The 56808-nt window shown below is 74.4% G+C and carries 47 protein-coding genes, 1 pseudogene and 3 riboswitches (1 of these 51 only partly in view); of the genes and pseudogenes, 26 read left to right on the top strand and 22 right to left on the bottom strand.

Going from position 1 to position 56808, the window contains the following annotated elements:
• Positions 1–287: 287 nt before the first annotated feature.
• On the bottom strand, positions 288–1244 hold the full coding sequence (locus ACZ6J5_RS09660; protein ID WP_469389496.1) for a helix-turn-helix transcriptional regulator: 957 nt from the start codon (positions 1242–1244) through the stop codon (positions 288–290).
• Positions 1245–1306: 62 nt separating this feature from the next.
• Here ACZ6J5_RS09660 and ACZ6J5_RS09655 point away from each other — a divergent pair, with 62 nt between their 5' ends.
• On the top strand, positions 1307–2005 hold the full coding sequence (locus ACZ6J5_RS09655; protein ID WP_469389494.1) for a TIGR03086 family metal-binding protein: 699 nt from the start codon (positions 1307–1309) through the stop codon (positions 2003–2005).
• A 64-nt stretch (positions 2006–2069) separates the two neighbouring features.
• On the opposite strand, the gene ACZ6J5_RS09650 is transcribed toward ACZ6J5_RS09655, so the two are convergent.
• From ACZ6J5_RS09650 to ACZ6J5_RS09635, 4 genes are all read right to left on the bottom strand, one after another.
• Complete coding sequence (locus tag ACZ6J5_RS09650; RefSeq protein WP_469389493.1) at positions 2070–3629, bottom strand: MFS transporter; 1560 nt, start codon at positions 3627–3629, stop codon at positions 2070–2072.
• Positions 3630–3970: 341 nt separating this feature from the next.
• Positions 3971–4561 carry a hypothetical protein gene (locus tag ACZ6J5_RS09645; RefSeq protein WP_469389491.1) on the bottom strand — a complete coding sequence of 197 codons (591 nt, stop codon included), beginning with the start codon at positions 4559–4561 and terminating at the stop codon, positions 3971–3973.
• A 207-nt stretch (positions 4562–4768) separates the two neighbouring features.
• Positions 4769–5164: a hypothetical protein gene (locus ACZ6J5_RS09640; RefSeq protein WP_469389489.1), complete on the bottom strand. Its 396-nt coding sequence runs from the start codon at positions 5162–5164 to the stop codon at positions 4769–4771.
• A 348-nt stretch (positions 5165–5512) separates the two neighbouring features.
• Entirely contained in the window at positions 5513–6109 is a 597-nt protein-coding gene (locus ACZ6J5_RS09635) for a TetR/AcrR family transcriptional regulator (RefSeq protein ID WP_469389487.1), read from the bottom strand.
• Positions 6110–6171: 62 nt separating this feature from the next.
• Between ACZ6J5_RS09635 and ACZ6J5_RS09630 the strand changes: the two genes are divergently transcribed.
• Positions 6172–7050 (top strand): SDR family oxidoreductase, encoded by an 879-nt coding sequence (locus ACZ6J5_RS09630; protein WP_469389485.1) that lies wholly within the window; start codon positions 6172–6174, stop codon positions 7048–7050.
• 10 nt (positions 7051–7060) lie between these two features.
• Here ACZ6J5_RS09630 and ACZ6J5_RS09625 read toward each other — a convergent pair whose 3' ends face one another.
• The 3 genes from ACZ6J5_RS09625 to ACZ6J5_RS09615 form a co-directional block, all read right to left on the bottom strand.
• Positions 7061–7861 (bottom strand): SAM-dependent methyltransferase, encoded by an 801-nt coding sequence (locus tag ACZ6J5_RS09625; protein WP_469389483.1) that lies wholly within the window; start codon positions 7859–7861, stop codon positions 7061–7063.
• A gap of 237 nt (positions 7862–8098) precedes the next feature.
• Positions 8099–8542 carry a DUF4240 domain-containing protein gene (locus ACZ6J5_RS09620; RefSeq protein WP_469389481.1) on the bottom strand — a complete coding sequence of 148 codons (444 nt, stop codon included), beginning with the start codon at positions 8540–8542 and terminating at the stop codon, positions 8099–8101.
• A gap of 155 nt (positions 8543–8697) precedes the next feature.
• A complete protein-coding gene (locus tag ACZ6J5_RS09615; protein WP_469389479.1) occupies positions 8698–8916 on the bottom strand; it encodes a hypothetical protein in 219 nt (72 codons plus the stop codon).
• A 265-nt stretch (positions 8917–9181) separates the two neighbouring features.
• Between ACZ6J5_RS09615 and ACZ6J5_RS09610 the strand changes: the two genes are divergently transcribed.
• On the top strand, positions 9182–9421 hold the full coding sequence (locus ACZ6J5_RS09610) for a hypothetical protein (RefSeq protein WP_469389477.1): 240 nt from the start codon (positions 9182–9184) through the stop codon (positions 9419–9421).
• Positions 9422–9455: 34 nt separating this feature from the next.
• On the opposite strand, the gene ACZ6J5_RS09605 is transcribed toward ACZ6J5_RS09610, so the two are convergent.
• On the bottom strand, positions 9456–10439 hold the full coding sequence (locus ACZ6J5_RS09605; RefSeq protein WP_469389475.1) for a hypothetical protein: 984 nt from the start codon (positions 10437–10439) through the stop codon (positions 9456–9458).
• Positions 10440–10574: 135 nt separating this feature from the next.
• On the opposite strand from ACZ6J5_RS09605, the gene ACZ6J5_RS09600 reads away from it, so the two are divergent.
• The gene (locus tag ACZ6J5_RS09600; RefSeq protein WP_469389473.1) at positions 10575–11204 is read left to right on the top strand and encodes a class I SAM-dependent methyltransferase; all 630 of its coding nucleotides are present in this window, start codon (positions 10575–10577) and stop codon (positions 11202–11204) included.
• A gap of 30 nt (positions 11205–11234) precedes the next feature.
• On the opposite strand, the gene tsaD is transcribed toward ACZ6J5_RS09600, so the two are convergent.
• Positions 11235–12287: a tRNA (adenosine(37)-N6)-threonylcarbamoyltransferase complex transferase subunit TsaD gene (gene tsaD / locus ACZ6J5_RS09595; protein ID WP_469389471.1), complete on the bottom strand. Its 1053-nt coding sequence runs from the start codon at positions 12285–12287 to the stop codon at positions 11235–11237.
• A 140-nt stretch (positions 12288–12427) separates the two neighbouring features.
• Positions 12428–12655: riboswitch (cobalamin riboswitch) on the top strand.
• Between the two features lie 167 nt (positions 12656–12822).
• Between tsaD and metE the strand changes: the two genes are divergently transcribed.
• The 3 genes from metE (at position 12823) to folP (ending at position 17700) form a co-directional block, all read left to right on the top strand.
• The gene (gene metE / locus ACZ6J5_RS09590) at positions 12823–15141 is read left to right on the top strand and encodes a 5-methyltetrahydropteroyltriglutamate--homocysteine S-methyltransferase (protein ID WP_469389470.1); all 2319 of its coding nucleotides are present in this window, start codon (positions 12823–12825) and stop codon (positions 15139–15141) included.
• A 232-nt stretch (positions 15142–15373) separates the two neighbouring features.
• On the top strand, positions 15374–16858 hold the full coding sequence (locus tag ACZ6J5_RS09585) for a malate synthase A (protein WP_469389468.1): 1485 nt from the start codon (positions 15374–15376) through the stop codon (positions 16856–16858).
• A 44-nt stretch (positions 16859–16902) separates the two neighbouring features.
• Positions 16903–17700, top strand: coding sequence for a dihydropteroate synthase (gene folP / locus ACZ6J5_RS09580; protein WP_469389642.1), 798 nt, complete (start codon positions 16903–16905; stop codon positions 17698–17700).
• Between the two features lie 124 nt (positions 17701–17824).
• Here the strand turns inward: folP and ACZ6J5_RS09575 are convergent, their stop codons facing one another.
• Positions 17825–19237 carry a hypothetical protein gene (locus ACZ6J5_RS09575; protein ID WP_469389466.1) on the bottom strand — a complete coding sequence of 471 codons (1413 nt, stop codon included), beginning with the start codon at positions 19235–19237 and terminating at the stop codon, positions 17825–17827.
• A 139-nt stretch (positions 19238–19376) separates the two neighbouring features.
• A riboswitch (cobalamin riboswitch) is annotated at positions 19377–19453 on the bottom strand.
• A gap of 115 nt (positions 19454–19568) precedes the next feature.
• Positions 19569–19678: riboswitch (cobalamin riboswitch) on the top strand.
• A gap of 139 nt (positions 19679–19817) precedes the next feature.
• On the opposite strand from ACZ6J5_RS09575, the gene ACZ6J5_RS09570 reads away from it, so the two are divergent.
• Genes ACZ6J5_RS09570 through ACZ6J5_RS09545 form a run of 6 tightly spaced genes read left to right on the top strand, consistent with a single transcriptional unit; the run spans position 19818 to position 27730 of the window.
• Positions 19818–22595: a prenyltransferase/squalene oxidase repeat-containing protein gene (locus ACZ6J5_RS09570; RefSeq protein ID WP_469389464.1), complete on the top strand. Its 2778-nt coding sequence runs from the start codon at positions 19818–19820 to the stop codon at positions 22593–22595.
• The gene (locus ACZ6J5_RS09565) at positions 22592–23521 is read left to right on the top strand and encodes a hypothetical protein (protein WP_469389462.1); all 930 of its coding nucleotides are present in this window, start codon (positions 22592–22594) and stop codon (positions 23519–23521) included. Before ACZ6J5_RS09570 ends, ACZ6J5_RS09565 begins: the two co-directional genes overlap by 4 nt.
• A 6-nt stretch (positions 23522–23527) precedes the next feature.
• Complete coding sequence (locus ACZ6J5_RS09560; RefSeq protein WP_469389460.1) at positions 23528–24721, top strand: energy-coupling factor transporter transmembrane component T; 1194 nt, start codon at positions 23528–23530, stop codon at positions 24719–24721.
• Positions 24718–26373: an ABC transporter ATP-binding protein gene (locus tag ACZ6J5_RS09555; RefSeq protein ID WP_469389458.1), complete on the top strand. Its 1656-nt coding sequence runs from the start codon at positions 24718–24720 to the stop codon at positions 26371–26373. The genes ACZ6J5_RS09560 and ACZ6J5_RS09555 overlap by 4 nt, the downstream gene beginning before the upstream one ends.
• Entirely contained in the window at positions 26370–27197 is an 828-nt protein-coding gene (locus ACZ6J5_RS09550; RefSeq protein ID WP_469389456.1) for an ECF transporter S component family protein, read from the top strand. Before ACZ6J5_RS09555 ends, ACZ6J5_RS09550 begins: the two co-directional genes overlap by 4 nt.
• A gap of 41 nt (positions 27198–27238) precedes the next feature.
• Positions 27239–27730 carry a DUF4430 domain-containing protein gene (locus ACZ6J5_RS09545; protein WP_469389454.1) on the top strand — a complete coding sequence of 164 codons (492 nt, stop codon included), beginning with the start codon at positions 27239–27241 and terminating at the stop codon, positions 27728–27730.
• 68 nt (positions 27731–27798) lie between these two features.
• Here the strand turns inward: ACZ6J5_RS09545 and ACZ6J5_RS09540 are convergent, their stop codons facing one another.
• Positions 27799–28311 carry a GNAT family N-acetyltransferase gene (locus ACZ6J5_RS09540; RefSeq protein ID WP_469389452.1) on the bottom strand — a complete coding sequence of 171 codons (513 nt, stop codon included), beginning with the start codon at positions 28309–28311 and terminating at the stop codon, positions 27799–27801.
• Positions 28312–28399: 88 nt separating this feature from the next.
• On the opposite strand from ACZ6J5_RS09540, the gene ACZ6J5_RS09535 reads away from it, so the two are divergent.
• Both ACZ6J5_RS09535 and arr read left to right on the top strand, forming a co-directional pair.
• Positions 28400–30562 (top strand): FUSC family protein, encoded by a 2163-nt coding sequence (locus ACZ6J5_RS09535; protein WP_469389450.1) that lies wholly within the window; start codon positions 28400–28402, stop codon positions 30560–30562.
• A gap of 61 nt (positions 30563–30623) precedes the next feature.
• Positions 30624–31052 carry an NAD(+)--rifampin ADP-ribosyltransferase gene (gene arr, locus ACZ6J5_RS09530; RefSeq protein WP_469389448.1) on the top strand — a complete coding sequence of 143 codons (429 nt, stop codon included), beginning with the start codon at positions 30624–30626 and terminating at the stop codon, positions 31050–31052.
• Here the strand turns inward: arr and ACZ6J5_RS09525 are convergent.
• The 3 genes from ACZ6J5_RS09525 to ACZ6J5_RS09515 all read right to left on the bottom strand — a co-directional run bounded on the left by ACZ6J5_RS09525 (position 31043) and on the right by ACZ6J5_RS09515 (position 33735).
• Positions 31043–31720 (bottom strand): TetR/AcrR family transcriptional regulator, encoded by a 678-nt coding sequence (locus ACZ6J5_RS09525; protein ID WP_469389446.1) that lies wholly within the window; start codon positions 31718–31720, stop codon positions 31043–31045. The two genes, arr and ACZ6J5_RS09525, sit on opposite strands and share 10 nt — an antisense overlap.
• Positions 31717–33252, bottom strand: coding sequence for an MFS transporter (locus tag ACZ6J5_RS09520; RefSeq protein WP_469389444.1), 1536 nt, complete (start codon positions 33250–33252; stop codon positions 31717–31719). Before ACZ6J5_RS09520 ends, ACZ6J5_RS09525 begins: the two co-directional genes overlap by 4 nt.
• A gap of 117 nt (positions 33253–33369) precedes the next feature.
• Entirely contained in the window at positions 33370–33735 is a 366-nt protein-coding gene (locus ACZ6J5_RS09515) for a VOC family protein (protein WP_469389640.1), read from the bottom strand.
• Here ACZ6J5_RS09515 and ACZ6J5_RS09510 point away from each other — a divergent pair.
• Positions 33719–33763 (top strand): annotated as a pseudogene (locus ACZ6J5_RS09510) (hypothetical protein); the annotation flags it as partial. The gene ACZ6J5_RS09515 and the pseudogene ACZ6J5_RS09510 overlap by 17 nt on opposite strands.
• A 194-nt stretch (positions 33764–33957) precedes the next feature.
• On the opposite strand, the gene ACZ6J5_RS09505 reads toward ACZ6J5_RS09510, so the two are convergent.
• Positions 33958–34665 (bottom strand): DUF2470 domain-containing protein, encoded by a 708-nt coding sequence (locus ACZ6J5_RS09505; protein ID WP_469389442.1) that lies wholly within the window; start codon positions 34663–34665, stop codon positions 33958–33960.
• Between the two features lie 241 nt (positions 34666–34906).
• On the opposite strand from ACZ6J5_RS09505, the gene ACZ6J5_RS09500 reads away from it, so the two are divergent.
• The 7 genes from ACZ6J5_RS09500 to xdhC all read left to right on the top strand — a co-directional run bounded on the left by ACZ6J5_RS09500 (position 34907) and on the right by xdhC (position 46152).
• On the top strand, positions 34907–36781 hold the full coding sequence (locus ACZ6J5_RS09500; protein WP_469389440.1) for a hypothetical protein: 1875 nt from the start codon (positions 34907–34909) through the stop codon (positions 36779–36781).
• 95 nt (positions 36782–36876) lie between these two features.
• Positions 36877–37701 (top strand): DUF817 domain-containing protein, encoded by an 825-nt coding sequence (locus ACZ6J5_RS09495; RefSeq protein ID WP_469389438.1) that lies wholly within the window; start codon positions 36877–36879, stop codon positions 37699–37701.
• A 278-nt stretch (positions 37702–37979) separates the two neighbouring features.
• A complete protein-coding gene (locus tag ACZ6J5_RS09490; RefSeq protein WP_469389436.1) occupies positions 37980–38174 on the top strand; it encodes a DUF6229 family protein in 195 nt (64 codons plus the stop codon).
• 108 nt (positions 38175–38282) lie between these two features.
• Entirely contained in the window at positions 38283–41129 is a 2847-nt protein-coding gene (locus tag ACZ6J5_RS09485) for a type 2 lanthipeptide synthetase LanM family protein (RefSeq protein WP_469389434.1), read from the top strand.
• Between the two features lie 331 nt (positions 41130–41460).
• Complete coding sequence (locus ACZ6J5_RS09480; protein WP_469389432.1) at positions 41461–42972, top strand: xanthine dehydrogenase small subunit; 1512 nt, start codon at positions 41461–41463, stop codon at positions 42970–42972.
• On the top strand, positions 42969–45356 hold the full coding sequence (gene xdhB, locus ACZ6J5_RS09475; protein WP_469389430.1) for a xanthine dehydrogenase molybdopterin binding subunit: 2388 nt from the start codon (positions 42969–42971) through the stop codon (positions 45354–45356). Before ACZ6J5_RS09480 ends, xdhB begins: the two co-directional genes overlap by 4 nt.
• 1 nt (position 45357) lies before the next feature.
• Positions 45358–46152: a xanthine dehydrogenase accessory protein XdhC gene (xdhC, locus tag ACZ6J5_RS09470; RefSeq protein ID WP_469389428.1), complete on the top strand. Its 795-nt coding sequence runs from the start codon at positions 45358–45360 to the stop codon at positions 46150–46152.
• Positions 46153–46195: 43 nt separating this feature from the next.
• Here the strand turns inward: xdhC and ACZ6J5_RS09465 are convergent, their stop codons facing one another.
• From ACZ6J5_RS09465 to ACZ6J5_RS09445, 5 genes are all read right to left on the bottom strand, one after another.
• Positions 46196–46687, bottom strand: coding sequence for an RICIN domain-containing protein (locus ACZ6J5_RS09465; RefSeq protein WP_469389426.1), 492 nt, complete (start codon positions 46685–46687; stop codon positions 46196–46198).
• 128 nt (positions 46688–46815) lie between these two features.
• Positions 46816–49587 carry a TIM-barrel domain-containing protein gene (locus ACZ6J5_RS09460; RefSeq protein WP_469389424.1) on the bottom strand — a complete coding sequence of 924 codons (2772 nt, stop codon included), beginning with the start codon at positions 49585–49587 and terminating at the stop codon, positions 46816–46818.
• Between the two features lie 323 nt (positions 49588–49910).
• Complete coding sequence (locus ACZ6J5_RS09455; RefSeq protein ID WP_469389422.1) at positions 49911–50411, bottom strand: hypothetical protein; 501 nt, start codon at positions 50409–50411, stop codon at positions 49911–49913.
• A gap of 148 nt (positions 50412–50559) precedes the next feature.
• Positions 50560–51477, bottom strand: coding sequence for a DUF6891 domain-containing protein (locus tag ACZ6J5_RS09450; RefSeq protein ID WP_469389420.1), 918 nt, complete (start codon positions 51475–51477; stop codon positions 50560–50562).
• A gap of 64 nt (positions 51478–51541) precedes the next feature.
• Positions 51542–53320 (bottom strand): hypothetical protein, encoded by a 1779-nt coding sequence (locus tag ACZ6J5_RS09445; protein WP_469389418.1) that lies wholly within the window; start codon positions 53318–53320, stop codon positions 51542–51544.
• A 137-nt stretch (positions 53321–53457) separates the two neighbouring features.
• On the opposite strand from ACZ6J5_RS09445, the gene ACZ6J5_RS09440 reads away from it, so the two are divergent.
• From ACZ6J5_RS09440 to ACZ6J5_RS09430, 3 genes are all read left to right on the top strand, one after another.
• On the top strand, positions 53458–53991 hold the full coding sequence (locus tag ACZ6J5_RS09440; protein WP_469389416.1) for an AAA family ATPase: 534 nt from the start codon (positions 53458–53460) through the stop codon (positions 53989–53991).
• An 88-nt stretch (positions 53992–54079) separates the two neighbouring features.
• Positions 54080–54502 (top strand): hypothetical protein, encoded by a 423-nt coding sequence (locus ACZ6J5_RS09435; RefSeq protein ID WP_469389414.1) that lies wholly within the window; start codon positions 54080–54082, stop codon positions 54500–54502.
• A gap of 157 nt (positions 54503–54659) precedes the next feature.
• Positions 54660–56099 carry a tetratricopeptide repeat protein gene (locus ACZ6J5_RS09430; protein ID WP_469389412.1) on the top strand — a complete coding sequence of 480 codons (1440 nt, stop codon included), beginning with the start codon at positions 54660–54662 and terminating at the stop codon, positions 56097–56099.
• A gap of 27 nt (positions 56100–56126) precedes the next feature.
• Here ACZ6J5_RS09430 and ACZ6J5_RS09425 read toward each other — a convergent pair whose 3' ends face one another.
• Positions 56127–56808 carry the 3' portion of a CDGSH iron-sulfur domain-containing protein gene (locus tag ACZ6J5_RS09425; RefSeq protein ID WP_469389409.1) on the bottom strand. It continues 53 nt past the right edge of the window, so the window shows 682 of its 735 coding nt (coding positions 54–735); its start codon lies beyond the right edge, outside the window; it ends in the stop codon at positions 56127–56129.

Below are 56808 nucleotides of genomic sequence, written 5' to 3'. Positions count from 1 at the left end.
GACGGCCTCTCGTCCGGGCCCTGTTCCCCCGGCCTCGCCCTGGCCTCCGCGGATTCCGGTACGACTGCCGCCAGGAATCAGACGATCGCTGACGAATGGGTTGCCCGGGCCGGACACCGTACTGGTCCTCCTTCCCACCGTGACGCTGGTGGCGTGGGAGAGCACCTGGGGGTCGCCCCCGGTCGCCGCCTTCGAGAACACGGTCACCACGGCCGTGAACAAGCTGTACTGAGCGGTCAGGGTCCGGTCCGCCGCGTGAGCGCCCCCGGTCCTCTCCCCTCGGACACCTAGGAACGCACCGGCGGTCCGTACACGCCCGCCAGTTCGACCGCCAGGCGAGCGAGCCGCTCTCTCGCCTCCGGCGGCTCCAGCACCTCGACGCGGGCTCCGAGTCCGGCCAGCCGCGTCGCGACGACCTCCGGCGTCGGCCCGTCGACCGCTATCTCCGTCCACCCGTCCGGGAGGTCCGGGCCGACGCGCAGACGCCCGTGGAACAGCCTCTCCAGTAGCGCCATGGCCCCCGGCTCGGCCCGGGCGCGGACCGTCGCCGCGTACAGCCGTTCCTCCAGGCGCGCGGCGAACGAACGCCAGACCGTGGGGAGGTCGAAGCCGGGCGGTCGTACGACGGGCTCGCCGGTCGGCTCCACCGAGGCGACCCGGCTGAGCCGGAAGGTCCGCAGGCCCCGCTCCGTATCGGCGACGAGGTAGTCGTGGCCCGCTTTGGCGACGAGCCCGAGCGGATGGACCGTGCGCACTCCGGCGGGCTTGCCGGGTCCCGCGTACCCGAGCTTCACCTGGATCCCGTCCACCACGGCCCGCCGGAGCGTGTCGAGGTGCGGCCCGGTGGCCGTGACGTCGGCGCGCGACCAGTCCGTGCCGTCGGTGTGCCCGGCCCGCGAGGCGGCCTCGGCGCCCGCCCGCAGGGGCTCGGGCAGGGCACGCACCAGCTTGCGCAGGGCCGTGCGGAGTTCGGGCGTGGCCGACGAGGGGCCGGCCAGCAGGAACAGGGCCCGGATCTCCGTCGCGTTCAGCCCGGTGAGGTCCGTACGGGCGCCGCCGACCAGCGACCAGCCGCCGCCGCGGCCACGCTGCGCGTACACGGGGATGCCCGCGCTGGACAGCGCCTCCAGGTCGCGGCGCGCGGTCCGCGGCGACACTTCGAGCTCGTCGGCTACCTCGGCGACGGTCACGCGGGCGCGCGTTTGGAGGAACAGGAGGGTGGCCACCAGGCGATCGGCTCTCATGCCGGGGATTCTTCTGGGGAAATAGGCCAGGAGATGACCTGTTCGGGTTCCAGGATGAGGGCATGACGCACACCGAGAACACGGCATCGCCCGTTGACGCCACCACGGACACCGCAGCTCACACCACCGCTCACACCCCTCGCGGCACTGCGCCTTCGGCGCCCTCGGCGCCCGCCGCTCCCGCCGCTCCGACCGGCGACGACCCTCGCCAGGCGCTGCTGAAGGCCGTCGCGCTGGCCGGACGTACCGTGGCCGCGGTCCGGCCCGAGCAGCTCGACGGGCCGACACCCTGCACCGACTTCACCGTCCGGCGGCTGGCCGGGCACCTCGTCGCCGTGCTGCGCCGGATCGCCCTCGCCGGGCGGGGCGGTGACGTGACGAGCCTCCCCACGGTCGCCGACGACATCCCGGACGCCGAGTGGCAGGAGGCGTGGGATGCCGCGGTGAGTGAGGTGGAGGCGGCGTGGGCGGACCCCGCGATCCTGGGCCGGACGCTGACGCTTCCCTTCGGCAGCCTCCCGGGCGCCGCCGCCGCTGCCGTGTGGACCTCGGAGTTCACGGTGCACACGTGGGACGTGGCCACCGCGACCGGCCAGCTCCCGGACTGGGACCCGGAGCTCGTGGCGATCTCGTACGCCGCCATGAGGCGGGGGCTGCCCGCCGGGCCGCGCGACGGCGCGCCGTTCGGGGCCGCCGTGGACGTCGACGCGGACGCCCCGGCGATCGACCGTCTCGTGGCGTGGTGCGGACGCACGCCGTGACCGGCGCCCGATACAGGGAGGGCCGCCCCTGGACGGAGACCCCCTGGGCCGCTCGACGGCCCCGTCAGGCGAGCTGATCGGCCTCCCTTCCTTCTGTCTCGCCGAGGCGGACGTCGCGGAGCGCGAGGGAGGCCGCGGTCGCGATGCCCAGGAGCAGCGCGGCCGCTGTCAGCAGGGTCAGTTGGAGGCTGTGGGTGAAGGCCGTCCGTACGGCGTCGGTGGCTTCCGCACCGTGGGAGCGTGCCTCGCGCAGCGCTTCGGCGAGCGTGCCGGAGGCGGGGATCTCGGCAGGGAGCCGGGCGGAGAAGAGGACGGTGCCGAGGGTTCCGAGGGAGGCGATGCCGAGGGCGGCGCCGAGTTCGGTGCTGGTCTCCGCCACGGCCGAGGCGGCGCCTGCCCGCTCGGGCGGGGCAGCGGCGAGCACGATGTCGGTGGCCAGCAGGGCGACGACCCCCACGCCGATGCCGGTCACGGCGGCCCCGGTGACCAGCCAGGCCAGCCCGTGTCCGGCGCCGCCGGCTCCCCCGGCTCCCCCGGCTCCATCGACGGCACCGGCCGCACCGGCACCACCGGCGATCACGCAGCCGGTCGCCGCCGTGACGAGGCCGAGGACGACGACGGTCCCGGGGCGCAGTCGCGGGGCCGACTTCCCGGCCACCGTCAGACCGACGAGGACGCCGACGACACTGGGCACCATCCACAGGGCGGCCGCCAGGGCGGTGAGACCCAGGACGCTCTGCAGGTACTGCGCGGCGAGCAGGGTCAGGCCCATCAGGGCGAACTGGGTGCCGCCGTTGGCGAGGATCCCGGTGCTGAACGCACGGCGCCGGAACAGCGCGATGTCGATCAGGGGGCGGGTCAGCCGCAGTTGGCGGACGACGAACGCGGTTCCGGCCGCGGCGCCCACACCGAGCGAGGCAAGCCCGGCGAGGCCGATCCCGTCGGCAGCGGTGAGCTTGGCCCCGTAGACGACGGGGAGGATCGCGGCCATCGACAGGACGACGCTCAGCAGGTCGGTCCGTCCTGCGGCGGGGTCCTTCGCCTCGGGCAGGAGCACGGGCCCGGCCCCCAGCAGCAGGACCGCGACGGCGATGTTGACCAGGAGGACCGAGCCCCACCAGAAGTGCCCGAGGAGGACACCGCCGAGGACGGGGCCGAGGACGGAGCCCGCCGCGAACCCCGCGGACCACACCGCGATCGCGGTGCGGCGCTGGGTGCGGTCACGGAACATGGTGCTGATGAGGGCGAGGGTGGACGGGGCCAGCATCGCGGCGCCGACCCCCATCAGCGCGCGGCAGCCGATCAGGGTGGCCGCACTGCCGGAGTAGGCGGCGGCCACCGAGGCGCAGCCGAACAGCGCGGCGCCCGCCATGAGTATCCGGCGCCGCCCGAACCGGTCTCCCAGGACGCCCATGGTGAGGAGCAGGCCGGCGAGCAGGAAGCCGTAGATGTCCAGGATCCACAGGACCTGGGTACCGCTGGGCGCCAGGTCCTGGCTCAGCGCCGGGACCGCGTAGAAGAGGACGCTGATGTCCATCGACACGAACACGCACGCCGCGACCAGGACCGCGAGACCGGCCCACTGACGCCGGCCGGCCGCCGGCGGCACTTGCGTTACGGACACGAGGAGAACTCCTTGAACAGGCCGCGGAGGGCCGCGCTTTCAGGGGGAAGGGAGCGGGTGCGCGGCCCGGCGCATGCTGTGGCAACGGGGTTCACGGTGCGAGCTGCGGACAGGGCGACGTCCCGGAGCGGGGCCGCTTGCCCGCTTCACCGGCGGGGAGCGGCCCACGCCTGACGGGTGCCGGAGTCACGCTCGACGGCACCGTGTGTCAGGACGGGAGAATCAGCAACGCATACGCGCCACCGTAGCCGAAGACAGACAGTCCACGAAAACGGCTTCTGTCCCGCAGCGGATCGCCTGAGCGGCGTCCGCTGCGGGACAGACAGGTCGGGCCCGGCGGGTCAGGGGTGGGCGTAGCCGATGACCTTGGCGGCGACGTCGGTGATCAGGGGGCCGCATCCGCCGGGTGCGCGGCCCGCGAATTCGAGGGTGAAGTGGTCTTCGCCCGCGAGGAACTGCAGGGGCCTGTTGATCGAGGCGAAGCGGGGGCCGACGGGCGTGTAGGTGTCGCCCACGGGGTCCGAGCTGGGCGGGGGAATGACCTGGGCGCTGTAGGACTGGTCGCCCATGTCCTTGGCGCAGGCGGGATCGGTGTTGCGGGCCTGTTTCCAGGTGACGCTGACGATGGATCCGGAGTCCGCCTCGAAGTCCTGGGAGAGGGTGCCGGGTCCGATGTCGACGGCCTGGTAGGTGTACTGGGTGAGGGCGCGGCTGTAGAGGGTGACTCCGCCCCGGGGCGTGGCGGATCCGACCTGCCACGGGCCGATGTTCTCGCCGTCCTCGTACTCCACGTACCCTCCCGCGGGGGCGCTCGGGTCGGAGAACGTGCCGTTCTTGATGAGGTTTCCGGCGGCCGACGCGGGGGTGAGCGCGACGGTGGTGGCCAGGACGGTGGCGCCCAGGAGGGCGCCGGCGGACGTGAGCTTCTTCATGCGTGTCCCTTCGCGTGTCGAGAGAGGGTGAGGGCGTCGCGCCCGGCGCGGGGCCGGCTGCCGCGCGCGGGGGTGCGCCCGCGCGAGCCCGGGGCGGCCGGGCGAGCGGCCGGCCCCGGGCGGGGTGGTCCGCCGTCCGCGACGTGGCGGCGGCGCGCCCGCACGGCGGATGCCCGGAGGATTCACCTCCGGGGCGGCACCCGCGTGTCAGCTGCCGATGTCGAACAGCGGGACGACATGCCCGTGGTCCTCGGAGGGCAGGTACTCGTCGTTGCCCAGGTACTTGACCGAGTAGCCGCCGATCTCGCCCATGATGGAGGTGAAGATGCCGCTGATGCTGCCGCCCTCCATTTCGGCGATTCCCCTGGCGTCGGTCTGCGAGGTGCCGAGGAGTTCACCGCGCTTGCCGGCGTACCACTCGATGTCCTGCCAGGGCACGGGCTTCCCCTTGCACGTCAGACGGGCTCTGCCCCGTGCGGACAGCCCGCCCGCGAGCTGACCCTTCGTCGTCTCGGCCTTCAGGCTCGTGGGCTGCGGCGCCTGAGGGGCCGGGGCAGGGGCCGGCTGCGTCTTGGTGTCCTCGGGCGAGAATCTCTTCGGCATGGTCACTCCGCGTGATCGGATGCGGCGGCCCGTATGGGCAGCCACGTAATAAATCGCACGCACGATCACGCACCGTACTCACGTAGCCCCCACTTCACTACAATGTGTAACCAGGGGCGCGTGGAAACGGGGCACACCCCCGAGCCGCCCTCCCGGATCCCATACCCCTCATCGCCGCACGAGGACACGGCGCCGGGGCGATCGCGCCGGGCGCGCTCCCCCGCGCCATCGGCCGTGCCCTCGGGACTCCACTGCCGGGCCGATGCGCCCCGCCAATCAGCTCAGGCGCCTACGGGGGCGTTCCGGCGGGCCCGCCCGGTGACCGGCCGGGCACCACGGGGTCATCCGTCACCGCAAGTGACCGAATGCCTGATCAGCGTCGGCCACGGCCTGGGGATGGACGTCGTCGGCGGTGCGGCCGGCGGCGATCTCGTGCCAGTTGGCCCGGGCGAGCACCCGCTGGACCGCGAGCACCTGAGCCGCCAGCAGGCGCGCCTGGATGCACTCGCCGAGGGCGTCCGCGAGCGCCTCCTCGTCGTCGAGCCGGTAGCGCGTGAGCCGTCCCGCCAGGCTGGGCGTCGTGAACACCAGCCGGTGGAACGCCACGACCACGGGATGGTCGCAGAGTCCGGTGACGGGGTCGCGGCGGTCGAGACCGGCCCGGAAGTGCCGGTGCAGGGCCGCCACGGGCTCGATGCCGGGCTCGCGCTCGCGCACCACGCTCGCCGCTTCGCCCTGGTGATCCGCGAACCGGTGCAGCACGAGGTCTTCCTTGGTGGGGAAGTACCGGAAGAGCGTCGGCTTGGAGACTTCGGCCGCCGCCGCGATGTCGTTGACCGAGACCTGGTCGAAGCCGCGCTCCAGGAACAGCGAGACGGCCGCGTCCCCGATGGCGTCGCGCGTCCGCTCCTTCTTGCGGGCTCTCAGCCCCGTCGGCTCGCTCATCTGACCAGCCTAACATTTGTAACCAGGTTGCTTTTATTACCGAGTAACGTTTCTATGGACGTATGCAACAGATCGATATTCCTCCCGTGCTCGTCACCGGGGCGACGGGCCGGGTCGGCCGCGTCGTCGTCGACCGACTCCTCGACGCGGGCGTGCCGGTACGTGCCCTCGTCCGCCGCCCCGAGGCGGCGAAGACGCTGCCGGCGCGGGTCGAGGTCTTCACCGGGGATCTCACCGCGCCCGAGTCGCTCGACCCGGCCCTGAGCGGGGCCTGTGCGGTCTTCCTCGTCTGGACGGCCCCGCCGCGGACCGCGGAAGCGGTCGTCGAGCGACTGGCAGCCCACGTACGGCGGATCGTCTTCCTCTCCTCCCCGCATCAGACGCCGCACCCCTTCTTCCAGCAGCCCAACCCCATGGCGGCACTCCACGCCGGCATCGAACGGCTCATCACGTCCACCGGACTCGAGTCGACGATCCTCCGGCCGGGGATGTTCGCGTCGAACGCGCTGGCCTGGTGGGCACCGGCGATCCGCGCCGGTGAGGTCGTCCGGTGGCCTCACGGCGCCGCCGCATCGGCACCGGTCGACGATCGCGACATCGCGGCGGTCGCCGCGCGGACGCTCCACCAGGACGGTCACGTCGGAGGCGACTACGTCCTCACCGGCCCGGAATCCCTGACCCAGGCCGAGCAGGTCGAGACCATCGGTGAGGCGCTGGGGCGCGGGATCGCGTTCGAGGAGATCACGCCGGACGCGTTCCGAAGCCTGTGGGAGGGTACGGCGCCCGGCTCCGCGATCGACATGCTGCTCGCCGCGTGGGGCGCGGCCGTCGGGCGGCCCGCGTACGTCACCACCGCGGTGTCCGACCTCCTCGGGACACCGCCGCGAACGTACCGCCAGTGGGCCGGCGACCACGCCACCGCGTTCACGCGGAGTCCGTGACCGCTCCGGGCTAGGGCTTGCGTGCGACGCCGCCCGCGATGCTGCGCTGGGCCGCGTTCAGTTCCTTGAGGTGGGGTCCGTCCGGCCACCAGTCGGCGCAGCGCACCAGGCCCGGCGGGACCATGTCGAGGCCGTCGAAGAGTTCCTGGAGTTCGGCCTGGGTGGAGAAGGTGCCACTGCCCATCATGCTGTGCAGGAACACCTCCTCCATCTTGCGGGCGGTCGCGCTGTACTCGTCCTGCGGATCCAGGAAGTGGCTGATCGCCACGTACGAGCCGGCGGGCAGCGCGTCGACGTAGGCGCGCATGATGTCCTTGCGCGTACGGGTCCGCTCGCCGTTGTAGTGGTGCAGCGTGCCCATCTGCAGCAGCGCGATCGGCTCGCTCCAGTCGAGAGCGGACCGCACGGTGTCGTCGGCCAGCAGCGTCTCGGGCTCGAAGATGTCCCCGGCGACGAGGAGCGTGTGCTCGTTCTCCTCCAGCAGTGCCCGTCCATGGGCCAGCACCACCGGGTCGTTGTCGACGTAGACGACGCGCGAGCCGGGATCGGCGCGCTGCACCACCTGGTGCACGTTCTCGGCGGTCGGCAGGCCCGAGCCGCAGTCCAGAAACTGGGTCACGCCGGTCTGCTGGGCGAGGAACCGGCAGACCCGAATCAGGAAGTTCCGGTTCTCCACGGCCAGATCACGCGCCTCGGGCGCCGCCTTCAGCACGCCTCGCATCACCTCACGGTCCACGTCGTAGTTGTCCGTGCCGTTGAGGAACGCGTCATAGACCCTGGCGATGCTCGGCTTGGTCGGATCGATGGACACGGGAGCGGAGTCGTCGGACGTCGGGCGGTACACGGGGCCTCACAAGGAGCTTCGATGGCGGCAGGGCGTCGTACGGGGCGGAGCGGGCACCCCGCGCCGACGCGTTCTGGTCGATCTTCGGAATCTAGTCCGGTGACGCCACCGCCCACCGCCACGCAGACCGGTACGGACGCACATCCCACTCGATCGTGCGACGCGGACCGAGCTTCTCGCCTTCGACCGCGCCTTCGGCCGGGACTACCGGACAGAGGTGTCCGAGCTCCAACCGTCCACGTGGGAACGCGACTCGTAGCTGTGGCGCGTGCCGCGGTCCCACTCCTCGCCGGTGAGGTGCCTGTACGCGTTGTCCGGCACGTAGAGGAGGGCCTCGGCCCAGACCAGGCCCTCGACGTACGGCGTGAATCGCGCCGGCTCCCGAAGCACGCGCTCGAACTCCTCGCGGCCGGCCGCGACGACCGCCGCCCGGGTGTAGAGGAACCGGTCGCCCGACAGGCCGTCCCCGAGTTCCCCGCGGTCCAGCCTGTACAGGGCCCGGGAAAGCTGCTCGGCGAAACCCACGACGTCGGATACGGGGCCGTCTGCCAGACGGGCCGTCAGGGCGGCGGCGAGCGCGTCGCCCTCGGGGTCGGGGGCCGAGGGGCCGCATACCGCGATGAGTTGCCAGAAGGCGTTCTCGTTCATGCCGGAGAGCATGACGGAGAGGTGTGACAACCCCGGTTGTCACGGACTCGGGGCCCCCTCGTCAGGGCCTCCCCCCGTTCCGAGGGACGGTCCGCCGACGCGACCGGCGGGCCGGCACAGGCCGGCCCGCGCGGCACATCGACCGTGGTGACGGGCTACTTGGCGGTGTTCAGGGCCGCGAGCGCCTGGGCCCAGCGGGCGTACTTCAGGTCCGCGAGGTCGGCGACGGTCTTGACGCCGAACGCCTCGTCCAGGAGCTCGCCGTCCCGCTCCGAGACTCCCTTCAGGGCCGCGACGGGCGCGGCGAGGATCTCGGGGAGGCTCTTGCCCGCCCACGCCGCGTCCAGCACCTTGTCGAGATCGATCGAAGCCATGACAAACCTCCGCCGGTCGAGAGGCGCGACCATCGCTCCTCTACATACGTGTAGAGGATAGGGAGCGGGGTGCGCCCGCCCAGGCGAATGATCGCTTCTCCGCCAAGATCGTCCGAAAGAGCTCGACGGGCGGTCGTGGCGGAGGCCCGGGACGCCACCGCCGCCACGGCCGTCATACGGACCCGCCGTCCTCGGCGCCACCCGCCGGCCTGCGGACTTTCGCCCCGCCGTAGACTCCTCCGAACACACCGGAGAGACGGAGAACGTGAAGGCCGAAGGGAAATCGCTCGCCAAGAGCTGGGGGTTCTGGCTCCTGCTCGGATTCTTCTCGATGGACGCCTGGCCGAGCCGGTATGTCGTCGACACCATCACGCAGGTCGTGTTCGGGATCTTCACCCTGGCCCTCCTCTGGAGCACCGCGCGTTTCCTGTACCGCCTCGCCGTCGCCGCCAGGTCCCGACGCGCGGCGGCCGGCACCGACTCCGCCACGTCTCCCGGGGCCTGACGGGCGCATCGGTCAGCCGCCCATCGGAACGCGCCTAGCCTCGGCGCAGGGTGTAGTACTCCCACGAGTCGGGGTCGCCGATGAAGACGTACAGCTTCGGGTGTTCGACGGATCCGTAGGTGTGCCAGCCGTCCATGGGGCCCGGGCACGCCGCGATCGTGACGTCCACCCGCTGGGAGTCGGGGCCGTGGGCGGGGTCGTAGGTCCAGGTGCCCGTGCCCGTGCAGTCGCGGGCTCGGGCACCGGAGCCGGATGCGTCGTACGTGAAGGTGTCGACGCCGTTCGCGGTGGCCTTGCCGTCGGGAGCGAGGGTGAGGGTGCCGCCCCTGCCGTCGCTGTACGCGCCGGCGATCTGCGCCTTGTCCAGTCGTGGCAGTTCGTAGCCGACCCCGGCGAAGAGGACGATCCCGGCCAGCATGAAGGCGGTGACGACGGCGAGCGTCCCCCAGAGCGTGACGTAGCCGAACATCGCGCCGCCGGAGACTCGCGGGCGCCCCGGCAGAAGCAGCCTGCGGGCGACCAGGGCGGGTACGGCGAGCGCGACCGTCACCGCGAGCCAGCCCACGACGCCCCCCACGAGACCCGCCCCGCCGGTCAGTGCCACCGCGCCCGTCGGCAGGGCGGCCACTCCCGCCGCGACCGCCGGGACCCACCACCACGCCGCCCGGCCGGTGGTGACTCGGCCCAGCCGGGCGGCGGCGGCGAGCAGCGGCATCAGCACGCCGATCGACAGCAGCGCGGCCAGGGCCGCCCCCGCCGCCGCCGCGAACGGCAGCATGACCGCCATCCCGACGACCCCGAGCGCGTTGTAGGGCAGCGGCGGAGTCTCCTTGGCCAGCTCCCCCACGTACACCGCGATGACCCCGATCACGGCCTCGGCGAACACCACCGAGGCGCCTGCCAGGGTGACGGACCCGAAACGGTCCCGGACCCGCACCGACCGCCCCTGGACCGGCGTCTGCCGATCAAAGGCCGCCTGAGCATGGTCTCTTACGACGACCGATTGTTCTGAACGCATTCAAATCCCCTCCGCGCGTCATCATGCACCACGGCCGTCCCCACCGTCCGTCCGCCCCCACCTGATCCCCACCTGATCCCGACCGGCTCCCACGGCCCTGCCGACAGGGCGACGGCGGGTGCTAGCTTTCCTGGCGTGTCGAAGCATCAAGAGGAGACCCGGGCCGCCTACGACGGAGTCGTCGAGCTCTACGCGTCGCTGTTCGCCGATCGGCTGGAAACGCGGCCGTTCGCCCGGCAGATGGTCACCACCTTCGCCGAGCTCGTACGCGACACGGGGAACCCGCGGGTCGCCGACGTCGGCTGCGGACCCGGGCACTTGACGGCCATGCTGTGCGAACTGGGCTTGGACGCCTTCGGGTTCGACCTCTCCCCCGCCATGGTCGACCACGCCCGCCGGGTCCTGCCCGCGCTGCGGTTCGACGTGGCCCGCATGGAGGCGCTGCCGGTCGAGGACGGCACGCTCGGCGGGGTCCTGGCCCACTACTCGATGATCCACACCCCGCCCGGGGAACTGCCCGCGCTCCTCGCCGAGCAGGCCCGCGTCCTCGCGCCGGGCGGACTGATCCTGGTGTCCCTCTTCGGCACCGACGGGCCCGAGCCGGTCCGCTTCGACCACAAGGTCGCCCCCGCCTACAGCTGGCCCGCCGCGCCCTTCGTCGACCTCTTGGCACACGCCGGACTCGCGACCATGACCCGGCTCCTCCACGACCCGGCCAGCGAGCGCGGCTTCCTCGAAACCCACCTGCTCGCCCGCCGCGCGTAGGACGCGGTCGGGCCACCGGGACGACCGGTGTCAGGCGGCCCGGGGCACCAGGGAGGCGTACTCCAGCGGGGCCGACGGATCGATCGACACGTCCAGCGGGGCCGGCTCGGTCCCCGCGCGTACGAGGAGGTCTCCGACGGCCGCGATCATGGCGCCGTTGTCGGTGCACAGCGTCATCGGCGGCACCCGCAGCTCCACGCCCGCCGCCGCGCACCGCCGCTCGGCCAGGCCCCGGACCCGGGAGTTCGCGGCCACACCGCCGACCACGATCAGCGTCTTCACCTCGTACGCCGCGCAGGCCGCCAGCGCCTTGCGGGTCAGCACGTCGGCGACCGCCTCCTGGAGGGCCGCGGCCCCGTCCGCGACGGGGAGGTCCAGGCCCTGGGCCCGGTGCCGCTCGACCCAGCGGGCGGCGGCCGTCTTGAGGCCCGAGAAGGAGAAGGAGTACGGGTCGTCCCCGGGCCGCGTCAGCGGGCGGGGGAAGCGGACCGCGTCCGGGTCGCCGTCGCGGGCCGCCCGGTCGATGGCGGGGCCACCCGGATACGGCAGGCCCAGGATCCTCGCCACCTTGTCGAAGCACTCCCCCGCCGCGTCGTCGAGGGTGTCGCCGAGGTGCAGGATCGGCTCGCGCACCAGGTCCCGCACCAGCAGGAGCGAGGTGTGGCCGCCCGACACGATCAGGACCACGCAGGGGCTGGGCAACGGGCCGTGCTCCAGGGTGTCGGCCGCGACGTGGCCGGCCAGGTGGTGCACGCCGTAGAGCGGGAGCCCGGCCGCGTACGCCAGCGACTTCGCCCCCGCGAGGCCGACCTGGAGGGCGCCGGAGAGGCCGGGCCCGGTGGTGACCGCGACCGCGTCGAGCTCGCTCAGGCGCAGCCCCGCCTCGTCCAGGGCCCGCCGCACGACCGGGGCGAAGGCCTGGAGGTGCGCGCGGGACGCGATCTCCGGCACGACGCCGCCGTAGCGGGCGTGCTCGTCCATGCTCGACGCCACGACGTGGGCCAGGAGCCTCCCGTCCCGCACGATCCCCGCGCCGGTCTCGTCGCACGACGACTCGATGCCGAGCACGATCGGTCCACTCACGGTCCACTCCCTTTTTACCTTCAATCAGTAGTTGCAATATATGTGCAATAAGGGTGGGGCTGGTCCCCGGCACCGGCGGATCCTCGCCGTTCTCGCGTCCGGATCTTGATATTCCTCGCCATCGGGGCTCCGCACGCCCTAATCTGACCCGCGCAGCTGGTTCGCCCCGTCCGCCAGGCGGGATGCGTCGCAAGAGGGAACCCGGTGGGAATCCGGGACTGCCCCGCAGCGGTGAGTGGGAACGACCGCCGTCATACGCACTGGGACCGGACAACGGTCCTGGGAAGCGACGGCCAGTAGGTGCCCTCCGGTCATGTCCGGAGAGCGTGCCCGCGAGTCCGAAGACCTGCCCGTTGCCCGCACGCGGACGATTCCGCGCGCGGATGTCCCGGTGACCTCGTGGGCGGGTCGGCGTACACAGCGAGCGGCACGTGGGATCTCCTCCCGCGACGGAGTCCGCCCGTTCTGTCGTTCCCTTCGCGTCCGCGTCCCGTCGCCCGGGATGTTCTGGACACATCTCGCGAAGGAGAGTTCCGTGACAGCGAAGCCCGCGGCAGCACGCGCCACCGTGTACGGCTACCCCCGGCAGGGGCAGAACCGCGAACTGAAGAGGGCCGTCGAGGGCTACTGGAAGGGCCGCGTCACCGCCGACGCCCTCCGGTCCGTCGCCGCCGAGCTGCGCCGGTCGAACTGGCGGCAGCTGGCCGACGCCGGCGTCCACGAGGTGCCGAGCGGCGACTTCTCGTACTACGACCACGTCCTCGACACCAGCGTCATGGTCGGCGCCGTCCCCGCCCGCCACCGCGCCGCCGTGGAGGCGGACCCGCTCGACGGGTACTTCGCGATGGCCCGCGGCACCCAGGACACGGCGCCGCTGGAGATGACCAAGTGGTTCGACACCAACTACCACTACCTGGTGCCCGAACTCGGTCCCGACACCGTCTTCACCGCCGACTCCACCCAGCAGGTCGCCGAGCTGAAGGAGGCCCTCGCGCTCGGTCTGACCGCCCGCCCGGTCCTCGTCGGCCCCCTCACCTACCTCCTGCTCGCCAAGCCCGCGCCCGGCGTGGCCGCCGACTTCGACCCGCTGACCCTGCTCGACCGGCTGCTTCCCGTGTACGGGGAGGTCCTCGCCGACCTGCGGGCGGCCGGCGCGGAATGGGTACAGCTGGACGAGCCCGCCCTGGTCCAGGACCGCACCCCGGCGGAGCTCAACGCCGCCGCCCGCGTCTACCGCGAGCTCGGCCGTGCCGAGGACCGGCCGAAGCTGCTGGTCGCCTCCTATTTCGACCGGCTGGGCGAGGCCCTGAAGGTGCTCGCCGCCGCCCCGGTCGAGGGCCTCGCCCTCGACTTCACCGGCCCCGCCGCCGCCAACCTCGACGACCTCGCCGCCGTCGGCGGCCTGCCCGGCAAGCGGCTGGTCGCGGGTGTCGTCAACGGCCGCAACATCTGGATCAACGACTACCAGAAGTCCCTCGCCACCCTCGGCACCCTCCTCGGACTGGCCGACCGGGTCGACGTGGCCGCGTCGTCCTCGCTGCTGCACGTGCCGCTCGACGCGACCGCCGAGACGGACATCGACCCGCAGCTCCGACGCTGGCTGGCGTTCGCCCGGCAGAAGGCCACCGAGGTCGTGACGCTGGCCCGGGGCCTCGCCCAGGGCACCGACGTGATCGCCGCCGAGCTCGCCGCCAACCGGGCCGACCTCGCCTCCCGTACGGCCTCCGCGCTCACCCGCGACCCCGCCGTCCGGGCCCGCACCGCCGCGATCTCCGACGCGGACGGCCGGCGCTCCCAGCCCTACGCCGAGCGTTCCGCCGCCCAGCGCGCCCACCTCGGTCTGCCGCTGCTGCCGACCACCACCATCGGTTCCTTCCCGCAGACCGACGAGCTCCGCGTGGCCCGCGCCGACCTGCGGGCCGGGCGGATCGACGCCGCCGGATACGAGGAGCGGATCAAGGACGAGATCCGCGAGGTCGTCTCGTACCAGGAGAAGGCAGGCATCGACGTGCTGGTGCACGGCGAGCCCGAACGCAACGACATGGTGCAGTACTTCGCCGAGCGGCTGACCGGCTACGTCGCCACCCAGCACGGCTGGGTGCAGTCGTACGGCACCCGCTACGTCCGGCCGCCGGTCCTCGCCGGCGACATCTCGCGCCCCGAGCCGATGACGGTGCGCTGGACGACGTACGCGCAGGCGCAGACCGTCAAGCCCGTCAAGGGGATGCTGACCGGGCCCGTGACCATGCTCGCCTGGTCCTTCGTCCGGGACGACCAGCCGCTGGGCGACACCGCCCGGCAGGTGGCGCTCGCCCTGCGCGACGAGGTGAACGACCTGGAGGCGGCGGGCACGTCGGTCATCCAGGTCGACGAACCGGCCCTCCGTGAGACGCTGCCGCTGCGCGCAGCCGGCCACGCCGCCTACCTCGACTGGGCGACGGAGTCCTTCCGGCTCTCCACCAGCGGTGTCCGGCCGGACACCCAGATCCACACCCACATGTGCTACGCCGAGTTCGGCGACATCGTCCAGGCCATCGACGACCTCGACGCCGACGTCATCAGCCTGGAGGCGGCCCGCTCCCACATGCAGGTCGCCGGCGAACTGGCCGGGCACGGCTACCCGCGCGAGGCCGGTCCGGGCGTCTGGGACATCCACTCGCCCCGCGTCCCCAGCACGGACGAGGCCGCCGCGCTGCTGCGCAAGGGTCTGGCGGCCATCCCCGCCGAGCGCCTGTGGGTCAACCCCGACTGCGGCCTGAAGACCCGCGGCTGGCCCGAGACCCGCGCGTCCCTGGAGAACCTCGTGGCGGCTGCCCGCGAGGTACGGGCGGAGCTGACGGCCGACAAGGGCTGACGGGCCGAAGGCCGGGCCGGACGCCGAGGCGTCCGGCCCGGCGGCCGGAATCCTCCCCCGCACCGATCGAGTGGCCGGGAAGCCCCGCGACCGCGCCGGGCGACGGCGGGGGCAGGGGCGGGGGCGGGGGCCGTGAGGGCCGCCGCCCCCGCCCCGAGGCAGCACGCCGCTCCGCCCCGGGGACATCGGCACGCCGCCTCCCAGGCACGCCGCCTCCCGCGAGAAGGACACCATGACGACCACCCCCTCCCCCGCCCACCACCACCTCGGATCCCCTGGCGGCCGCCACGGTGAGATCCTCACTCCCGACGCCTTCGCGTTCGTCGCGCGGCTCGACTCCGCGTTCGCACGCCGTCGCCGGGAGATCCTCACGGCACGCCGTCACCGCTCGGACAGCCTCGCCTCAGGGCATCCGCTGGACTTTCCCCGCGCCACCCAGGCCGTCCGCGACGACCCACACTGGCGCGTCGCGCCCCCGGCGCCGGGCCTGTCCGGACGGCACCCGGTGGTCTGCGGGCCCCCGGACCCCGGCACGGCCGCGAACGGCCCCGGCCCGGATGCCGACGTGTGGATCGCCGACTTCGGGCAGCTCCCCGCGCCGCTCTGGGACAACGCCCTCACCGGGCACCGCACCCTCCTCGACGCCTGCCGCCGCCGCGCCGAGAGCCCGGCCCTCGTCGTCCGTCCCCGCGGGTGGCACGTGGAGGAAGAGCGCCTCAGGGTCGACGGCCGGCCCCTCTCCGCCTCGCTCATCGACGTCGGCCTGTTCCTGTTCCACTGCGCACGGCTCCTCACCGACGCGGGTTCACACCCCCATCTCAGTCTCACCGGGCTGGAGAACCGCTTCGAGGCGCGGCTCTGGAACGACGTCTTCCTGCTGGCCCAGGACCTCCTCGGCATCCCGCGCGGCACCGTCCGGGCCACCGTCGTCATCGACACGGTCACGGCCGCGTTCGAGATGGAGGAGATCCTCTACGAGCTGCGCGAACACGGGGCCGGACTCACCGCCGCGCCTTGGGAACACCTCTTCGGCATGATCCGCGCCTTCGGCCACCGCGGCCGCTTCCTGCTCCCGGACAGCACGGAGGCCGCCCTGGCCCAGCCCTTCATGCGGGCCTACGCCGAGCTTCTCGCGCAGACGTGTCACCGCAGGCACACCCGCGCGAGCACCGACGCCGGCGGTCGGCACCCGATCGCCCGGGTGCCGGGCCGGGCACGGGTCCAGGCCGCCGACCTGCTGGCCGTACGTCGCCCCCACCCCGCGTCGGCGCCGACGGAGCCGCAGATCAGGGCGGCCGTGGCCGTCGCGCTGCGGCACGTCGAATCGCGGCTGCGGGGATGGGGATGGGACGGCGACGCCGACCCCATCGGCCCCATCGGCCCCATCGGCCCCAGCGGCCCCAGCGGCCCCAGCGAGCCTGTCGGCATCGGCGGCATCGGCCGTACCGGCGGGCCGCTCGCGGACGCGGCGGCGGTCGCCGAGCTGGCCCGGGCCCGGCTCTGGCAGTGGCGCAGGCAGCGTCTGGTCCCCCTCACCGTCCTGCGCGGGGTCCTCGACAGAGAAGCCGCGTCGCTGGCACGGCGGCGTCCCGGCGCGCGCGCCACGGCGGCCCGGGACGCTCTCGAACGAACGCTTCGGGAAGACGAGCCGCCTCCGCCGCTGTCCGCCGGGGCCGGGCGGCGGGAGCCGATCCGGCGGACTCGGGAGGCGGAGTGAGCGCCCTCGCCGCGGGGCTGCCGGACTGGGGCCGGTGCGCCGTGATGGGCGTCGTGAACGTGACGCCCGGCTCCTTCCCGGACGGCGGTCGCTGGTTCGACCCGGCGGCGGCGGTGAAGCACGGGGTGGACCTCGTCGCGGAGGGTGCCGACCTGGTCGACGTCGGCGGGGAGTCGACCCGCCCCGGGGCGGCGCGGGTCGACGAGGAGGAGGAGCTCAGGCGGGTCGTGCCGGTGGTCCGTGACCTGGTGGCCGAGGGGGTGCTCGTGTCGGTGGACACCCTGCGCGCCTCCGTCGCGGCGCGGGCGGCCGAGGCGGGCGCCGTGCTGGTCAACGACGTGAGCGGCGGGCTGGCGGACCCCGCGATGGTTTCCGCGGTCGCGGCTTGCGGAGTGCCCTTCGTCGTCATGCACGGGCGAGGGCTCGGCCACGACACGCACCGGCGCGCGGGGTACGCGGACGTGGTGCGCGAGGTCGTGGCGGAGCTGGGCGCGAGGGTGGAGGCCGTGGTGGCGGCGGGCGTTCCGCCGGAGCGGCTCGTGGTGGACCCGGGGCTCGGGTTCGCCAAGGAGGCGGAGCACGACCTCCGGCTCGTCGCCGGGCTGGCCGGGCTGCGCGCGCTGGGGCGTCCCGTGCTGATCGCGGGCTCCCGCGAGAGGTTCCTCGGGCACGTCCAGTCCGGCGCGGAGGGCCTGCCGCCGCCCGCGGGCGGACGGGGCGCCGCCACCGCGGCCCTGTCGGCCATCGCCGCCCACCAGGGGGCCTGGGCCGTCAGGGTCCACGACGTCCGGGCCACCTCGGACGCCGTCAGGGTCGCCGCCGCGCTCGCCTCCGCCCGCTGAACCGCCGGGCCCCGGGCCGGAGACCGGCCCGGGGTGAGCAAGGGGGCGCAAGGCAAGGCGAGTTCACGGCCGCCGCCCCGGGCGGCGGGTGGGGCCCCGGGCGGCGGGTCCCCACCCGGCGGGCTCAGGCTCCCCAGCGCAGGGCGAGGGTGTCGCCCACGTTGATCGGCGTCTCGCGGAGGGCCCCGGCGAAGGAGGAGCCGTCCACGCTGAGCTTCCAGGTGTTCGAGCCGCTGCCCGCCTTGCCGTTGAGGGCGGTGACCGCGCCCGTGCCCGTGGCGGGAGTGACGCCCGTGACGCAGCCGGACGGGGTCGCGGCGGTCGTCGCCGCGTCGAGCACGTCGCCGAGGGTCGTGGTCGTCCCGGTCGGCGTGAAGGACACCGCGCACGCCTTGAGGGTGCCGGCGCCGTCGTCGACGGTCAGCGCCAGCTTGGCGGCGGTCCCCGGGCTGAAGGCGCTCTGGGCGACCCACCGGGTGGCGCCGGGGGTGACCGGCACGGGCGGGGCGGAGGTGAAGCCGCCTCCGGCGACCGCGCGGAGGGCGTCGATGGAGGAGTACGCGGAGGGCGTGGTGTCGGAGGGCTTGTACTTGAAGCCGCCCGCCGGGTTGTACTGGTTGGCGATGAGGAAGTCGACCGGCGTCTTGGTGTTGATCGTGGTGAACTCGGCGGACTGCGGGTTGATGCCGCAGGCGTTGAGACCGGCGACGCCCCAGCCGTTGGAGCTGGTGTTGACCCCGTAGAGGGAGTTGAACGCGCCGGAGGCGGCGACCAGTTTGCCCTTGAGGAAGTTCTTGGCCTGGACGACGTCCGTGTCGGTGTTCGGGACGCCGGACGCGCAGAGGGCGGCCATGGCGGCGCCCGTCATGTCGATGTCGCTCGCGGTGTTGATGGCGGTGGGGTTGCCCTCGACCTTCTGGTAGGTCCAGCCGCCGTCGTTGTGCTGGTTGGCGCGCAGGCGGGCGACCATGGTGTCGGTGAGGGCCTGCGGGACGCGGGCGGTGCCCGACTGGGTCTTCGCGCCACCCAGGGCCAGGGCGGCGAAGACGGTGCCGTTGAAGTTGGCGGACGGGCCGAAGTAGCCCGGTTCGGCCGTCTGCCAGTAGCCGTAGACGTCGGCGATGAGGTTGCGCCCGCCGGACACGCGGGCCGGGTCGATGCCCGCGGCGTACGCGTTGAGCGTGCCGCGCTCGTAGTCGGTGACGACGGGGGTCGCCGACGGCCAGGCGGGCGTGGCCAGCAGGGCACGGTAGACGGTTCTGGCGTTCTTGGTGGTGTCGCCGCCCGGGGCGACGTCGACGACGGCGGTGCCCGCGGCGGCGAAGGCGCTGAACGCCCACTCGTTGGAGAGACCCGAGCCGGCGTACGAACCGTCCGCCGCCTGGAGGGACTTGAGGTAGGCGACGCCGTTGGTCCTGGACGTGGCCAGCTGCGCGGGCGTGGCGGTCGCGAAGGCGGGCAGCGCGCCGAGGACGAGCGCGCCGAGCGCGGCGGGCACCGCGAGTACGAGGCGGCGCGGGGTACGGGGAAGCGACATGGCCTGCTCCTGGAAGTCGGCGGACGCCGGCCGCTCCCGGGGCACGCCTCGCGTCGCCGTGCCGGAGCACGGCCGGGCAGCGCCGGGAAAGCCGCCGTCCGGAACGCGTGGTACGGCTTCGTGTACTGCGTCGCCGCATGGGCATTCGGGCTCGAAGGACGGCCCCCGCCGTCCCATACCGCTGCGCGTCAGCTCCGGATTCGCACCGGATTCCCCCATGTGGCAGCCCAGGACGCTACCCGAACCGTCAGGGGACCGCCAGCGGAGGCCGGACGGCGGGCCCGCGCGCGCCGTCGGGTCCGGGGTGAGACGTTCCCCACCCTTGACGGTCCGAACTGATCCGTGTTGCACTCCCGCTGACAAGCAATCAGCACCAGGGGAAGCCGGTCGAATTCCGGCGCTGACCCGCAACCGTAGACCCGGCTCGTCCCGGGTGAGTCGGAATGCCTGGGGCTGGATCAGAGCACGAGGAACGCCGTCGCGGACTACGGCGTGGTCGTCACCGCCCCGCCATGGCTGCGCCACGGTGCCGGGCGCATCGCCACGCACCCAGCCGCCCCGGCAGAGACGAGGGGCCGCGGTGGGGACCGAACAACAGCCGAGACGGTGGACGGGGGCTCGACGGCGCGCGCTGTCCGCGCTGACCGCCGCCCTTCTGACGCTCGGCGCGGGCCTGACCCACCTGACGGCGGCGGCACCGGCGAACGCCGGCCCGATCGGGACGTGCACGCGCACGGAGGGCGCCGTCGTCGCCGTCGACTTCGGCCACTGGGGCGGACCCGTGGTGCGCGGCTGCGACCTCACCCCCACGACCGGCTACGAACTGCTGCGTTCCGGCGGCTTCGGCACCGCCGGAACGGAGCACGACGGCCCCGGGTTCGTCTGCCGCATCGGCCACGCCTCGTTCGGCGGCGGCAGGCAGTACCCCACCCCGGCCCAGGAGAAGTGCGTGCTCACCCCGCAGGCCACCGCCTACTGGTCCTACTGGATCGCCTCGCCCGGGCAGCGGAAGTGGACGTACAGCCCGCTGGGCGCCATGTCCCGCACCCTCAAGCCCGGTGACGTGGACGCCTGGGTCTTCGGCGGCACCGACATCGGCGGCGGCGCCAAGGGCAGGCCCACGTTCACCCCGGACGACGTCCGCGCGGACGGGGGCGATCCGCCGGACCCCAAGGACCCCCCGGCGCCGCAGGTGCCCCCGGGCTCCGTCGATCTGCCGGCCGCGACCCGCTGGCTCACCGAGCGGCTGACGAACGGGCAGCGCGTCGTCAACGACGGTGACAGCACACCGAATTACCTCGCCACCACGGAGGTCGCCTATGCGCTGGCGGCCCGGGACGACGCCGACCCGACCGCCCGTCGGGTCGCCGGCTACCTCGGCAGGCCCGAGCACACCGACGCGTACGCGTATCCCGCCGGGAAGGACGAGGCGCCCGACGCCACCGCCGCCGCCCGCCTCGCGCTCGTCGCCGAGGCCACCGGCGGGGACCCGCGCGCCTTCGGCGGGCACGACCTGCTCGGCGACCTGACGGCGAACGTCTGCCTGAGCGGCTCGGACGTCCCGCAGCCCGTCCCCGGCTGCGCCACCAAGGGCGATTTCCGCGCCACCGGCCAGACCGAGGGCCAGGCGCTGGCCGTCATCGCGCTGCTGAACGGCGGGGTGACCCCGCCGGCCGACGCGGTGGCGCGACTGGCCCGGCTTCAGTGCGACGACGGCGGCTTCCCCAGCTTCCTGATCCTGGACGGCCAGGTCTGCGAGAGCGAGGCCCCCAGCACCGCGCTCGTCGCCCTCGCCCTCCAACGGGCCGGCGGCCACACCCCGGTCGTCACCAAGGCGCGTTCCTCGCTCAAGAAGGCGCAGTTCGCGACGGGTTCCTGGCCCGCCGCCTCCTACAGCGTCCCCGGCAGCGCGTACGCGACGGGCTGGGTGGCGCAGACGCTGCGTGCCCTCGGCGACCGGGCGCACGCGGACGCGGCCGTCTCCTGGCTCTCCCGCCAGCAACTCCCCGGCGGCGGCTTCGCCTTCGAGGAGGGGACCACGGACCCGCTGCTGTACGCGACCACCGCCGCCGTCATCGCGGGCGCGAAGAGCGACCTCGTGACGCTGACGACGAAGCAGCCGGCGCCGCCGACGACCACACCGCCCACCACGGGGCCGCCCACGACCGGGCCCACCGCTCCCCCGGCCGGTGACGGACCGGACCTCAGGAAGGGCTCGGCCTATCTCGCCGACCACAAGCGCCTGATCCAGGGCCGGTACTACGAGGGCAGCCCCCGCTTCGCCGACTACGGCCTGACCATCGACGGCGCGTACGCGCTCGCCGCCACCGGCCACGACAACGCGACCCTTCGCGACATCGTCGACTTCCTCGACAAGGGCGGCAGGGACGCGTCGGGGCGCGGCGTCCACGACTGGACGAAGGCCGGTACGAGGTACGCGGGCGGCGGCTTCATCGGCAAGGCGGCGGTGCTCGCCGAGGCCGTGGACCGCGACCCGCGCGCCTTCGGAGGGAAGGACCTGATCGCCGCGCTCGCCCAGGGCACCTGTGCGTCGGCCACCCCCGCCGAGCCCCGCAAGTGCGCGGGCAAGGGCAACTACACGTACGCCACCTCGGTGTTCTCCCAGTCCCTCGGCGTCATCGCCCAGATCCGCGCGGGCGAGACGGCTGCGGCGGCCGGGCCGGTCGCGTACCTCAAGAGCCTGCGCGACCCGGCGACCAGCGCCTGGCCCAGCCTCATCGGCGAGAAGAGCGGCATCGAGGTCGACTCGACCGCGATGGCCGCCATGGCCCTGGACCTGCTGCCCGACGCCGACGCGCAGGCGGCCGTGGACCGGGCCCTCGGCTGGCTGGCCGGTCAGCAGCTCCCCGACGGCGGCTTCCCCGGCGCCTCCGGCAACTCGGTGAACTCGGCGGCGCTCGCCGTCCAGGGCCTGTCGCTGGACGCCGGGAGGTACGCGGCCCAGATCGGGAAGGCCCGGAAGTTCCTGGCCGCGCAGCAGAACGGGGACGGCGGCTTCAACGTCAGCAAGGGCGGCCAGGCGGGCTCGGACGTCCGCGCCTCCGCCCAGGCGGTCGGCGGCGCCACCGGCGTCTCCTTCGGCGTGCTGAAGCGCGACCTCAGCGGCACCACTCCCGCGCCCGTCCCCGGCATCACCGGGCAGCCCGCGCCGGCGCCCACGATCGTCACCCCGGGCGACACCGGCGACACCGGCGGCACGGGGAACGGCGGGGGTCTCGCCGCCACCGGGTCCCAGGTCACCGGCCTCGCGGTCGCCGCCGTGCTCCTGGTGCTCGCCGGGTGGGCCACGACCCGCGTCTCCCGGCGGCGCCGTCAGACCGGCGGTGGCCGCGCATGACGACGCCCCGCGCCCCGCACACCACGACCCGTGCGACGACCCGAGCGGCGACCGCGCTGGGCCTGACGGTCGCGGCCGTCGCCGCCACCACGGCCCCGGCCGGAGCCGCCCCGCAGCCCATCGGACGGTGCACCACCACGTCCGGCGTCGTCCTCGCCGTCGACTTCAGCCACTGGGGCGGGCCGGTCTACCGCTCCTGCGGCACGACGCCCACCACCGGCTACGAGCTCCTGAACCAGGGCGGCTGGCGCACCACCGGCACCGGCCACGACGGACCCGCGTTCATCTGCCGCATCGGCTACAGCGGCCACCAGGGCGGCAAGCAGTACCCGACGCCCCGGCAGGACGACTGCGTCCTCACCCCGCCCGCCTCCGCGTACTGGTCGTACTGGCACGCCGATCCGGGCCACGACACGTGGACGTACAGCCAGCTCGGCGCCATGCTCTACAAACCCAAGCCCGGCAGCGTCGACCTGTGGATCTTCGGCGGGACGAACATCGAGGGGACTCAGGGCCGTCCCACCGTCACCCCCGACCAGCTGCGTGCCCAGAACACCCGGCCCACCGGAGGCGGCGCGCCCGCGCCCGCGGACACCAGGACGGCGGCCCCGCCTCCGCCGGACGTCGGCACCGGGCCCGCCCCGGAGCGTCCGTCCCCCACGGCTCCGGCCCCTCCCGCCTCGCCGGCCCCCTCCACGGCGAGCCCGTCGACGAGCGCGCCGAGCTCCACGGAGACCCCCACCCCCACGACCAGCGCCTCGGCTGCCGCCACCACGGCGGCCCCCGAGGTGGTCGACGCGGCACCGGCGGCGGACGCCGCCGTCGACAGGGGTTCCTGGGTGCCCGCCGTCGTGACCGGTGTACTGGGCCTGCTGATCGGCGGTGCCGCCGTGTTCGCGGCCAAGCGCCGCCGCCGTACGGAGTAGCGCCGCGTGCCCCGTACCCCGACGGCAGCCGTCGAGCCGTCCGTGTCCGCCCCCGCGCCGGACACGGGCGGGCGGCGCCTGCCCCGCACCCTCCACCCCGTCGCCTGGTGGATCTGGGCGCTCGCGCTCGCGACCGCCGTCAGCCGCACCAACAACCCGCTGCTGCTGTTCCTGGTCCTCGCGGTCCTCGGCTACGTCGTCACCATGCGCCGCACCGAGGCCCCCTGGGCGCGCGGCTTCAGGTACTACCTGTATCTGGCGTTGACCGTCGTCGCGATCCGGGTGGTGTTCCGCGCCGTCTTCGCCACCGGCATCACCCCTCGCGACCACTTCCTCTTCTCGCTCCCCCGCCTCCCCACCCCGGACTGGTACGCCGGGATCCGGATCGGCGGACCGGTCTCCCTGGAGGCCCTGCTCTCCGCCGCCACCGACGGCCTCCGGCTGGCCTGCATGCTGTGCTGCATCGGCGCCGCGAACACCCTCGCCAACCCGAAACGCGCGCTGCGCGTCCTGCCCGGCGCGCTGTACGAGCTCGGGGTCGCCGTCACCGTCTCCCTCAGCGTGGCGCCCCAACTGGTCCAGAGCGTCCAGCGGGTCCACCGGGCACGCAGGCTGCGCGCGGGACGGTCTCGGGGGCTGCGCGCCCTGCGCGGGATCGTCGTACCGGTGCTCGAGGACGCCCTGGAGCGCTCGCTGCGCCTGGCGGCGGCCATGGACTCGCGCGGCTACGGACGGGCGGGCACGGCCACGCGTCGCTCGCGCCGGATCACCGGCGCGCTGATGCTGCTCGGCATGTGCGGCCTGTGCGCCGGCGCGTACGGGCTGCTCGACGCCACGGCCCCGGCACTCCTCGGCTTCCCCGCGCTCGCGGCGGGCGGCCTGCTGTGCGTGGCGGGGCTCCGCCTCGGCGGGCGCCGGGTGACCCGTACGTCCTACCGGCCGGATCCCTGGCGGGCCGCCGAGTGGGCCGTCGCCGGGTGCGGCGTGCTCTCGGCCGTGCTCCTCTTCAGCGACGCGGGCTTCGACGCGGCCGAGCTCAACCCGTCGATCTACCCGCTCAGCTGGCCCACGCTCCCGTGGGTGCCGGCCGCCGCGGTCCTCCTCGCGGGGGCCGCCGGATTCCTGGCCCCACCGCCCACCGCGCCCACCCGTACGGCGTCTCCGGCCGTCCCCGCACCGCGCACCGAGGAACCCACGTGATCACCTTCGACCAGGTCACCGTCCACTACGACGACGCGGCCGAGCCCGTCCTGCGGGACGTGGACCTGACGGTGGAGGAGGGCGAACTCTGCCTCGTCGTCGGCCACACCGGCGTCGGCAAGTCGACCCTCCTCGGCGCCGTCAACGGGCTCGTGCCGCACTTCACCGGCGGCACCCTCTTCGGCCGGGTCACCGTCGACGGCCGGGACACCGCCGAGCATCCGCCGCGCGAACTCGCCGACGTGGTGGGAGTCGTCGGCCAGGACCCCCTCGACGGCTTCGTCACCGACACCGTGGAGGAGGAACTCGCCTACGCGATGGAGCAGTTGGCGGTGCCGCCCGCCACCATGCGCAAGCGGGTGGAGGAGACCCTGGACCTGCTGGGGCTCGCCGACCTCCGTCATCGGGCGCTCCACGAGCTGTCCGGCGGCCAGCAGCAGCGCGTCGCCATCGGTTCCGTCCTCACGGCGCACCCCCGCGTCCTCGTCCTGGACGAGCCGACCTCGGCTCTGGACCCCACGGCCGCCGAGGAGGTGCTCGCGGCCGTCACCCGGCTCGTGCACGACCTCGGCGTCACCGTCCTGCTGGCCGAGCACCGGCTGGAACGGGTCGTGCAGTACGCCGACCGCGTCCTCCACCTCCCCGGCGACGGGCGGGTGGTGTCCGGTGCGCCCTCGGACGTCTTCCGTACGGCGTCCATCGCGCCGCCCATCGTCGAGCTGGGCCGCGCCGCCGCCTGGTCCCCGCTGCCGCTCTCCGTGCGGGACGCCCGGCGGGCGGCGGCGCCGCTGCGCACCCGCCTGGCCGACCGCGTACCCCCGCCGGTCCGGCCGGCGCCCGCCGCGGACCGGCCCCGCCTCCTGACCGCGCGCGGGATCACCGTCGCGTACCAGGGCATCCCGGCGGTCCGCGAGGTGGACCTGGAGCTGCGCGGCGGGGAGGTCACGGCGCTCATGGGCCGCAACGGCTCCGGCAAGTCCTCGCTGCTCTGGGCGCTCCAGGGCTCCGGTCCCCGCACGGCGGGTACCGTCCGCGTCGGGGAGCCCGGCGACCCGAAGGCCCCGGACCCCCGGAAGGTCTCGGCGGCCGAGGCCCGGCGGCTCGTCGGCCTGGTTCCGCAGACGCCCACCGACCTCCTCTACCTGGAGAGCGTCAAGCAGGAGCTGGACCAGGCCGACTCCGAGTCCGGGGTGGTGGCGGACGGGGTCCCGGCCCGCGCGCTCCTCGACCGGCTGGCGCCCGGCATCCCCGGCACCACCCATCCCCGCGACCTGTCCGAGGGGCAGAAGCTGGCCCTCGTCCTGGCGATCCAGCTCGCCGCCGCGCCCCGGGTCGTCCTGCTCGACGAGCCGACGCGCGGGCTCGACTACCGGGCCAAGACCGCGCTGACCGGCATCGTGGACGGCCTCGCGGCCGAGGGGCGCACGGTCGTCGTCTCCACGCACGACGTGGAGTTCGTCGCCCGCGCCGCCGACCGGGTGGTCGTCATGGCCGAGGGGGACGTGGTCGCGGACGGCCCGACCGCCGAGGTCATCGTCGCCTCCCCGGTCTTCGCCCCGCAGACGGCGAAGATCCTGGCGCCGCTCCCGTACCTCACCGTGGGCCAGCTGACCTCGGTGCTGGGCTCCGCCACGACCGACGGGACCGCATGACCACGTCGCCCGCCGCCATCCGCATCCGTCCCCGGGCGGCGCTCGTCATCGCGATGGCGGCGTTCCTCGGTGTCGTCGCGTTCTTCTGGCCGTTCCTCGTGGCGCCGGGGAGGTTCGGCTCGAACTACGCCCCGCCGCTGATCTTCGGCGTCCTGCTCGTGATCGTGCTGTGCGTGGTGATCTCGGAGATCGCCGAGGGCGGGATCACCTCGAAGGCCCTGGCGATGCTGGGCGTGCTCTCGGCGGTGAACGCCGCGCTCCGCCCGCTCGGGGCGGGCACCGCGGGCATCGAGACAGTCTTCTTCGTCCTCGTCCTCGCGGGCCGGGTGTACGGGCCCGGCTTCGGCTTCACCCTGGGCTGCACGTCCCTGTTCGCGTCGGCGCTGATCACGGGCGGCGTCGGCCCCTGGATGCCGTACCAGATGTTCGGCTGCGCCTTCGTGGGGATGCTCGCCGGCCTCCTGCCGAAGGCGACGGGCCGGCGGGAGGTCGCGCTGCTGGCGGTCTTCGGCTCCCTGTCCGGCTACCTCTTCGGCTTCCTCCTCAACCTCTCCTTCTGGCCGTTCTCCCTGGACCCGAACAGCTCGATCGCCTACCTCCCCGGGCTGCCGTTCACCGAGCAGTTCCAGCGGTACCTCGCCTTCGACCTGGCGACCTCCCTCGGCTGGGACACCGGCCGCGCGGTCACCAACCTCGTCGCCATCACCCTGGCCGGCCCCGCCGTCCTCACCGTCTTCCGCCGCGCCGCCCGCAAGGCCCGCTTCCAGGCCCCGGTCCGCTTCGCGGGCCGGGAGCACGAGGGCCCGGACGCCACGGCCGGATGAACCGAGCAGCACCCACCGCACCCCTTTCCGAGAGGAACACCATGCGTACCACCCTGCTCCGCCGCACCGCCGTCACCACGGCCGCCCTCGGCCTGGCCCTGACGACCGCTCCGGCGGTCGCGCAGGCCGGGTCCGCCGAGGCGTTCACGAACGCCCCGGTGAGAGTCACCGTCACGGTCCAGGGCCCCGACGGCCTCCTCTTCCAGAAGAAGATCTTCACCTGGGGCCACGACGTCACGACCGCCACCGGCGGCACCCACGTGTGCGACGGCACCAACGGCGGCGCCCACGCCACGAAGGTCCCGACCCCGACGGCCGCTCTGGACCACGCGGCGAAGCGAAACGGCTTCACCTGGGACGGCACCTGGTACGCCTCCTTCGACGACTACTCCGTCGACACGGTCAAGGGCGTCAGCGGCGGCGGTTCCGCCTACTGGAACATCTCGGTCAACGGCGTGCCGACCCCGGTCGGCGGCTGCCAGTTCGAGATAGAGAACGGCGACCAGGTGGCGTTCACCTGGACGTCCTTCTGACACCAGGTCAGGCGCGGAAGCGGCCACCGGGGAGCGCCGGTGGCCTCCCCGGGGCCCCGTGCCTCGGGTCAGCGGGGCAGTTCGGCGGCCAGGAGGTCCATCAGGAGGCCGTCGTGCCAGGTGCCGTCGGCGCCGCGTTCGTACTGGCGCATCACGCCCACCGGGCGGAAGCCCGCCTTCTCGTAGCAGCGGATCGCGGCCAGGTTGCCGGCCGCCGGGTCGATGACGAGGCGGTGGTGGCCCAGGTCGTCGATCAGGTGGCGGGCCAGGGTGCGGACGGCTTCGGTGCCGAGGCCCCTGCCGTGTACGGACGGGTCGAGGAAGAGGTCGATGCCCGCGTGCCGGTACTCCGGCTCCTCCTCCGCGTACCACTGGATCATGCCGACGATCCGGCCCTCGTGGAGCACCGTCAGGCAGTGGGTGGCCTCGTCCGCCAGGTCGGAGGCCACCTCCGCCGCCAGGTCGTCCTCGCCGCGCCAGTGCGCGCGGACTTCGGGGGTGGCGCGGATCGCGGCCAGGGCGGGGACGTCGGAGGGGGCGGCGGGGCGCAGGGTGAGGCGGGGGCCGCGCAGTTCGTTCATGGGGCCAGCCTGCCTCGTGGGAGGCCGGGCGGGCCACCCGATCGCGCTCCGTGGTGCCGGGTGGCCGGGCCGGGGCGATCCTGGGGGCATGGGTGGGCCGTTCCCGCGACGGCCGGCGCCCGGTTACCGGGTGGCGGCACGCGGGGCGCTGCGCGTCACGGTCGCCGCCGGGGTCGGGTTCTACGTGCTGCTGTACGGCTTCGGGCTCGTCGTCGGCGCGACGTACGCGCTGTTCGCGGCCGTCGCCATGGCGGGGCTCTCCCGCCTTCCCGGCTCCGGTCGGCAGCGGGCGGCGGTGCTGGCGGGCGTGGTGCCGGTGAGCTGGACACTGATCACGCTGGGCACGTATCTGTCGGTGCGCACGTGGAGCGCGGTGCTCGGGATGCTGGTCGTCGGGTTCGCGCTGGCGTTCACGGCCGTCGGCGGGCCTCGGTTCGCGGGCGCGGCCACGGGGCTTCAGCTCATGTACATCCTGCCGTCCTTCCCGCCGTACGATCCCGGCTCGCTGGGCGAACGCCTCGCGGGTGCCACGCTGGGGCTGCTGCTGCTGATCGTGGTGGAGCTCGCGGTCCTGCCCGAGCCCGCCGCCCCGTCCTACCGGGAGCGGGCCGCCCGCGCCGCCTTCGCCGCCGCGGAGTGCGCGGACCGGCTGCGGACGGCCCCGTACGCGCTGCCCGAAGCCGTGGCCCGCAGCGCCCTCGCGCTGGGCTCGGGGCTGCGCTCCTCGCGGGTGCCGGAGGCGGAGCGGCCCGCCGGTGCGGGGCTGCGGCAGCGGGCGCTGGCCCATACCGGGCTCGCCGCACGCACCCTGCTCGCCCGCCTCGCCGTGCTGCCGCCGCCCCCGCCGGGGGCGGAGCCCCTGGGGGCCGGTCCGCTGCGGGCCGTCGCCGAGGCGGCGCGGGAGGCGGGCGGGCGGCTGCGGGCCGGCGGGCGCGGGACGGGGTCCGGCGGGCGGGCCCGTGCCGGTCTGCTGCGGGCCCGGCGGGCGCTGGCCTCGGCGCCCGAGTACGGCGCTCCCGCGGTGCTGCGCCGCGACGCGGCCCTTCTGGAGGTGGCGGACGCGGCCCTCGCCTTGTCCACGGCCGTGGACCTCGCCGTGCGGGGCCGGGCGGCGGACGTCCCGGCGCCGGGACGGTTCTGGTACGCGCGGCAGCGGGCGCCTCGGTTGTGGTGGCGGCGGGTGTCGGGCCACGCGGGCGGGCGGTCGGTGTTCTTCCAGAACGCCGTCCGGATCAGCCTGGCCCTGGCGGCGGCCCGGCTCGTCGCCGGTGTCGGCACCCTCCCGCACGGCTTCTGGGTGCTGCTGGCGACGCTGACCCTGACCCGGACCACGGTGCGGGAGACCCGGACGACGGTCCGGCGGGCGCTGACCGGCACGCTCGTCGGCGCGCTGGCCGCGGCGGCGCTGCTGGCGTTCGTCGGCACGGACATCGAGGTGTACGCGGTGGCGCTGCCGCCGCTGATGCTGGTCACGTTCACGGTGGGTCCGGTCAAGGGCGTCGGCTGGGCGCAGGCGCTGTTCACCGTGGTGGTCGCGCTGGTCTTCGCGCAGTTGGCGCCGGCGACCTGGCGGCTCGCCGAGTTCCGGCTGCTCGACGTGCTCGCCGGCAGCGCGATCGGCGCCGTGTTCGGGCTGCTGGCGTGGCCGCGCGGCGCCCAGGACGAGCTGCGCCGGTCGGTCGCGGTGCTGCTGCGGACCTCGGCGGAGATCGTGGTGGCCACGACGGCGCGGGTCGCGGCGGGCGGGCGGCGCGTTCCGGTGCCGACGGCGCCCGGACACCGCGGGCTGCGGCACGCGCTGGGCCTGGCGGAGTCGGCGTACGCGCAGTACCGGAGCGAGCCGGAGGGGCCGGACCCGCCGTCGGAGCACCGGGACTGGCAGGCGGCGCTGATCGCCGCGCACCACACCCTGTGGGGTGCCGACCGGCTCCTCGTCCCGGCCGAGCCCGTCGAGGTCCCGCCGCTGGGCCCGGCGGCCTCGGAGTCCGTCGTCCGTGCGGGCGACCGGGTCGCGGCGGGGATGCTGCTGGCCTCGGCCCGCATCGACCCGAACGGGGACGCCGTCGAGGCCGTCGAGGCCGTCGAGGTCCCGCCGTACGACCGCCCGCCCGCCCGGCCGTACGCCGCTCCGTACGCCCCGGTGCCCGGCGCCGTCCTGTCCGCCGACCCGCCGGGGGCGCCCCGCGCGTACTACGCGACCGTGTCGTGGCTGGCCTCCCTGGCGACGGATCTGGAGCGGCTGGGAGGATGAGGCGGGCCGGGTGAAAGGATTCCCTCCAGCACCCCCACCCACCGAGGCCAACGGAGAGTCCATGAACAGCGAACCCGTCCCCTTCGAGATCTACGAGGCCGGTGTCTTCCTCCACGGGACGAAGGCCGATCTCGCCCCCGGCGACCTGCTGAGCGCGGGGTACGAGTCGAACTACGAGGCGGGGCGGGTGTCCCGGCACGTCTACTTCTCCGAGACGCTGGACGCCGCCGTGTGGGGCGCCGAACTCGCGGCGGGCGACGGTCCCGGGCGGATCTACGTGGTGGAGCCGACCGGCGAGCCGGAGGACGACCCCAACGTCACCGACAAGAAGTTCCCCGGCAATCCGACCCGTTCGTTCCGCACGCGCGAGCCGGTGCGGGTGGTGTCCGAGCTGGAAGGGTGGCGCGGGCACTCCGAGGAGAAGATCCTCGCGATGCGGAACGGTCTGGACGACCTGCGGCGCCGGGGCGCGGCCGTCATCTACGACTGACCGGCCGGGGCGGGTCCGTCACACCCGTCGACGAGGTGCTGGATGCCGGGGGCGTAGAGCTCCGCGAGCCGCGCGGCGTCGGCGTGGGCGGTGGCGCCGTCGGGGCGGTGGAGGCTCAGGGTGGCGCCCAGGCCCAGGAGCTGGCCGGCGACGAGTTCGGCGCGCAGGCCGGCCTCGGGTCCGGTGAGGAGGGCGGCCAGCCGGTCGGTGACCTCTTCGCGGAACCGGGCCCGCAGCAGGGTGCGTTCGTCCTCGATGCCGAGCGAGAAGACGACCCTCAGGAGCGGGTCGCCGCGCAGCCGGTCGCGGAGGTCGACCATCGTGAGGACGAGATGGCGGCCGAGGCCGGGCAGCGGGGCGTCGAAGAGTTCGGCGGCGGCGGGGCGGAAGTCGACGACCGTGTTGAACAGGGCCTCCTTGCTGCCGAAGCGCTTCACGATCAGCGAGGGGCTCACCCCCGCCTCGGCGGCGATCCCGCGCATGGTCACCTCGGCGTACGGCTTGAGCGTGAACGCCCGCCGCGCGGCACGGATGATGGCCTCGCGCCCGGTCTCGGGGCCGGAGTCGGGAACGGTCCCAAGAACGGCCTCAGGGCCGGAGCCGGGAACGGAACCAGGTCCGGCGTCGGGACCGGCAGCCGGGGCGGTGGGTTCGTCGGTGGTGCTCATGCGGTCCCTCGGGCGGCGCTGGCGGGCGGTGACACCGCGACCGTACCGCCCGCCCGGCCGCCGGCGCGCGGGGCGTCCCGGCCCGGCCGGTCGGAGGGCAGCAGGAGGGTGGCGGCGAGGGCCGCGAGCGCGGCGCCGCCGGCGATCACGAAGATCAGCAGATAGGAGTGGAGCGTCGGCGCCGTGCCGCCGCCCTCGGTCGTGAACGTCAGGTGGGCCAGTACGGCGGTGACGACGGCGCTGCAGCAGGCCTGGCCGACCGAGCGCATCAGCGTGTTGAGCCCGTTGGCGGAGGCCGTCTCGCTGACCGGGACGGCCCGCATGACGAGGGCCGGGAGCGCCGAATAGGCGATCGCGGTGCCGCAGGCGACGACGGTGGCGCCCGCGACGATCAGCCAGAGGCTGTGGGTGGTGAAGACGCGCACGCCGTAGCCGAGGGCCATGACGACGGCGGCGATCCCGAGGGCGGTGCGGGGCCCGTACGTGGCGGAGATCCGCGCCGAGACCGGGGAAAGCGCCACCATCGCGAGTCCGCCGGGCAGCAGGCACAGTCCGCTGACGACGATGGACGCGCCGAGCCCGTATCCGGTGCTGGTGGGCTCCTGGACGAGCTGCGCGGTGACCAGGGAGTTGGCGTAGAAGGAGAAGCCGATGAACAGGGCCGCGAGGTTGGTGAGCAGCACGGCGGGCCGGCCGGACACCCTCAGGTCCAGGATCGGGGAGCCAGTGCGCAGCTCGTACAGGCCCCAGAGCAGCCCGACGGCCACGGACCCGCCGAGCAGTCCGAGCGTCAGGGGCGAGGTCCAGCCCCAGGTCGTGCCCTGGGTGATGGCCAGCAGCACGCCGACGAGGACGGCGGCCAGGCCCAGGGTGCCGGGGACGTCGAAGCGTCCGGGGGCGCGCACGGACGACTCGGGCACGATCCACAGCACGAGCAGCAGATCGAGCAGGCCGAGGCCCGCGGAGGCCCAGAACATGGTGTGCCAGTCGAAGTTCTCCGTGACGACGGCGGCCAGCGGCAGTCCGACGGCGGCGCCGATGCCGAGGGTGGAGCTCATGAGGGCGATGGAGGGGAGGACCCGTTCGACGGGGAGCTCGTCGCGGATGATGCTGATGCCCAGGGGGATCACGGCGAGGGCGGCGCCCTGGAGCGCGCGGCCGGTGATCAGCACCCCGATGTCGGAGGTGACGGCGCAGAGCACCGAGCCGAGGGTCAGCACGCCGAGCGAGGCGAGCAGCACCCGGCGCTTGCCGTACATGTCGCCGACCCGGCCGAGCACCGGCGTGAACACCGCCCCGGTGAGCAGGGTGACCGTCACGAGCCAGCCGGCGGCGCCGGTGCTCGCCCCGGTCAGCTCCGGGACGTGCGGCAGCAGCGGTACGACGAGCGTCTGCATGACGGCGACGACCACGCCGCAGAACGCCAGGACGGGGACGATCAGCCGGGAAGGGGCGGGTCCGGACGCCGGACCGGACGCCGCATCGGACGCCGGGCCGGACGCGGGGCCGGGCGCGGGTATCGCGGGAGGCATGGTGCTCCAAGGCAGGAAGGGGTGCACATTTGTTCACCCCCAGGGTAAACAGGCGTGCACCCCACGCCAAGACCGCCCCCGCCGACCCTTCCGGCCGGCGCCCGGCCTCGGTGGGCCTCAGGCGTCGGCGTAGAGCGCGGCGTACTCCTCGCTCGGCGGGACGACGGTGATCACGTCGATCAGCACGCCGTCGGGGGCGGCGACGATGAAGTGCCGCCGGCCGAACTCCTCCGTGCGCGGCGCCGGCACCTCGGGCAGTCCCGCCACGGTCACGAGCCGGTGGTGCTCGGCGTCCACGTCGGCGACCTCGACATTGAGCAGCAGGCCGCCCCGGAGCGCCGCGCGGTGCCCCTCGGGGACGGTCGGGTGGGTGTGGTCGAGGAGGGCCGGCTCGTACCGGGGGGCGTCAGGGCCCCTGGACGACCGGTCCTCCGCCCGGCACCTCGACGAGGCGCTGACGGCACTCGTGCCGGCGGGCCTCATCGCCGAGCAGCCGGTCGAGCCGCTGGCCCGACGGCTGTCGGGCGCGATGAACGAAGCCGCGCTCTGGATCGCGGGGGCGGCGGCGACGCACGGGCCGCGGAACAGGCCCTCGACCACCTCCTGGCCGGGCTCCGCACGGCGGCCTGACCGCGTCGCGGGGCCCGGGAGCGGGCGGGTGAGGTACGAGAGACAGGTGAGGTGCGAGGGGCGGGGCGGGCGCCCTCAGACCAGCGGCAGGTGGGAGTGGGACGCGCGCCGGGCGGCGGCGAGGAGCGCGTGGGTCTGCAGGCCGACCTGGTCGGCGTCGTCGACGGGCGTCGGGAACGCCAGCCGCACGTCCCGCCACCCCCTCGCCGACTCCAGCCGCAGCGTGATGCCGTACCGGTCGAGCGCGAGCGGCAGCGCCCGCACCAGGCCGCGCGTGGCGGCGGGTTCGACGAGCCGGAGCAGCAGCGTGACGAGCTCCGGGTGGGCGTCGGCGAGATGGTGGAGCATCGACGCCTCGCAGACCGCCAGCGGATCCGTCCGCGCCGCCTCCAACTGCCGGAAGGTGACGTAGTCGCGCCCCGCCGGACCCTCCAGGACCGCCTGGTCGAGCCGCATGCAGACGCTCTCGGCGGAGTCGGTCCGATAGGGCGCGGCCACGAGCCCCGTGAGGGTCACCCGGGCGCGCACCCGGTCCCGTACGGGCGCCGGCGCGATGTCGGTGAGTTCGAGGCGCATCGGCAGCCTCGGCACGTGCCGCTCGGGGCCGGACTCCTCGTCAGGGTCGTGGAGGTGGACGCGCCCCAGCGCGCCCACCCCGTCGAGGTCGCGGATCTCGTGCTCCAGGCCGTCGCAGACCACGGTCATGGAGTGGGCGGCCAGCACGATCGACCGCATCCGCTCGGCGGGGGTCGGCTGGACGGCGGGCCTGGCGTGAAGGCGCATGGGGTCTCCATGGGAAGGTCACAGACACTCAACTTAGGTAAGCCTAACCTAACTCAACGCACCGTCGTGCGGACGCAGGTCGGCGGTCACCCGCTTCGGCGGCCCCGCGGCTCCCGGGCACCGCCGACGCGCGCGGTGCGAATACCGGGCCGTACCCGATCCTCCCTGCACAATTCATGCGCAAGCCGAAGACACGAATGCGCAGAACACGAGCAGAGCATGAAGAGATCGAGGCCGGCGTATGCATCTGGCGTCCGAAGCAGTCCCGGAGCAGGACCGGCATGCGGGACACGCGGGGCGGTGGCACCCGCCGGAGCGGGCCCGCCCGTGGCGACGGCACCTTGCCGCGATACGGCCGGGCGCGGGCGCTCTGGTCGCCGGATACCTGGCGCAGGTCCTCCTCCGGTTCTTCCTCGTACGGCACTTCGCCTACCCGAACGTCCATCCCGACGAGGAGTCGTACCTCGTCCTCGCCCGCGTGCTGGCCGGGCGCCCGAGTACCGAGATGCCGGTCGGTGTCGTCATCCCCGGCGGCTATCCCCTGCTCATCTCCCCCGCCCTGCGCCTCGCCGACGACCCGGCCACCGCCTACCACCTCGTGATGGGCGTCAACTCGCTGCTCAACGCCCTGGTCTTCCCGCTGGCCTGGGTCGCCCTGCGGCGGCTGGGCCTCGGCCGCGCGCGGGCGTACGCGTGCGCCACGGCGACCGCGCTGCTGCCGCCGGTGGTCTTCTACGCGCAGTACGCGATGACGGACACCGTCATGCCGGTCCTGGTCCTGGCCTGGGCACTCTGCCTGCACGGCTGGTTCGCGGACGGCACGACCGCCCGCCGCGCCGGGCACGCCGCGGGTGCCGGGCTGACCGCCGCGTACGCGATGGCCACGCACGACCGCGGGGGCGTGGTCGTCGCGCTCACCGGCGTGCTGCTCGCCGGGGCGGCGCTGCTGCGCTGGGCCCCGTGGCGCACCCTGCTCGCGGGGCTCGGCTCCCTCGCGGCGGGCGTCTTCGGCGCCCAGGCGCTGGACGGCTGGCTGCGGTCCCGGTTCACGGCGCCGGCCAGCGACGTCGGCGGCTTCCTCTGGCAGGGGCTCACCGACCCTCAGGCGGCCGGGCGCACGCTGACCCGGACGGCGGGTCAGCTCTGGTACGTCGCCGTCTCCACCTGGACGGTCGGCGCGGTGGGGATCGTGGTGTGCCTGCTCGCCGTGTCCGGCCGCCGGGTGCCCCGGGCGTACCGGATCGTCGGCGGGACGCTGCTCGCCCTGCTCGTCGGCATCGCGCTGGCCGCGGCCGCCGCGCTGCCGGACGACAAGCGGATCGACGACTGGGTGTACGCCCGTTACGCGGCGTGCGTGGTGCCGACGCTGTTCCTCGTCGGCTGCGCGGCCCTGACCCGGCTGCGGGGCCGGGCGCTCGGCGCGCTGCTCGCCGGTGCCGCCGGGCTCACGCTGCTCCTCGGCGGCGCGGTGCTGTGGTCCGCCGGTCCGCTGCTCAGGTCGCAGACCTTCGTCCCCTGGGCCATGCCCGACGCGCTGTTCCTCGGCGGGGACTGGCACGCGCTGCGGCTGCTGCGCACGACGGCGGCCGCCTTCGCCGTCCTCGGCCTCGTCGTCGGCGTGGCCCTCGGCGCCGGCGTCCTGGTGCGGGCGCTCGCCTCGCGCCGGACGGCCCGAGAGGGGGCCGGAGCGGGGACCAGAGCCGGAGCGGGGGCCGGTGTCGGGCTCGGTGTCGCGCTCACCCTCTTCGCGGGGGTCGCCACCGTCGCCATCACCGAGCGGATCAGCTACCCGCACGCCGCCCGCGGCTGGGAGCAGGCCGTCGGCTTCACCCAGCGGACCGGCCTCCACCTCAAGGACAACGTCGTGTTCGGCTGGGGCATCGACCGCATGACCCGCCGCACCCAGGCGTACGAGATCTACCTGGGCCGCGTCTGGTACCTCAACCCCCGCTACCACCCCGTCCCCCCGGCGGCCACGGCCCTCGTGCTGCCCCTGCCGCTGCCCCGCGCCGGCCGGTACCCGCCGCCCGAGTCGGCCTGGCCACGCCATCCGGCCCACTGGTTCATCGAACGCGTCGACCCCCAGCGGCGGTGGACGGTCTGGCGCCGCCACTGAGGGCCGCCCGCCCGCTCCCCCGAGGGCCCGGCGCCCCGCCGCGCTTCGCGCCCGCCGCAACCGGGCCCGGCGTCGGCGTCGTCCTACAGCGCACTATGCCGACCTTCCCCGCGTCGCCGGCCGACGCCCTGACGACGGCCCTCCGCCACCTGTTCGCCTTCGCCTGGGGGCAGACCCGGGCCTGCGCCTTCGCGATCGCACTGCTCTCCGGGGTGGCGGCGTCCAGCCTGCTGCCCGGTCTGCCGGTGGCCCGCTACGACCTGCTCGTCGGGTACGGCGTGCTGCTCACGCTGCTGTTCTGGGCGTGCGGCTGGGAGAACGGGCGGGACCTGGCGGTCATCGGCGTCTGCCATGTGATCGGCCTCGCCTTCGAGCTGGTGAAGGTCTCGCTCGGTTCCTGGAGCTACCCCGAGCCGGCGGTCCTGAAGTTCGCCGGGGTGCCCCTGTACGGCGGGTTCCTGTACGCGGCCGTCGGCAGCTACGTCTGCCGGGCCTGGCACCTCTTCGACCTGGAACTGGTCCGCTACCGGGCCCGGTCGACGGCGCTGGTCGCCGCCGCGATCTACGTCAACTTCTTCACCCACCACTGGCTGCCCGACCTCCGCTGGCCGCTCGCCGCGCTCCTGCTGGTGGTCACGGCGGGCACCTCCGCGCGGTTCACGGTGCGCGGCAGCCGGGTGCGGATGCCGCTGGCGGTGTCGTTCGTCCTGATCGGCTTCTTCCTGTGGCTCGCCGAGAACCTGGCGACCTATGTGGGCGCCTGGCGCTACCCGTACCAGCTCGACGGCTGGCAGCCCGTGGGCCCGGAGAAGTTCGGCGCCTGGTCGCTGCTGATCAGCATCACGGTCGTGCTGGTGGCCGCCACCCGACGCCCGCCGGACGGTGCGCCGCGTTCGCATGCCGGACGCGCATTGGCCTGATGTGCCCGGGTCGCGGGCCTTGACGGGGTGGGGCGGGGCCGCCTCCGGCGGACCGTCGGGGACGGCGCGATGACGGCTCGTACCGGTCCTGGCCAGCGGCCGGTTCGCGGTGCGGCGCCCGGACGCCCGCTGGCGCCCGGCGGTTCCCGCGCGTCGGTCGCGCGGGGAGCGGCCCGGCGCGATTGGCCTGTTCTGGTGGATCCCGGATGGGGTGCCTCCGGTGGATTCTGGAGCTCCGCCCCATTCCGTCCCCCTCACAGGAGGCAACCATGATCGCCATGTCCACGACACGTACGGACGACGTCGTCAGCGCCTGGCTCCAGGGCGCCGAGACGGCCTTCGGTGCCGACAACCCGGCCGGCCCGCTGTACGTCGGCGGCGCCGCCGGCGAAGCCGCGCTCACCGACGCCACCGAGGCCCTGCTGACCGGGTGCAGCAGCTGTACCGGTTCGCTGCACAGCTACTGCTGCTGACGGCTCCCCGCACCACACCGCACGCACCCGCCCGGGGAGCCCCGCACGGGGCTCCCCGGGTCCGGGCCCGATCCGGCCGTCAGGAGAGGACTCAGCATGGTGGAATCCGTGGCAGCGGACCGTTCGGCCGAAGGGCCGCCTCCCGACGGGTGGTTCGCGGGCCCGGTGGACGCCTTCGCTGAGCCCCTCCTCGGGGAGCTGGAGCAGCGGGTCGCCCGGATCGGCGGGCTGGCCGCCGAGGAGCGCGCGGTGCTGCGGGCGGAGACCCGCGCGGCGCTCCGCCGCACGCTGGGGCTCCGGCTCAACCGCGTCCTGCTGCTGGAGCTGCGGGCCGCCTCCCTGGCCGGCGAGCTGCCGGGGGCCGACCCGGCCGCCCGCTGGGACGCCTTCCTCGACCGCGCCTGCGCCCCCGGTTACGGCGAGTCCCTGCGCCGGCGGTACCCGGCGCTGCGTCCCCGGGCGCTGACCTCCGGCCGGCTGCTGATCGACGGCGCCGTGGAGCTGGGGGAACGGTTCGCCGGAGACCGGCGGGCGGTCGGCGCGCTGCTGGGCGCCGATCCGGGGCCGCTGCGCGGTCTGGAGCTCGCCCGCGGCGACACCCACCACGGCGGACGGGCCGTGGCGCGGCTGACGTTCACGGACGCCGCCGTCATGTACAAGCCGCGCCCGGTGGCGGTGGACGCCGCCCTCCGCGCCTTCGTCGAGGCCGTGCCCGGCGCCGCCGACCTGGGCGTGCCACGCGTCGCGGTCCGCGACGGGTACGGCTGGGCCGAGCACGTCGCACACCGCTACTGCGCCGACGAGACCGAACTGGCCCGCTTCTACCGGGGGCTCGGCGGCTGGCTCGCGGTGATGCGGCTGCTCGGCGGGACCGACCTGCACGCCGAGAACCTGGTGGCCGCCGGCCCGGTGCCCTTCGTGGTCGACGCCGAGGCCCTCTTCACCCCGGACGTGGACGTCGAGCCGAGCGGGCGCGGCGACGCCGTCGACCGGGCCGCCCGGACGATCCGCACGACCGTGCTGCGCACCGGCATCCTCCCGCTGCGCACCGACGGCTACGCCCTGGCCGGGGTGGACCTCTCGGCGGCGGGCGGGCTGCCCGGGCAGCAGCCGCGCATCCGCGTGCCCGTCATCGCGGACGGCGGACGGGACACCGCGCACCTGGAGGTGGCGGAGGTGGAGCTGCCGCCGGCCCGCAACCACCCCAGCCCCGAACCCGTACTGATCCGGCACTGGGACAGGGTGCTGGCGGGCTTCGACGAGGCCACCGGCGGCCTGGCCCGGCTCGACGCGCGCGGCCAACTGGCCCCGCTGGTGGCGGGGTTCACCGGCTGCCGGGTACGGCGGATCCGGCGGCCCACCCAGACGTACACGGACATCGGCCGGATGCTCTGGCACCCCGCCTCGCTGCACGACCCCGACGCGGCCCGGGCGCGGGCCCGGGACATCCTGCGCCGCAACGCCCTCGCCGCCCCGGGCGCGCCCCGCGAGCCGGAGGTGATCGAGCGGGAGGTCGCCGACCTCCTGGCCGGAGACGTGCCCGTCTTCGACACGCTGGTGGACGCCGGTGCGGTGGACGCGTTCCTGACGGGGTGGCGGGGGGCCGACCTCGCCCGCGAGCGGGACACCATCCGCAGCGCGCTGGTCGGCGCGTATCTCAACGAGCGGCGCCTTCCCGGGCGGGAGCGGACCCCCGCCCGCGCCCCGCACGCCGACGACCTGGACCGGCGGCGGCGCGCGCTGGCCGCCGAGGCGGTGCGGACGGTCTGCGCGGCCGCGGTGCGCGGTGACGACGGGACCGCGACCTGGATCAGTCCCGTGCTCACCGACTACGGCTGGGCGATCCGCCCGCTCGGCGCGGACCTCTACACCGGCCAGGGCGGCGTCGCCCTCTCGCTCGCCGCGTACCGGCGGGAGCAGCGCGCGGGCCGGGCGGACCCGGTCCCCGAGGTGGAGCCGGTCCTGTCGGGCGCCCTGGAGGTGCTGGCCGCGACCGAGGACGCGACGCCGACCCGTCTGCTGGGCGGGTTCACCGGCGTCGCCTCGCAGGTGTGGACGTGGGCCGCGCTGCACCGCCTGCTCGGGACACCGGGGCCGCTGGACCGGGCGCGGGCCCGGGCCGCGCTGCTGACCCCGCAGGCCCTGGCCGAGGACCGGGCGCTGGACGTGCTCGGCGGCGCGGCCGGGGTGCCCGTACCGCTCCTCGATCTCGCCGAACTCACGGGCGAGGCACGGTGGTTGGACGTGGCGGCGGAGGCCGGGCGGCGGCTGGAGCGGACCGCGGTGGTCAACGCCCGAGGGGCGCGCTGGTCCACCGTCATGTTCCCGGAGGGCATCGGCGGCTTCGCGCACGGCTCCACCGGGGCCGGGTGGGCGCTGACGCGCCTGAGCCTCTCGGCTGCCGGGAGCGCGGCCGACCGGCGGCGCTGGTACGAACTGGGCTGCCTGGCCCATGACTTCGAGGAGTCGCTGTACGTGCCGGAGGCGCCCGGCTGGGCGGACGCGCGGATCGCCGGGGACGTGGAGCACCCCACCGCCTGGTGCCACGGCAGCACGGGCATCGGCCTGGCCGCGGCCGACCTCCACGCGCGGACGGGCGACCCCCGCCACCTGCGCACGGCGCTGCGCTCCGGGCCGGCCGGGCTCCGCGAGGGCTTCGGGTGGAGCCACACCCTGTGCCACGGCGACCTGGGCCTCTCGGAGCTGCTGCGCCGCCTGCGGGCCCTGGACGGCCACCAGGGCCCGTCGGCGGCGTGGGCCGACGGCGAACTGCTCACCGGCATCGAGCAGCGGGGCCCGGTCGGCGGCCTCGCGAAGGAGGCGTTCGCGCCCGGTCTGCTCCCCGGCCTGTCCGGCGTGGTGCACCACCTGCTCGGGATGCACCCGGACGCCCGGCTGGGCACGCCGCTCCTGCTCGCCCTTCCGGAGCCGCCCGCCGCGCCCGCCGGCTCTTGACGCTGTGATCTTCGGCAACTACCTTGCGGTCATCATCGACCCGTACCGAGCGCGAGGAGGCGACCCGCGGATGAACACCTGCTCCGACCTCGGCCGCCTCGCCCACACCTCGGCCTGGGTCCACGGGCGCATCGCCCACGGCTGCTGACGCCGCCCCCCTTCCTGCCCTGGGGCCACCGACTCCGGTGGCCCCCTTCAGCCTTCCCGGCGCGCCTCCACCGCGCGCCGTTCCGCGCCCTGTCCTGCCCTGCGGCGCGTCCGGACACAGAAAGCTGCCGACATTGGCGAACATGATCCATCGACCCGTCTCGCATCTCATCGGGGGACCGTCATGGTAGAGGCGCGCATCACCGTCAACGGGGAGGAGACTCCCCTCGCACCGGACCCGTCGCACACCACGGTGCTGGACTTCCTCCGCGAGCGCGGGCTCACCGGCACCAAGGAGGGCTGCGCCGAGGGCGAGTGCGGGGCCTGTTCGGTGCTGGTCGCCCGGCCCGGCGTGGACAAGCCGACCGACTGGGTGGCGGTCAACGCCTGCCTGGTCCCGGCGGCGGCGCTCGACGGGCAGGAGCTCGTCACCTCCGAGGGCCTCGCCACCCCGGGCGCACCCGGCACGGCGCCCGTCCTGCACCCGGTACAGCGGGAGATGGCGGTGCGCGGCGGATCCCAGTGCGGCTACTGCACCCCCGGATTCGTGTGCAGCATGGCCGCCGAGTACTACCGGCCCGGCCGCGCCACCCGGCCCCGCGGCGACACCGGGGGCGGGAGCGAGGGCGGGAGCGAGGGCGGGAGCGGCGCCGGTGCCACCTGCGACGCCGAGCACGGGCCGAACGGCTTCGACCTGCACGCCCTGAGCGGCAACCTGTGCCGCTGTACGGGCTACCGCCCCATCCGCGACGCCGCGTTCGCCGTCGGCGCGCCCGAGGAGGCGGACCCGCTGGCCCGGCGGCGCGAGCAGGCGCCGCCCGCGCCGGTGGCCACCTCGTACGCCCGGGGAGACGGCGAGTTCCTCCGCAGGGAGAGCCTCGCCGAGACGCTGCGGCTGCTGCGCGAGCGGCCCGACGCGGTGGTCGTGGCCGGGTCGACGGACTGGGGCGTGGAGGTCAACATCCGCTCCCGGCGGGCCGGTCGCGTGATCGCCGTCGACCGCCTCCCCGAGCTGCGCACGCTGCGGGTCGGCGCCGACGCCATCGAGATCGGGGCGGCGCTGACGCTCACCGAGATCGAACGGCGGCTGGACGGCCGGGTGCCGCTGCTGACCGAGCTGTTCCCGCAGTTCGCCTCGCGGCTCATCCGCAACGGGGCCACCCTCGGCGGCAACCTGGGCACCGGCTCCCCCATCGGCGACAGCGCTCCGGTGCTGCTCGCGCTCGGCGCCTCGCTGGTGCTCGCCGACACGGACGGGGAGCGCGAGGTGCCCCTGGCCTCGTACTTCACCGGCTACCGGCAGAGCGTGCGGCGCCCCGGCGAGCTCATCCGCGCCGTCCGCGTACCGCTGCCGCTCGCCCGGGTCACCGCCTTCCACAAGATCGCCAAGCGGCGCTTCGACGACATCTCCAGCGTGGCCGTCGCCTTCGCCCTCGACGTCGAGGACGGGGTCGTGCGCACGGCGCGGATCGGGCTCGGCGGCGTCGCCGCCACCCCCATCCGGGCCCTGGCCGCCGAGACGGCCCTGGTGGGCCGGCCGTGGTCGGCGGAGACCGTCGAGGCCGTCGCCCCGCTGCTGCGGGAGGAGGGCACGCCGATGGACGACCACCGGGCCAGTGCCGCCTACCGCTCCGCGATGCTCGGCCAGAGCCTGCTGAAGCTGTACGCGCGAACCACCGAGGCGGTGCCGTCATGAGCCGGTTGTCCGAACGTCCCGAGAACCCCGTGGTCGGCCTGTCGCTGCCGCACGAGAGCGCGTCCCAGCACGTCACCGGGACCGCGCTCTACACCGACGACCTGGTGCACCGCACCAAGGACGTGCTGCACGCCTACCCGGTGCAGGTCATGAAGGCGCACGGGCGGATCACCGCGCTGCGCACCGCGCCCGCGCTCGCCGTGCCGGGCGTGGTGCGGGTGCTGACCGGCGCCGACGTGCCGGGCGTCAACGACGCCGGGATGAAGCACGACGAGCCCCTCTTCCCCGACGTGGTCATGTTCCACGGCCACGCGGTCGCCTGGGTCCTCGGCGAGACGCTGGAGGCGGCCCGGCTCGGCGCCGCCGCGGTGGAGGTGGAGCTCGACGAGCTGCCCTCCGTGATCACCCTCGCGGAGGCCATCGCGGGCGACCGCTTCCACGGCGCCCGGCCCGTGATGGAGACCGGCGACGTGGACGCCGGGTTCGCCGACTCGGCGCACGTCTTCACGGGCGAGCTGAGCTTCTCCGACCAGGAGCACTTCTACCTGGAGACGCACGCGGCGCTCGCTCTGGTCGACGAGGCCGGCCAGGTCTTCGTGCAGAGCAGCACCCAGCACCCCTCCGAGACCCAGGAGATCGTCGCGCACGTCCTGGGCCTGCGCAGCCACGAGGTGACCGTGCAGTGTCTGCGGATGGGCGGCGGCTTCGGCGGCAAGGAGATGCAGCCGCACGGCTTCGCCGCCGTCGCCGCGCTCGGCGCGCTCCTGACCGGACGCCCCGTACGGGTCCGGCTCAACCGCACCCAGGACCTCACCATGTCGGGCAAGCGCCACGGCTTCCACGCCTCCTGGCGGATCGGCTTCGACACCGAAGGCCGCATCCAGGCCCTCGACGCGACGCTCACGGCCGACGGCGGCTGGAGCCTGGACCTGTCCGAGCCGGTGGTGGCGCGCGCCCTGTGCCACATCGACAACACCTACTGGCTGCCCAACGCCCGCGTCACCGGCCGGATCGCTCAGACCAACAAGGTCTCCAACACGGCCTTCCGAGGCTTCGGCGGCCCCCAGGGCATGCTGGTGATCGAGGACATCATGGGCCGGTGCGCGCCGCTCCTCGGCCTCGACCCGACGGAGCTGCGGGAGCGCAACTTCTACCGCGAGGGCCAGTGCACCCCGTACGGACAGCCGGTGGTCCAGCCGGAGCGCATCAGCGCCGTCTGGGAGCAGGTCAAGGAGAACGGCGGCGTCGCGGACCGGCGGCGGGAGATCGCCGCCTTCAACGCCGCGCACCCGCACACCAAGCGGGCCCTCGCGCTGACCGCCCTCAAGTTCGGCATCTCGTTCAACCTCACCGCCTTCAACCAGGGCGGCGCGCTGGTGCTGATCTACAAGGACGGCTCCGTCCTGATCAACCACGGCGGCACCGAGATGGGCCAGGGCCTGCACACGAAGATGCTCCAGGTGGCGGCGACCACGCTCGGCATCCCGCCGCACAAGGTGCGCCTGGCCCCGACGCGTACGGACAAGGTGCCCAACACCTCGGCGACCGCCGCCAGCGCGGGCACCGACCTCAACGGCGCGGCGGTGAAGAACGCCTGCGAGCAGTTGCTCGAACGGCTGCTGCGGGTGGCCGCGACCCGGCTCGGTGTGAACGCCTCGGACGTGCGTGTCGTCGACGGGGTCGCGCGCGGGCTCGGTGTCGACGGCGAGCTCGGCTGGGACGAGCTGGTGCGGACCGCGTACATGCAGCGCGTGCAGCTCTCGGCGGCCGGCTTCTACCGCACCGAGGGGCTGCACTGGGACGCGAAGTCGTTCCACGGCTCCCCGTTCAAGTACTTCGCCCACGGCGCCGCCGCGGCCGAGGTGGAGGTGGACGGCTTCACCGGCGCGTACCGGATCCGGCGGGTGGACATCGTGCACGACGTGGGCGACAGCCTCTCCCCGATGATCGACATCGGCCAGATCGAGGGCGGCTTCGTGCAGGGCGCGGGCTGGCTGACCCTGGAGGACCTGCGCTGGGACACCGGCGACGGCCCGCACCGGGGGCGGCTGCTGACCCAGGCGGCCAGCACGTACAAGCTGCCGAGCTTCTCCGAGATGCCCGAGGAGTTCCACGTCGAGCTGCTGCGGAACGCGACGGAGACGGGCGCGGTGTACGGCTCCAAGGCGGTCGGCGAGCCGCCGCTGATGCTGGCCTTCTCCGTACGGGAGGCGCTGCGGCAGGCCGCGGCGGCCTTCGGGCCGGACGGCACGGGCGTCGAGCTGGCCTCGCCCGCCACGCCGGAGGCGGTGTACTGGGCGGTCCAGGCCGCCCGGGGCGCCGCCGGCGGCGACTCGGTCGGGCGGGGCGCGCGGGCGGGCGCGGAAGCGCTGAGCGGTGCCTGACATGACGTGGTTCGCCGCGGTCGCGCGGTTGCGGGCACGCCGGGAGGCCGGCGTGCTCGTGACCGTCGCGACCGTGCGCGGCCACGCCCCGCGCGACGCCGGAGCGAAGCTGGTGGTCGCGGCGCAGGAGACCTGGGGTTCGATCGGCGGCGGCAACGTGGAGGCGGTCTCCGTCGACCGGGCCCGGGAGATGATCGCCGAGGGCGCGCAGGGGCCGGAGCTCGTCGACTTCGCCCTGAACGACAAGGTGAACAACCGGCATGGCGTGCAGTGCTGCGGCGGCACGGTGTCGGTGCTGCTCGAACCCCTGCCGGTGGTCCGGGCGGTGGCGGTCTTCGGGGTCGGGCACGTGGGCCTGGAGCTGGCCCGGATCCTGGCCCGGCACGACCTGGACCTGCACCTCGTCGACAGCCGGGCCGACACGCTCACCCCGCAGCGGCTCGCGGTGCTCGACGACGCGGTGGCGCAGGTGCGGGTGCACCACACGCCGCTGCTGCCCGAGGAGGTCCTGGAGGGGCTGCCGCCCGGCACCCACGTGCTGATCATGACGCATGACCACGCGGAGGACGCCGCGCTGTGCGACGCCGCCCTGCGGACGCCGCACCTCGGGTCCATCGGGCTGATCGGCTCGGCGGCGAAGTGGTCCCGCTTCCGCAAACGGCTCGCCACCGAGGGCGGTCACGCCGACGCCGACATCGACCGCATCAAGACCCCGATCGGCCTGCCGGACATCACGGGCAAGGAGCCCGCGACGATCGCGGTCAGCGTCGCGGCGGACCTGCTGCGCTCGTTCTGAGGCGGCCGGGGCCGGGGCGGGGGCGCCGCGGGGCCGGGGCCGGTCAGTTGAGGAACCAGTACTGATTGGCCTGGGCTCCGCAGTCCCACAGCATGACGACGGAGCCGCGTCCCCAGTTGTAGATGTCCGCGCACAGGCCGGGGTGGGCGATGTTCTCCAGCCGGGTCGGGCCGGCGAGGTCGTCGATCCTCCAGGCCATCCCCAGGCCGTCGCCGCAGACGTTCTGCATGAGCTGTTCGCCTCGGCCCCGGGAGCCGTCGGCGCAGTACTGGCTGGCGGCGTTGCGGATGTTCCAGCCTCCGCTGACACCGTTCCAGGTGACGCTCCAGGACTGGTTGGCGCCGCCGTGGCAGTCCCACATCTGGACCCAGGGCCCCCGGCCGAAGTCGTAGGCGTCCAGACACTTCCCGGCCGCCTCGGGGCTGAGGCTGGTGATCGTGGTGGGCTGGCCCTGGGCGGCGGCGGGCGGGGCGCACAGCAGCAGGGCGGCGGCAGCGGCTGCGAGGAGCGAGCCGAGTCGTGCGAGGGCGGTCATGCGGGGCCTCCGGTGTCGGACTGCGGGGATTCCCGACGGTAGGGCCGTGACCACTCGTGTTCCCAGACCCGTATCGGCCGTTCGTGATCACGGCCGATACGGGTCCGTCCTGAGGGAGCGGTGCCGGGTCAGCCCGAGGGGCGGCCCGTGGCGGTGAGTTCGGCGAGGCTGGTCCAGGGGCCGCGGTTGCCGGCCTCGGTCAGGGCCCGCAGCCGCAGGTAGCGGCCGGGCTTGGCGGTGAACGCGACCCGGGTGGCCGCCGCGGTGTCGGCGAAGGTGCCGGTGGCGACGGGGGCGCCCCAGGAGGTCTTGCTGTCGGACACGTACAGCTCGTAGGAGCCGATGCGGCCGTTGACTCCGCCGTCCTGGCGGGGCAGGTGGGTCACGGAGTCGACGTCGTAGCGGGCGCCGAGGTCGATCTGGATCTCGTGCGGGAGCGCCGCGTTGCCGTTGGACCACTTGGTGTGCCAGAGGGTGGCGGGGTTGCCGTCGATGGCGTTGGCGGCGGCGCCGTTCTCGCCGGCGGTCTCCTGGCTGTCGGCCTGGACGACGCTCCAGCCCGTCTGGCTGATGGGGCTCGACGGGGTGGTGCCGCCGACGGAGGTGCCGGCCGGGACGGTCAGGGCGGTGGCGGTGACCGTGAAGGCGGTGCCGGTGCCGAGGGTGCCGGTCTTCACCCGGAGGGTGCCCGAGCGGTCGGCCGGGTCGTAGAACCAGCCGGTGGTGGCTGTGTCGTAGGCGGCCCTGTCGGCGAGGGCGGGCAGGGTCGTCGTGCCGACGGTGACGGTGCCGGGCGCGCTCGCGCTGCGCAGGGTGAACTCGTAGCCGCGGGTGGCGGGCTTGCCGGTGTACGTGCCGGTGCTCGCCCCGACGGAGACGGTGACGGTGCCCGTGCCGGAGGCCGGCGCGGCGACGTCGACGCGCTGGCGGGCGGAGGCGCCCGTCTTGTAGGCGCGGGTGACGCCGTCGTCCTCGTAGAGGGTGAAGGTGGAGGTGCCGCGCGGCTGGATGTCGTACGTGAGGGTGGAGACGGGCTTCTCGCCGGTGTAGTTCATCTTCGGCCACATGGGGACGATGGCGCCGGCCTTCACGAAGAGCGGCAGGGTGTCGAGCGGAGCGGAGTAGCCGTTGAGCCAGCCGGGGCCGGTGTAGACCTTGCCGGTCCAGTAGTCGGTCCAGTCGCCGGCCGGGAGGTAGATGCCGTCGCGGGTGGCGGTGTCGGTGACGACGGGGGCGACGAGGAAGGAGTCGCCGGCCATGAACTGGCCGCTGGTCTGGTTGCCGCGCGCGACGGGGTCGTTCGGGTACTCCAGGACCATGGCACGGGTCGCCGGGACACCGGTGTCGGTGGCGTTGCGGCTCATCGTGTACATGTACGGCATGAGCCGCATCTTGAGCTGAAGGTACTTTCGGTTGATCGACTGGTACGGCTCGGCGAAGCGCCAGGGCTGCTTGTCCTGGTAGCCGGCGGAGGGGCTGGTGGGGCCCCAGCCGGACATCGTCATGAAGGCGGGGGTGAAGGCCTTCCACTGGAGGTCGCGGACGTACGTCTTGGGGCTGCCGCCGAAGATGCCGTCGATGTCGCCGCTCGCGTAGTTGAGGCCGGACAAGCCGGCGCCCGCGATGGCCGGCACGTGCCAGCGCATGGCGTCCCAGGTGCCGGAGGTGTCGCCGGTCCAGACGACGGCGTTGCGCTGGGTACCGGCCCAGCCGTCGACCGTCCAGACGAAGCGGCGGGCGTCGGAGTTGTTCTCGATGCCGTCCACGGCCTGCTTCACACCGTTGAAGGCGGTCTTGTAGCCGCCGCCGATCCAGGCGACGTCGGTCTTGACGGCCCGCGAACCGGCCGTGCCGACCTCCCAGTTGATGCCGGAGAGCCCGGTGGAGGTCCACAGCCCGGTCTGGAAGCCCTTGCTCTTCAGCTGGGCGACGGTCTCGGGGAGGCTGGTGTAGCCGCAGCCGTAGCCGTCGTTGGGGAGGAACCAGCCGGAGGGCATGTCGGCGGCGCGGGCGTCCGTGGCGTAGCCGACGACGTCCGGGGTGGTCTGGTGGCGCAGCCGGTCGTGTGCGCCCTGGTAGTCGGGGTTGGAGGCGTTGAAGCAGTCGGCGTTACCGAGTTCGTGGCCCCAGACGGGAGCGAGGAAGGGCTTGCCGGTGACGTCGGTGTAGCCGCCCAGGACGTCCTTGAGGGAGTTCCCCGCGAAGTACCAGGCGTCGAAGCGGTTCTCGTTGTGGCGCAGCGAGGTCGGGGCGGTGAAGGCGTACGAGCCCGGGGACCAGGTGTTGCGCATGACCCCGTAGCCGTTGGTGGACATGTAGAAGGGCGCAGGGCTGGCGTTGGTGTTCTCGGTCCACTGGTTGGAGACGGCGACGGGCACGGTCTTGTCACGCAGGGCCCATTCGCCGAGCCGCAGACCGGTGCCGTAGAACTGCTCGTCGGCGGCGCGGTTGAGGTACTGGGTGGTCTGGGAGCCGGTCCAGTTGGTGGGCTGGGCCTCGGACCAGAGCAGGGTGGAGTCGTCCGCGCGGTAGAGGGCGAAGGTGAGCGGCGACTTGTTGATCCGCAGGCTGACGGCCGAGGTGCCGATCTTGTAGTACGCGCCGGCGTCGGTGAGGGTCGCGCCGACGGAGCCGAAGGCGGTGTTGATGGCGAGGTCCCCGCCGGCCGGGTCGTCGGTGAAGGCGCCGTTGGGCGAGAGCCAGATCCGGAAGATGTCGGCCCGCGCCATCACGACGCGGGCGGCGGCGCCGCTGGACGTGGCGACGGTGAAGGTGTCGCCGGACCGCGTGACGCCGGTGACGTTCCCGGCGGAGGCGGCGCGGGCGTCTGTGGCGGGGAGGACGACGGAGAGCAGGGCGCCGATCAGGACGGCGGCGATCAGGAGGGCGGTACGTCTCACGCCGGGGCGGGCGCCTCGACGTGGGCTCGGGTGGGGGCGTGGCGGGGCGTAGAGGGCTGCGGCTGTCATTGCGGCTGGTTCTCCTCACGAGATCCCCGGCGCGGGAGCGCCGGGCAGTGGTCGTTGGAGCTCCCCCGCGCGTGGGGGCGTGAGACATGGCAGCAGTGACCCATGAATGACGTCAAGTGCTCAAACAAGCATGGTTGCAAGCAACTTCAATCATCACTGGTCACGGGAGGATGGCTGCGGGACCCGACCGTCAGCAGTGCCGCCCGTCAGCAGTACGGCCCGTCAGCAGTACGGCCCGTCAGCAGTACGGCCCGTCAGCAGTACGGCCCGACGGCGGGCCGGGCGACCAGGCCGCGCGCGGCGGCGCGCAGCCGGACCTCCCACTCCTCCTCGTCGAGCCCGAGGGTGTACACGACGCAGCACGCGCAGGGCGGGAGCAGCGCGAGGAACGCCCGCTCCTGGGCGGTCTCCGCCTCGACCTCCGCCCACGCGTCCGAGGCCGTCCCGGCGAGCCCGACCTCTCCCGCCACGAAGCGCACGGCCAGCCTGAGCAGCGTGTACCGCCTGGACAGGGACTCGTCAGGCAGCGGGATGCCGAGCTCTTCGAGCGCCGCCACGAAGACGTCCCGGATGTCCGCGGCGGCCGCCCGGCGCGGCAGCCCGGCGAGCTCCCGCAGCGAGGGCGCGTCCCTCCCCGCCGCGAGTGCGTGGGCGGCGGCCATGGGCAGCTCCTCCAGGCAGACCTCGCCCACGCGGTACAGCCAGGCCGCCTCGATCAGGGGCGGAGGGGCGGAGGGCGCCGACGGTTCTCGCACGGCCGCGCTGCGGCCCCCCGGCCGGCTCGGGCCGTCCGCACTGTCCGCCCTGCCCGCCCTGTCCGCCCTATCCATCCCGTCCGCCCTGCCCATCCCGCCCGTTCCGTCCGTCCTATTCGTCCTGCCCGTCTTGCCCGTCCTGTTCAGGTCATCCGACAAGGCGGCGCCGCCAGTCGACAGGGAGGACGGTGACGGCCCGGCTGGGATCGCCGTCCCACTCGGTCCGGAGGCCGACGGCCTCCAGCGCGGCCACGACCTCGTGGCCGATGGCGGCGGTGGTGTCGGCCGAGCCGTCGAAGCCGCCGTAGAGCAGCGTCAGTCCGTGGCCGGCCACGGCGGAGTCCGTGCACTGGGAGTGGAAGTAGACGAAGCCGCGCGCGTCGGGCTCCCCGTCCTCGCCGATCTCGGACTCGCCGCAGCTTCGGCAGCAGGTGAAGTCCTCCCTGGCGGTGACTCCCGCCTCCTCCAGGGCGGCGAAGGCGCGGGTGAGCCGCTCGGGATCGGTCTCGCCCCGCCATGCGGCCTGCTCGGCGACCCGCTCCAGCCACAGCCGGTCGGCCAGCGCCTCCGCCTGCCCGCGCGAGACGGGCCGGCGGTCCTCGGTGACCAGGAAGTCCTCGGCGAGCTCCGCCAGTTCGGCGCGGGTGACGTAGCCGGCGGCCAGCACCTCCCGGATCCGCTGCTCCAGCTCGGCGCGCTCGTCGTCGGCGAGGTCGAGCGGCGGCACCTCGGGCGCGGGACCCATGTCCAGCCGCGCCCATCGCGGGCCGTCGTCCCAGCCGTCCTCCCGGCGCGCCCAGCCGGTCATCGCCGCGATCACGCCCTCGGGGCCGTCGAGCCTCGCCTCGAAGTGCCGGTCGGCCGATCCGTCGCGGTACTCCAGCGTGTAATCGCCGCCCGCCTCGTGCCAGACCTGGGTGAAGACGTCGGGCAGGTCCGGTATGCGCTGGACCACCAGGAACAGATCGCCGGGGCCGCCGATCCGCCGGACCAGCCCGGCCAACTCCTCCTCGGACACGCGGACGTGCCGCTCCCCGCTCTCCGTCTTCACCATGATCTCCAGCATGGTCCGACTGTGGCACACCCCTCTGACAACGGACCTGCGAGGAGGTGCGCCGGTGCGCCCGTGCTCACGGCCTGCGCGGGCGACGGCGGTGCGCGAAGAAGAGCAGGAGCGCTCCCGCGGGCACCGCGCCCAGGAGCGCGACGGGGAGGCCGGGGGCCCCGCTGTCGGCCAGGGAGCCGGATCCGCCGGGACGTCCCGGCCGGGTGGCGGACGGCGAGGCGCCGGGCGTCGGGCGGGCCGCGGGGCTCGTCGTCGGGCGCGGCGGCCGGGTGGAGGTCGGGCCGGGGGCACTCGGCGTCGGCCGGGCGGTGACGGTCGCGCGTACCGTCGCGGTGTCGTCGCCCGGAACGGGGTCGGGCTGATCGGCGCGGACGGCGGCGGTCACCGCGAGTCCGGTGCCCGGCGGGGTGCCGGGGCGGACGGTGCCGGTCACGGTCAGGCGAGCCGACGCGCCGACGGCGAGGGTGCCGAGCGGGCAGCCGGCCCGGCCGCCCTCGACCGCGCAGGGTGTGCCGTCCGCCGTGGTGACGCGGACGTCCTCCAGCCCAGGAGGCAGCGTGACGGTGACGACGGGGTGGGTCGCGGCGGCGGGGCCCTTGTTGGTGACGGTGAAGGCGTAGACGGCGCGGGTGGAGGCCACGAGGGGACCGGAGGGGCGGACGGTCCCGGTCACCGCGAGGTCGGCGGCGGAACCGATCGCGGTGTAGACGGTGCTGTGCGAGGTGTGGCGGGTCGCGGTGATCCGGTCGGTGTAGCCGACGGTGACGGTGTTGCGGGCGAGGGTCCCCCGGCCCACCGGGAGCACGGTCGCGCGGAAGGAGACGGTGACGCGGGCGCCGGGCATCAGGGTCCCGCCCGCCGTGCTCGTGGCCCCTTCGCCCAGGTGGACACGGAGGCGACCGCCTTCGAGCAGGGCCGCGGTGTCGCCGTCCTGGGCGTCGGTCAGCGGGCCGCTCACGCCCGGTCCTTCGATGACGAGCGAACCGGCGGCGTAGCCGACCAGGGCCGGCAGCGGATCGTCGAGGACGACGTCGTCGGCCCGGTCGCCGCCGTCCCCGCGTACCGTCACGGTGTACTGGAGGACGTCCCCGGGCTCCGCCCACGTGCGCCCGGACAGGTTGGTGACCTTCTTGTCGACGGTGAGACACGGCGGGCTGCCGAAGGTGATCCCGTCCAGGAAGTTCCCGGTGCTCAGGCCGCCGCCCGCGGTCCGGACCGCCCGGAAGGCGAACCGGGTGCGCCGCTGCCCGTACGGGACGACGTAGCTTCCCGTGTGCGTACCCCACGCGGCACTCCCGTCGGAGAGCTCGCCCTGGTTGCGCAGGGGTCCGCCGGGCGGCCCGATCAGCACGTCCATCGTGTCGACGCCCTTGCGCCCCCGGTGGGACAGGCGCCAGCGGAGCCGCGAGCCGGGGGCGGTGGCGATGTCCTGGTACAGAGTCGCGGGTTCGTTGGCGTTGAGCTCGGCGAACTGACGCCCTTGCGCGGCCGGAACCCCGCTCAGCCCGCTGGACCACAACTCGATGTGCCCGTCGGAAGCGGAGGTGGACCAGCCCGGGACCCTGCGCTGGTCCAGGATCGACCAGTCCGCGTCCTTGATCCGCGGCTCCTCGAACCCGCCGTTGAGCAGCGCCTGCGGGGGCGCGCACACGAGGTCCCTCGGCAGGGCGCGCCCGTCCGCCGCAGGGGCGGCCGTGAGGGCGGCGGTGAGAGCGAGCGGGGCGACCGAGGCGGCCAGTGGCCGCCTGCGCCACGAACTCCCGGTGCCGAAGCGCAGGTCCATGGTGGCCGAGCCTAGGCAGGCGCCGAGGGGCAGGGCCTCGAATGATCTGACGGTGGGCATGTCGCGGACCGTCAGGAGTCCGTACGCGCTGCCGCGCGGATGCCGGGTTGCGGGGACCACGGAGATGTCGGGGACTACGGGAGCTGCTGAGACAACGGAGATGGGGGACGGGGGCGCGTACGGGTTAGGGTGCGCCGGTGAAGCGAGTCCTGGTGGTGGGAGTGACGGGCGCGGGCAAGTCCACGCTCGCGCGGGCCTTGAACAGGCGCCTGGGCCTGCCGTACGTCGAGATGGACGCGCTGTACTTCACCGGCCCGGACTGGACCGTCAACGCCGCCTTCGCCGAGGACGTGGCACAGCTCACCGCCGGCTCCCGCTGGGTGGTGGACTCCCTCGGCTACCCGCAGGTCCGGGACCTGCTGTGGGACCGGGCCGACACCGTGGTCTGGCTGGACTACCCCCGTCGCGTCGTCATGCCGCGCGTCCTGCGCAGGTCCCTGCGGCGCAGCGCCACGCGCGAGGTGCTGTTCGGCGGCAACCGGGAGACGTGGGCGGGGTGGCTGAGCCCGGAGCACCCGGTCCGATGGGCGTGGTCGCAGCACGGCGAACGCCGCCGCGAGATCGGGCGCCGCGCGCGCGACGAGCGTTTCGCGCCCTTGCGGGTGCTGCGCTTCACGGAGCCCGGGGCGGCCTCGACATGGCTGGCGTCCCTCCCGGAGGCCCCGGCCTGAGGAGAGCGCGGTCGGCCAGGCCATCTGCCCCTGCCCCTGCCCCCCCTGCCCCTGCCCCCGCCGGTCGCACCTCGGAGATACTCACCGCATGACGTGGTTCGAGCGGGCGGAACGCGCGGAGCGGTCGGGTGACTGGGACACGGCGATAGCCCTGGTGAGCGCGCACGCCGAGTGCTTCACAGGCGACGGGTACGCCCATGGCAACCACCTCTGGCACATGGATCTGCTCGTCCGCGCGGAACGCCTCGACGAGCTGACGGAGCTCGCCCGCACCGATGTCCACGCCCGCAGGCGGCTCAACCGGGCGCTCAACGGCCGAGGGGACGCGACGCGCCTCTCCGAGCGCGCCCAGGACGGCGACCGCGACGCGCTCTACTGCCTGATCCGGCTGCTCTGCCGGACGGAGGGCACCGAGCGGGCCCGCCGGACCCTGCGGGCACTCGCCCCCGACGACCAGTACGCGCGGGACATCATCGCCGCCGCCGAAGCGGCCACGCCGGACATGACCTGACGTCCCGCGCGGGCGATCCCGTGGGGCCGTCCCCCGGCCGGGCGGCCTTCGGCGGCCGGGGGTGTGACGTGGCCCCGCGCGGAGCAGGATGAGCGCGGTGGTGTTCCGGCGCCGGGCCCGCCAACCCGCCCCTCCGAGTGCGCCGAGGTGATTCCCGATGGTGACGGACCGGTACGGCAACCCCCTGCACGCCTGCTCGTCGGAGGCGGCCGGTCATCTGGACCGCGCCGTCGACGCGCTGCTCCACTTCAGCCCCGAGGTCGAACGGGCCCTCGGCGACGCCCTGGAGAGCGGGCCCGACTCCCCGCTCGCGCACTCCTTCGCCGCCTACCTGGGACTCCTGGGTACGGAGCCGCGCGAGGCCGCGGCGACCCGGCGGCGGTTCCGGCGGTACGTGGCCGGTGCGGACGTCACGGCCCTGCCGGTGCGCGAGCGCCTGCACGTCATGGCGGCCGGCGCCTGGCTGGCCGGAGACCTGGGGCGGGCCGCGGGTCTGCTGGAGGAGCTGTCCGCCGCGTACCCCAGGGACGCGCTGGCCCTGGCTGTCGGGCACCAGCTGGACTTCTTCACGGGCGACGCGGTACGCCTGCGCGACCGGATCGGCGGCGCCCTCTCCGCCTGGGACGCGGCGGAGCCGAACGGAGGGCTGCTGCTGGGGATGTACGCGTTCGGCCTGGAGGAGTCCGGGCACTACCGGCAGGCCGAGGAGGCCGGTCTCGCGGCGGTCGAACGCGACCCGCGCGACGTGTGGGCGATCCACGCCGTGGTCCACACGTACGAGATGCAGGGACGCGTACCCGAAGGCATCGCCTACCTCGACGCCCGGCGCCCCCAGTGGGCGCACGACAACTACCTCGACGTCCACAACTGGTGGCACTACGCGCTGTACGCCCTGGAGGCCGGGGACACCGGCGCGGCGCTGGCCGTCTACGACGCCTCGATCCACCACGACGACTCCACGGGCCTCGCGATGCAGCTCCTCGACGCGGCGGCGCTGCTGTGGCGCGTGCACCTCGCGGGGGCGCGGCCGCAGGCCCGTTGGGAGGCCCTGGCGGACGCGTGGGAGGCGCGGGCCGATCCGCCGTTCTACGCCTTCAACGACGTCCACGCGGTGATGTCGTACGCGGGGGCCGGACGGCTCGCGGCGGCGGAGCGGCTCATCGCGGACCGGCGCCGCTGGCTGAACGGTCCGGCGCCGGACGCCGACGGCGTCGTCACCAACCGCCGGATGACGGCCGAGATCGGACTGCCCGCGTGCGAGGCGCTGCTGGCGCACGCGCGGGGCGACCACGCCGCCGTCGTGGAGCTGCTGTGGCCGCTGCGCCGCCGGCTGCACGAGTTCGGCGGCAGCCATGCGCAGCGCGACGCCCTCCAGCGGACGCTGCTCGACTCCGCCCTCGGCTCCGGGCGGCACGAGCTGGCACGCGTCCTGATCAGCGAGCGCGCCGGGCTGCGCCCCGACAGCACGTACAACTGGTCCGCCCGCGCCCGCCTGGCCGGCGCCCTGGGCGACACGCCCCGGGCCGAAGAGGCCCACAGCCGGGCCCGCGCCACGGCGGCGACGGCGGCCGAGGCCCTGCATCGCCCGTCGCCCTGACCTGAGACGACGGGAGGACGCGTCCGGTCAGGACTCCGCCAGGTACGGGTCCTCGAAGCCGATCTGCGCGTGCGACCCGTCGCAGAAGGGCTTGTTGCGGGAGTGGCCGCAGCGGCACAGCGCGATCCGCTCGCGGGTCTCGTACGCGAAGCCGTCGTCGTCGCTGCGCAGGGTGATCCCGCCCCAGACGCGGTAGCCGCCGGAGACGCCCTGCTGGGGGTCCTGCACCACGCCGATCTCCGGTCCCGTGTCGGTCTCCAGCGCGGTCGCCTGGCGGCCCTCGACCTGCCAGGCGACCAGGCGCCCGCCGACGCACGCCTTGGCCTCCTTCTCGACGAGCTCGGCCTGCCCCGGCCGCTCCACCTGGTTCCAGATCTGCCCGTCCGCGTCGCAGAACCGGGCGAACGCGCACAGCCGCTGGGCGTCGGTCAGGACGAGTTCCGGGCCGTCCTGCTCCTGGGCCTGCTCCAGGTACGGGACGCGGGCGGTCGGCGCCTCGGTGCCCACGAAGCCGACCCGCGCGTGGCTGCCGTCGCAGAACGGCTTGTTCGCCGAGTGGCCGCAGCGGCAGAGGTGGAACTCCCCCTCGGGAACCTCGCCGGAGGCGGGCGGAGCGAAGTCCCGCCCCTTCGCCCACGAGCGGGACGTGCCCTCGGCGTCCGCCACGATCGTCTGCTGGGCCACGGGCACGGCGCCCTTGACCACGTAC

It is taken from the genome of Streptomyces sp. NPDC042100 (assembly GCF_055582325.1).
This window is presented reverse-complemented; position numbering and strand designations above follow the sequence as displayed.

Bases quoted from the DNA above. Each gene is read 5' to 3' on its own strand.
- ACZ6J5_RS09645 (WP_469389491.1), bottom strand. From the start codon at position 4,561: ATGAAGAAGCTCACGTCCGCCGGCGCCCTCCTGGGCGCCACCGTCCTG.
- ACZ6J5_RS09465 (WP_469389426.1), bottom strand. From the start codon at position 46,687: ATGACCGCCCTCGCACGACTCGGCTCGCTCCTCGCAGCCGCTGCCGCC.
- arr (WP_469389448.1), top strand. From the start codon at position 30,624: ATGAACAGCGAACCCGTCCCCTTCGAGATCTACGAGGCCGGTGTCTTC.
- xdhC (WP_469389428.1), top strand. From the start codon at position 45,358: ATGACGTGGTTCGCCGCGGTCGCGCGGTTGCGGGCACGCCGGGAGGCC.
- ACZ6J5_RS09520 (WP_469389444.1), bottom strand. From the start codon at position 33,252: ATGCCTCCCGCGATACCCGCGCCCGGCCCCGCGTCCGGCCCGGCGTCC.
- ACZ6J5_RS09655 (WP_469389494.1), top strand. From the start codon at position 1,307: ATGACGCACACCGAGAACACGGCATCGCCCGTTGACGCCACCACGGAC.
- ACZ6J5_RS09450 (WP_469389420.1), bottom strand. From the start codon at position 51,477: ATGCTGGAGATCATGGTGAAGACGGAGAGCGGGGAGCGGCACGTCCGC.
- ACZ6J5_RS09500 (WP_469389440.1), top strand. From the start codon at position 34,907: ATGCATCTGGCGTCCGAAGCAGTCCCGGAGCAGGACCGGCATGCGGGA.
- ACZ6J5_RS09545 (WP_469389454.1), top strand. From the start codon at position 27,239: ATGCGTACCACCCTGCTCCGCCGCACCGCCGTCACCACGGCCGCCCTC.
- ACZ6J5_RS09435 (WP_469389414.1), top strand. From the start codon at position 54,080: ATGACGTGGTTCGAGCGGGCGGAACGCGCGGAGCGGTCGGGTGACTGG.
- ACZ6J5_RS09660 (WP_469389496.1), bottom strand. From the start codon at position 1,244: ATGAGAGCCGATCGCCTGGTGGCCACCCTCCTGTTCCTCCAAACGCGC.
- folP (WP_469389642.1), top strand. From the start codon at position 16,903: ATGGGCGTCGTGAACGTGACGCCCGGCTCCTTCCCGGACGGCGGTCGC.
- ACZ6J5_RS09620 (WP_469389481.1), bottom strand. From the start codon at position 8,542: ATGAACGAGAACGCCTTCTGGCAACTCATCGCGGTATGCGGCCCCTCG.
- ACZ6J5_RS09535 (WP_469389450.1), top strand. From the start codon at position 28,400: ATGGGTGGGCCGTTCCCGCGACGGCCGGCGCCCGGTTACCGGGTGGCG.
- ACZ6J5_RS09575 (WP_469389466.1), bottom strand. From the start codon at position 19,237: ATGTCGCTTCCCCGTACCCCGCGCCGCCTCGTACTCGCGGTGCCCGCC.
- ACZ6J5_RS09550 (WP_469389456.1), top strand. From the start codon at position 26,370: ATGACCACGTCGCCCGCCGCCATCCGCATCCGTCCCCGGGCGGCGCTC.
- ACZ6J5_RS09630 (WP_469389485.1), top strand. From the start codon at position 6,172: ATGCAACAGATCGATATTCCTCCCGTGCTCGTCACCGGGGCGACGGGC.
- ACZ6J5_RS09430 (WP_469389412.1), top strand. From the start codon at position 54,660: ATGGTGACGGACCGGTACGGCAACCCCCTGCACGCCTGCTCGTCGGAG.
- ACZ6J5_RS09525 (WP_469389446.1), bottom strand. From the start codon at position 31,720: ATGAGCACCACCGACGAACCCACCGCCCCGGCTGCCGGTCCCGACGCC.
- ACZ6J5_RS09505 (WP_469389442.1), bottom strand. From the start codon at position 34,665: ATGCGCCTTCACGCCAGGCCCGCCGTCCAGCCGACCCCCGCCGAGCGG.
- ACZ6J5_RS09490 (WP_469389436.1), top strand. From the start codon at position 37,980: ATGTCCACGACACGTACGGACGACGTCGTCAGCGCCTGGCTCCAGGGC.
- ACZ6J5_RS09565 (WP_469389462.1), top strand. From the start codon at position 22,592: ATGACGACGCCCCGCGCCCCGCACACCACGACCCGTGCGACGACCCGA.
- ACZ6J5_RS09480 (WP_469389432.1), top strand. From the start codon at position 41,461: ATGGTAGAGGCGCGCATCACCGTCAACGGGGAGGAGACTCCCCTCGCA.
- ACZ6J5_RS09585 (WP_469389468.1), top strand. From the start codon at position 15,374: ATGACGACCACCCCCTCCCCCGCCCACCACCACCTCGGATCCCCTGGC.
- ACZ6J5_RS09635 (WP_469389487.1), bottom strand. From the start codon at position 6,109: ATGAGCGAGCCGACGGGGCTGAGAGCCCGCAAGAAGGAGCGGACGCGC.
- xdhB (WP_469389430.1), top strand. From the start codon at position 42,969: ATGAGCCGGTTGTCCGAACGTCCCGAGAACCCCGTGGTCGGCCTGTCG.
- ACZ6J5_RS09515 (WP_469389640.1), bottom strand. From the start codon at position 33,735: ATGAGGCCCGCCGGCACGAGTGCCGTCAGCGCCTCGTCGAGGTGCCGG.
- ACZ6J5_RS09640 (WP_469389489.1), bottom strand. From the start codon at position 5,164: ATGCCGAAGAGATTCTCGCCCGAGGACACCAAGACGCAGCCGGCCCCT.
- ACZ6J5_RS09445 (WP_469389418.1), bottom strand. From the start codon at position 53,320: ATGCCCACCGTCAGATCATTCGAGGCCCTGCCCCTCGGCGCCTGCCTA.
- ACZ6J5_RS09540 (WP_469389452.1), bottom strand. From the start codon at position 28,311: ATGAACGAACTGCGCGGCCCCCGCCTCACCCTGCGCCCCGCCGCCCCC.
- ACZ6J5_RS09495 (WP_469389438.1), top strand. From the start codon at position 36,877: ATGCCGACCTTCCCCGCGTCGCCGGCCGACGCCCTGACGACGGCCCTC.
- ACZ6J5_RS09615 (WP_469389479.1), bottom strand. From the start codon at position 8,916: ATGGCTTCGATCGATCTCGACAAGGTGCTGGACGCGGCGTGGGCGGGC.
- ACZ6J5_RS09605 (WP_469389475.1), bottom strand. From the start codon at position 10,439: ATGCGTTCAGAACAATCGGTCGTCGTAAGAGACCATGCTCAGGCGGCC.